General features: G+C 68.7%; 53 protein-coding genes (1 of these 53 only partly in view). 29 read left to right on the forward strand and 24 right to left on the reverse strand.

Features of this window, described 5'->3' with window-relative positions; genetic code table 11:
- Positions 1-111: 111 nt before the first annotated feature.
- The 19 genes from R3F55_01075 (at position 112) to R3F55_01165 (ending at position 21,273) form a co-directional block, all read left to right on the forward strand.
- Complete coding sequence (locus R3F55_01075) at positions 112-909, forward strand: protein-L-isoaspartate O-methyltransferase (protein ID MEZ5666032.1); 798 nt, start codon at positions 112-114, stop codon at positions 907-909.
- Positions 910-1,004: 95 nt separating this feature from the next.
- A complete protein-coding gene (locus R3F55_01080) occupies positions 1,005-1,889 on the forward strand; it encodes a protein-L-isoaspartate O-methyltransferase (GenBank protein MEZ5666033.1) in 885 nt (294 codons plus the stop codon).
- Between the two features lie 114 nt (positions 1,890-2,003).
- Entirely contained in the window at positions 2,004-4,688 is a 2,685-nt protein-coding gene (locus tag R3F55_01085; protein ID MEZ5666034.1) for a hypothetical protein, read from the forward strand.
- A 101-nt stretch (positions 4,689-4,789) separates the two neighbouring features.
- Positions 4,790-5,674: a hypothetical protein gene (locus R3F55_01090; protein ID MEZ5666035.1), complete on the forward strand. Its 885-nt coding sequence runs from the start codon at positions 4,790-4,792 to the stop codon at positions 5,672-5,674.
- Positions 5,675-5,863: 189 nt separating this feature from the next.
- Positions 5,864-7,672: a DeoR family transcriptional regulator gene (locus R3F55_01095; GenBank protein MEZ5666036.1), complete on the forward strand. Its 1,809-nt coding sequence runs from the start codon at positions 5,864-5,866 to the stop codon at positions 7,670-7,672.
- A complete protein-coding gene (locus R3F55_01100) occupies positions 7,669-8,886 on the forward strand; it encodes a sugar ABC transporter substrate-binding protein (protein ID MEZ5666037.1) in 1,218 nt (405 codons plus the stop codon). Before R3F55_01095 ends, R3F55_01100 begins: the two co-directional genes overlap by 4 nt.
- 72 nt (positions 8,887-8,958) lie before the next feature.
- Complete coding sequence (locus tag R3F55_01105) at positions 8,959-9,846, forward strand: sugar ABC transporter permease (protein MEZ5666038.1); 888 nt, start codon at positions 8,959-8,961, stop codon at positions 9,844-9,846.
- Complete coding sequence (locus R3F55_01110; GenBank protein MEZ5666039.1) at positions 9,843-10,679, forward strand: carbohydrate ABC transporter permease; 837 nt, start codon at positions 9,843-9,845, stop codon at positions 10,677-10,679. Before R3F55_01105 ends, R3F55_01110 begins: the two co-directional genes overlap by 4 nt.
- Before the next feature lie 2 nt (positions 10,680-10,681).
- Positions 10,682-11,467, forward strand: coding sequence for an enoyl-CoA hydratase-related protein (locus R3F55_01115; protein ID MEZ5666040.1), 786 nt, complete (start codon positions 10,682-10,684; stop codon positions 11,465-11,467).
- A 2-nt stretch (positions 11,468-11,469) separates the two neighbouring features.
- Positions 11,470-12,252: an SDR family oxidoreductase gene (locus tag R3F55_01120; protein MEZ5666041.1), complete on the forward strand. Its 783-nt coding sequence runs from the start codon at positions 11,470-11,472 to the stop codon at positions 12,250-12,252.
- A gap of 9 nt (positions 12,253-12,261) precedes the next feature.
- Positions 12,262-13,323 carry an ABC transporter ATP-binding protein gene (locus R3F55_01125; protein MEZ5666042.1) on the forward strand — a complete coding sequence of 354 codons (1,062 nt, stop codon included), beginning with the start codon at positions 12,262-12,264 and terminating at the stop codon, positions 13,321-13,323.
- Entirely contained in the window at positions 13,320-14,216 is an 897-nt protein-coding gene (locus R3F55_01130; GenBank protein MEZ5666043.1) for an SMP-30/gluconolactonase/LRE family protein, read from the forward strand. Before R3F55_01125 ends, R3F55_01130 begins: the two co-directional genes overlap by 4 nt.
- A complete protein-coding gene (locus tag R3F55_01135) occupies positions 14,213-15,376 on the forward strand; it encodes a carbohydrate ABC transporter substrate-binding protein (protein MEZ5666044.1) in 1,164 nt (387 codons plus the stop codon). Before R3F55_01130 ends, R3F55_01135 begins: the two co-directional genes overlap by 4 nt.
- On the forward strand, positions 15,373-16,587 hold the full coding sequence (locus tag R3F55_01140) for a CaiB/BaiF CoA-transferase family protein (GenBank protein ID MEZ5666045.1): 1,215 nt from the start codon (positions 15,373-15,375) through the stop codon (positions 16,585-16,587). The genes R3F55_01135 and R3F55_01140 overlap by 4 nt, the downstream gene beginning before the upstream one ends.
- A 101-nt stretch (positions 16,588-16,688) precedes the next feature.
- A complete protein-coding gene (locus R3F55_01145; GenBank protein ID MEZ5666046.1) occupies positions 16,689-17,399 on the forward strand; it encodes a ribonuclease activity regulator RraA in 711 nt (236 codons plus the stop codon).
- A gap of 353 nt (positions 17,400-17,752) precedes the next feature.
- Positions 17,753-18,733 (forward strand): C4-dicarboxylate TRAP transporter substrate-binding protein, encoded by a 981-nt coding sequence (locus tag R3F55_01150; GenBank protein ID MEZ5666047.1) that lies wholly within the window; start codon positions 17,753-17,755, stop codon positions 18,731-18,733.
- 48 nt (positions 18,734-18,781) lie between these two features.
- Complete coding sequence (locus tag R3F55_01155) at positions 18,782-19,237, forward strand: TRAP transporter small permease subunit (protein MEZ5666048.1); 456 nt, start codon at positions 18,782-18,784, stop codon at positions 19,235-19,237.
- A complete protein-coding gene (locus R3F55_01160) occupies positions 19,237-20,517 on the forward strand; it encodes a TRAP transporter large permease (GenBank protein ID MEZ5666049.1) in 1,281 nt (426 codons plus the stop codon). Before R3F55_01155 ends, R3F55_01160 begins: the two co-directional genes overlap by 1 nt.
- A 24-nt stretch (positions 20,518-20,541) precedes the next feature.
- Complete coding sequence (locus R3F55_01165; GenBank protein ID MEZ5666050.1) at positions 20,542-21,273, forward strand: GntR family transcriptional regulator; 732 nt, start codon at positions 20,542-20,544, stop codon at positions 21,271-21,273.
- Positions 21,274-21,333: 60 nt separating this feature from the next.
- Here R3F55_01165 and R3F55_01170 read toward each other — a convergent pair whose 3' ends face one another.
- Genes R3F55_01170 through R3F55_01180 form a run of 3 tightly spaced genes read right to left on the reverse strand, consistent with a single transcriptional unit; the run spans position 21,334 to position 24,849 of the window.
- Entirely contained in the window at positions 21,334-22,344 is a 1,011-nt protein-coding gene (locus R3F55_01170; GenBank protein MEZ5666051.1) for an ABC transporter permease, read from the reverse strand.
- The gene (locus R3F55_01175) at positions 22,344-23,858 is read right to left on the reverse strand and encodes a sugar ABC transporter ATP-binding protein (protein MEZ5666052.1); all 1,515 of its coding nucleotides are present in this window, start codon (positions 23,856-23,858) and stop codon (positions 22,344-22,346) included. The genes R3F55_01170 and R3F55_01175 overlap by 1 nt, the downstream gene beginning before the upstream one ends.
- A gap of 55 nt (positions 23,859-23,913) precedes the next feature.
- The gene (locus R3F55_01180; protein MEZ5666053.1) at positions 23,914-24,849 is read right to left on the reverse strand and encodes a sugar ABC transporter substrate-binding protein; all 936 of its coding nucleotides are present in this window, start codon (positions 24,847-24,849) and stop codon (positions 23,914-23,916) included.
- 565 nt (positions 24,850-25,414) lie between these two features.
- Between R3F55_01180 and R3F55_01185 the strand changes: the two genes are divergently transcribed.
- The gene (locus R3F55_01185) at positions 25,415-26,197 is read left to right on the forward strand and encodes an SDR family NAD(P)-dependent oxidoreductase (protein ID MEZ5666054.1); all 783 of its coding nucleotides are present in this window, start codon (positions 25,415-25,417) and stop codon (positions 26,195-26,197) included.
- Between the two features lie 24 nt (positions 26,198-26,221).
- Here the strand turns inward: R3F55_01185 and R3F55_01190 are convergent, their stop codons facing one another.
- Positions 26,222-27,100 carry an N-acyl homoserine lactonase family protein gene (locus R3F55_01190; GenBank protein MEZ5666055.1) on the reverse strand — a complete coding sequence of 293 codons (879 nt, stop codon included), beginning with the start codon at positions 27,098-27,100 and terminating at the stop codon, positions 26,222-26,224.
- 30 nt (positions 27,101-27,130) lie between these two features.
- On the reverse strand, positions 27,131-27,595 hold the full coding sequence (locus tag R3F55_01195) for a hypothetical protein (protein MEZ5666056.1): 465 nt from the start codon (positions 27,593-27,595) through the stop codon (positions 27,131-27,133).
- Between the two features lie 173 nt (positions 27,596-27,768).
- Here R3F55_01195 and R3F55_01200 point away from each other — a divergent pair, with 173 nt between their 5' ends.
- The 6 genes from R3F55_01200 to R3F55_01225 all read left to right on the forward strand — a co-directional run bounded on the left by R3F55_01200 (position 27,769) and on the right by R3F55_01225 (position 33,377).
- Complete coding sequence (locus tag R3F55_01200) at positions 27,769-28,809, forward strand: LacI family DNA-binding transcriptional regulator (protein ID MEZ5666057.1); 1,041 nt, start codon at positions 27,769-27,771, stop codon at positions 28,807-28,809.
- Positions 28,810-29,013: 204 nt separating this feature from the next.
- The gene (locus R3F55_01205) at positions 29,014-29,823 is read left to right on the forward strand and encodes an SDR family oxidoreductase (GenBank protein ID MEZ5666058.1); all 810 of its coding nucleotides are present in this window, start codon (positions 29,014-29,016) and stop codon (positions 29,821-29,823) included.
- Between the two features lie 27 nt (positions 29,824-29,850).
- A complete protein-coding gene (locus R3F55_01210; protein ID MEZ5666059.1) occupies positions 29,851-30,642 on the forward strand; it encodes an N-acyl homoserine lactonase family protein in 792 nt (263 codons plus the stop codon).
- A 49-nt stretch (positions 30,643-30,691) separates the two neighbouring features.
- The gene (locus tag R3F55_01215) at positions 30,692-31,585 is read left to right on the forward strand and encodes an NAD(P)-dependent oxidoreductase (GenBank protein ID MEZ5666060.1); all 894 of its coding nucleotides are present in this window, start codon (positions 30,692-30,694) and stop codon (positions 31,583-31,585) included.
- 4 nt (positions 31,586-31,589) lie between these two features.
- Positions 31,590-32,945 (forward strand): MmgE/PrpD family protein, encoded by a 1,356-nt coding sequence (locus tag R3F55_01220; protein MEZ5666061.1) that lies wholly within the window; start codon positions 31,590-31,592, stop codon positions 32,943-32,945.
- A gap of 15 nt (positions 32,946-32,960) precedes the next feature.
- Positions 32,961-33,377, forward strand: a complete 417-nt coding sequence (locus R3F55_01225; protein MEZ5666062.1) for a carboxymuconolactone decarboxylase family protein — start codon at positions 32,961-32,963, stop codon at positions 33,375-33,377.
- Positions 33,378-33,653: 276 nt separating this feature from the next.
- Here the strand turns inward: R3F55_01225 and R3F55_01230 are convergent, their stop codons facing one another.
- The 10 genes from R3F55_01230 to R3F55_01275 form a co-directional block, all read right to left on the reverse strand.
- Positions 33,654-34,877 (reverse strand): MFS transporter, encoded by a 1,224-nt coding sequence (locus R3F55_01230; GenBank protein ID MEZ5666063.1) that lies wholly within the window; start codon positions 34,875-34,877, stop codon positions 33,654-33,656.
- A gap of 101 nt (positions 34,878-34,978) precedes the next feature.
- Positions 34,979-35,950, reverse strand: a complete 972-nt coding sequence (locus tag R3F55_01235) for a biotin-dependent carboxyltransferase family protein (GenBank protein MEZ5666064.1) — start codon at positions 35,948-35,950, stop codon at positions 34,979-34,981.
- Between the two features lie 12 nt (positions 35,951-35,962).
- A complete protein-coding gene (locus R3F55_01240; GenBank protein MEZ5666065.1) occupies positions 35,963-36,835 on the reverse strand; it encodes an allophanate hydrolase subunit 1 in 873 nt (290 codons plus the stop codon).
- Positions 36,832-37,572 (reverse strand): 5-oxoprolinase subunit PxpA, encoded by a 741-nt coding sequence (gene pxpA, locus R3F55_01245; protein MEZ5666066.1) that lies wholly within the window; start codon positions 37,570-37,572, stop codon positions 36,832-36,834. The genes R3F55_01240 and pxpA overlap by 4 nt, the downstream gene beginning before the upstream one ends.
- Before the next feature lie 14 nt (positions 37,573-37,586).
- The gene (locus R3F55_01250; protein MEZ5666067.1) at positions 37,587-39,599 is read right to left on the reverse strand and encodes a hydantoinase/oxoprolinase family protein; all 2,013 of its coding nucleotides are present in this window, start codon (positions 39,597-39,599) and stop codon (positions 37,587-37,589) included.
- Between the two features lie 44 nt (positions 39,600-39,643).
- The gene (locus R3F55_01255) at positions 39,644-41,470 is read right to left on the reverse strand and encodes a hydantoinase B/oxoprolinase family protein (protein ID MEZ5666068.1); all 1,827 of its coding nucleotides are present in this window, start codon (positions 41,468-41,470) and stop codon (positions 39,644-39,646) included.
- 31 nt (positions 41,471-41,501) lie between these two features.
- The gene (locus tag R3F55_01260) at positions 41,502-42,350 is read right to left on the reverse strand and encodes an ABC transporter permease (GenBank protein MEZ5666069.1); all 849 of its coding nucleotides are present in this window, start codon (positions 42,348-42,350) and stop codon (positions 41,502-41,504) included.
- 7 nt (positions 42,351-42,357) lie between these two features.
- Complete coding sequence (locus R3F55_01265; protein MEZ5666070.1) at positions 42,358-43,275, reverse strand: ABC transporter permease; 918 nt, start codon at positions 43,273-43,275, stop codon at positions 42,358-42,360.
- Positions 43,276-43,368: 93 nt separating this feature from the next.
- Positions 43,369-44,676, reverse strand: a complete 1,308-nt coding sequence (locus R3F55_01270) for a substrate-binding domain-containing protein (protein MEZ5666071.1) — start codon at positions 44,674-44,676, stop codon at positions 43,369-43,371.
- Positions 44,677-44,722: 46 nt separating this feature from the next.
- A complete protein-coding gene (locus R3F55_01275) occupies positions 44,723-45,814 on the reverse strand; it encodes an ABC transporter ATP-binding protein (GenBank protein MEZ5666072.1) in 1,092 nt (363 codons plus the stop codon).
- Between the two features lie 176 nt (positions 45,815-45,990).
- On the opposite strand from R3F55_01275, the gene R3F55_01280 reads away from it, so the two are divergent.
- From R3F55_01280 to R3F55_01290, 3 genes are read left to right on the forward strand one after another with little or no spacing between them, the layout of a single operon-like run.
- Positions 45,991-46,704 carry a GntR family transcriptional regulator gene (locus tag R3F55_01280; protein MEZ5666073.1) on the forward strand — a complete coding sequence of 238 codons (714 nt, stop codon included), beginning with the start codon at positions 45,991-45,993 and terminating at the stop codon, positions 46,702-46,704.
- A gap of 44 nt (positions 46,705-46,748) precedes the next feature.
- A complete protein-coding gene (locus tag R3F55_01285; protein MEZ5666074.1) occupies positions 46,749-48,152 on the forward strand; it encodes an aminotransferase in 1,404 nt (467 codons plus the stop codon).
- A gap of 54 nt (positions 48,153-48,206) precedes the next feature.
- Positions 48,207-49,115 carry an aminotransferase class IV gene (locus tag R3F55_01290; GenBank protein ID MEZ5666075.1) on the forward strand — a complete coding sequence of 303 codons (909 nt, stop codon included), beginning with the start codon at positions 48,207-48,209 and terminating at the stop codon, positions 49,113-49,115.
- 49 nt (positions 49,116-49,164) lie between these two features.
- Here the strand turns inward: R3F55_01290 and R3F55_01295 are convergent, their stop codons facing one another.
- From R3F55_01295 to R3F55_01335, 9 genes are all read right to left on the reverse strand, one after another.
- On the reverse strand, positions 49,165-50,673 hold the full coding sequence (locus tag R3F55_01295) for an amidohydrolase (GenBank protein ID MEZ5666076.1): 1,509 nt from the start codon (positions 50,671-50,673) through the stop codon (positions 49,165-49,167).
- Positions 50,670-51,611 (reverse strand): nucleoside hydrolase, encoded by a 942-nt coding sequence (locus R3F55_01300; protein MEZ5666077.1) that lies wholly within the window; start codon positions 51,609-51,611, stop codon positions 50,670-50,672. The genes R3F55_01295 and R3F55_01300 overlap by 4 nt, the downstream gene beginning before the upstream one ends.
- A 13-nt stretch (positions 51,612-51,624) precedes the next feature.
- Positions 51,625-52,518, reverse strand: a complete 894-nt coding sequence (locus R3F55_01305) for an ABC transporter permease (protein MEZ5666078.1) — start codon at positions 52,516-52,518, stop codon at positions 51,625-51,627.
- Entirely contained in the window at positions 52,515-53,555 is a 1,041-nt protein-coding gene (locus R3F55_01310) for an ABC transporter permease (protein MEZ5666079.1), read from the reverse strand. Before R3F55_01310 ends, R3F55_01305 begins: the two co-directional genes overlap by 4 nt.
- The gene (locus R3F55_01315; GenBank protein MEZ5666080.1) at positions 53,552-55,126 is read right to left on the reverse strand and encodes an ATP-binding cassette domain-containing protein; all 1,575 of its coding nucleotides are present in this window, start codon (positions 55,124-55,126) and stop codon (positions 53,552-53,554) included. Before R3F55_01315 ends, R3F55_01310 begins: the two co-directional genes overlap by 4 nt.
- 20 nt (positions 55,127-55,146) lie before the next feature.
- A complete protein-coding gene (locus tag R3F55_01320) occupies positions 55,147-56,019 on the reverse strand; it encodes a BMP family ABC transporter substrate-binding protein (GenBank protein ID MEZ5666081.1) in 873 nt (290 codons plus the stop codon).
- The gene (locus R3F55_01325) at positions 56,016-56,210 is read right to left on the reverse strand and encodes a hypothetical protein (protein MEZ5666082.1); all 195 of its coding nucleotides are present in this window, start codon (positions 56,208-56,210) and stop codon (positions 56,016-56,018) included. The genes R3F55_01320 and R3F55_01325 overlap by 4 nt, the downstream gene beginning before the upstream one ends.
- Positions 56,211-56,451: 241 nt before the next feature.
- Positions 56,452-56,781: an NIPSNAP family protein gene (locus R3F55_01330; GenBank protein MEZ5666083.1), complete on the reverse strand. Its 330-nt coding sequence runs from the start codon at positions 56,779-56,781 to the stop codon at positions 56,452-56,454.
- Positions 56,778-57,361 carry the final stretch of a choline dehydrogenase gene (locus R3F55_01335; GenBank protein MEZ5666084.1) on the reverse strand. It continues 1,072 nt past the right edge of the window, so only the last 584 of its 1,656 coding nucleotides appear in the window; its start codon lies off the right edge, out of view; the stop codon is at positions 56,778-56,780. Before R3F55_01335 ends, R3F55_01330 begins: the two co-directional genes overlap by 4 nt.

Consider the following 57,361-nt stretch of genomic DNA (forward strand, 5'->3'; position numbering starts at 1 on the left):
ACGCAGCCAGAGATCGGGGGTCACGTGAATCGACGCGAGTTTCTAGCCGCAGCCACGGCCGTCGCAGCCGCCGGGTTCGCCCGGTCCGGCCCGGCGCACGCCGAGCAGTCGGTGCCGCTGCCCTATGACTGGAACGCCTATCCGCCGCTCGAGGCCGGCCAACGCGATGCCTATGTCGAATGGATGGTCGCGCACCGCGGCGAGGATCCGGTCTACCTCGGCCAGCATTGGGACCGCTACCAGGTGCTGGTCGCCAACCGCGATCTGCTCGACGACCGCAACAAGCGGGCATTCCTCATGGTCCCGCGCGAGGAATTCGTGCTCGAGCGCAACCTCGGCCGCGCCTACGAGCACGCCTTCCTCGACATCGGCTACGGCGTCACCATCTCCGGCCCGCACCTGGTCGGCCGGATGACCACATCGATCGACGTGCAGTTCGGCGAGAAGGTGCTCGAGATCGGCACCGGGTCCGGCTACCAGTCGGCCTATCTCGCCAACCTGACCGACAAGGTCTGGACCATCGAGATCATCGCCCCGCTGGCCGAGCGCACGCGCGGCGTCTACGACGGCCTGATCGCCCGCGGCTATTCCGAGTATCTGGCGATTACCAGCAAGTCCGCCGACGGCTACTACGGCTGGGAGGAGGCCGGGCCGTTCGACAAGATCATCGTCACCTGCGGCATCGACCACGTGCCGCCGCCGTTGCTGCAGCAGCTGCGGGTCGGCGGGATCATGGTGATTCCGGTCGGCCCGCCCGGCGCGCATCACGTGCTGAAGATCGTCAAGGAACAGGCGGACGACGGCACCGTGCGCGTCAGCCGCACCGACATCTATGGCGGTCGGATCGTGCCCTTCGTGCCGTTCACCAAGCTGGAGGGCGACGAGATCGTCGGCGTCCACAGCGAGTAGGCGAAGGCCCTGCGCCCGCGCGAAGGGGCGTTGCTTTCCTTTGCTCGTGACGCTGTACGATGCTACGCGAACCTGAGGCTGAGTCCGGAGGTACCGTGAACAGACGCGAATTCATTGCGACCGCCGCCGCCGTCGCCGCCGGCAGCGTTGCCCTGCCCGGATTGGGCCATGCGCAGACGACGGTTCCGCTGCCCTACGACTGGGACGCCTATCCGCCGATCGAACTCGGCCAGCGCGCCGCCTACATCGACTGGATGGTCCAGCACCGCGGCGAAGACCCCTATTATCTGGGCCTGCACTGGGACCGCTACGAACACCTGATCGGACATCGCGACCTGTTCACCGACCGCGACAAGCGGGCCTTCCTGATGGTCCCGCGCGAGGAGTTCTGCCTCGAACGCAATCTCTCCCGGGTCTACGACCGCGCCTTCCTCGACATCGGCTACGGCGTCACCATCTCCGGCCCGAATCTGGTCGGCCGGATGACCAGCTCGATCGACGTGCAGTTCGGCGAAAGGGTGCTGGAGGTCGGCACCGGGTCGGGCTACCAGTCGGCGTTCCTGTCCAACCTGACCGACAAGGTGTGGTCGATCGAGATCATCGCCCCCCTGGCCGAACGCACGCGCGGCGTCTACGACGGCCTGATCGCCCGCGGCTATACCGAATACGGCGCGATCACCACGAAGCAGGCCGACGGCTATTACGGCTGGGAAGAAGCCGGGCCGTTCGACAAGATCATCGTCACCTGCGGCATCGATCATGTGCCGCCGCCGCTGCTGCAGCAGCTCCGGGTCGGCGGAAGCATGGTGATCCCGATCGGCCCGCCGGGCGGGCATCACGTGCTGAAGATCGTCAAGGAACAGGCGGACGATGGGACCATTCGTGTCAGCCGCAGGGACATCTATGGCGGCAGCGTCGTGCCGTTCGTGCCGTTCACCAAGCTGGAAGGCGACGAGATCGTCGGCGTCCACAGCGAGTAGGCGGCCGCCGGCGCGCGATCTGGCCCGGCCCGCCCGCATCGGCGACGCGGTCGCGACCGCAAGCGTCGCGGCGCCCCGTTTTCTCTGCGGCCACCGGGAAACGGTGACCGCGCCATGAGCGCGACGATGGTCGACGCAGCGGCCGGCACGCCACGGCCGTCGCTGCTGCTCTATCTCGCCGTCGGCCTGGTCGCCGGCGCCGTGATCGCGTTCCAGATCTTCATCATGCGCGTGTTCGCGGTGGGAAGCTGGACGCATTTCGGCTCCTTCGTCGTCGCGCTGGCCATGCTCGGCTTCGGCCTGGCCAGCGCCGTGATGGCGCTGAGCAAGGACTTCTTCCAGCGGCGCTGGCGCGGCATCTCGACCGTGGCGCTGGCGGTGTTCGGCCCGTTGATGGCGGGCTGCCACATCCTGGCGCAGCAGCTACCGTTCAACCCGATCTTCCTGGCGTCCGACCCGGTGCAGATCTGGAACCTGGCCGCCAACTTCGTACTGTATTTCCTGCCGTTCTTCGCTGCCGCCGTGTTCATCGGCACCGTTTTCGTCAAGACGTCGCGGATATTCGGCCGGGTCTACTTCGCCGACCTCGCCGGCGCCGGCCTTGCCGGGCTGCTCATCCTCGGCGGCATGTTCGTGTTCCCGCCGGCCGATCTGATCCTGATCCCGTTGCTGGTCTGGCTGGCCGGCGGCCTGTGCTGGCTGTCCTGGATCGGCAGCCGTGCCGGCCTTGCCGTGCTGGTCGCCGCAGGACTGCTGACCGCCGGACTCCACGCCGTCCCGCCGCGGGCTGGCGACATCGTCGACGCGCTCGGGCTTCGCGCCATGCTGCCGGGCGTCGAGAACCTGCCCGGGATCGCGGTGTCCGACTACAAGGGCGTCTCCTATGCGCGCCGCTTCCCGGATGCCGAGCGGGTCCATTCCAGCATCTCCCCCTTCGGCGACCTCGAGATCTACCGCAGTTCCTACCTGCATTTCGCCCCGGGCCTGTCCGACAACGCGGCCTTCAACATCCCGCAGATGCCATCCAACGCCTTCCTCGGCATGTACATCGACAGCGACGGGCCGATCGGGATCATGCGCGACCTGCCGCCCGAGCAGACCGCCTATTTCCGCTACCTGCCGATGTACTACCCGTTCCTGCTGCAGCAGGACCCGTCAGTCTTCGTCGTTCAGTTCGGCGGCGGCATCTCCACCGCGGGGGCGCTGGCCAGCGGCGCATCGGCGGTGACGGTGGCCGAGGCGAACCCGGCGGTGCTGGCGGCGATGGATGCCGACGTGGTCCGCGACTTCACCGGCGACCTGCTCGCCGACCCGCTGGTGACGGTGATTCCCTTCGAGGGCCGGCTGTTCCTCGGCGCGACCGGCAGCCGCTACGACATCATCGACCTCAGCCTTGCCGACTCCGTCGGCCTGTCCAGCCCCGGCGGCTTCGCCATCGCCGAGAAATACGCCTACACGCGCGAGGCGATGGGTACCTACATGCGCGCGCTCGACGACGGCGGCATCCTCTCGGTCACGGTCTGGAACAAGGAGGAGCCGCCGAAGTCGGTGATCCGGCTCTATGCGACGATGGCGGCCGCGGCGCGCGACATCGACCCGGCCGGCGTCGCGCAATCGTTCTACGTTGCGGCCAACTACCTCTCGACCGCGACCGTCCTCTACAAGCGCGGCGGCTTCACGGCCGAGGACATCGCCATCCTCTCGGACAACAGCTATGCGCTGTCGTTCGACGAGGTCTTCGCCCCGGGAATGGAGCCCGACGGCGCGGAAACGAGCCTGCTCGCCGACTATCGCGCCCAGATCTTCGGGTCCGGCGACCCCGATGCCACGACGAGCGCCGACCCGCTGGCGATGCCGGAAGCAGAAGACGATCCGCTGCTCGAAGATCCGATGCTCGATGACGCGCCGGAGGTGCTGCCGGCGACCGCGCTCGGCCGTCTCGCCTGGCAAGCCCTCGCCAACGACGATTGGCAATCCTTCGCCGACAGCTACGTCTTCGACGTCACCGGGCTCGACAATGACCGGCCCTATTTCGCCGCCTATGTCCGGCCCGCGGACCTGCCCGACACGCTCGACCGCCTCGAACTGCTGCAGGACGACTGGGGCTACATCGCGGTGTGGGGCACGCTGGTGGTGGCCGGCGGCGCCGCGCTGTTGCTGCTGCTGTTCCCGGTGGTCTTCGGCTGGCGCGCGATCTTCAGCCGCTATCCCGGCAAGCTGGGGACCCTGCTGTATTTCGCCTGCCTCGGCTTCGGCTACATGCTGGTCGAGGTGGGGATGATCTCCAAGTTCATCCTGGCACTGTCGACGCCGACCGTTTCCGCGTCGGTGCTGATCACCGGGATGCTGGTGTTCTCCGGGCTCGGCAGCCTGCTGTCCGAGCGCTATCTCGACCGCGCCCGCCAGGTGATGCCGCGCATTTTCGTCGCGATCGGCGTGCTGCTGATCGGCTATAGCCTCGCCATCGACCATGTGCTCGACTGGATCGGGACCTTCCCTTACTGGGTGCGACTGGTGCTGTGCCTGGCATTGGTCGCGCCGCCGGCGCTGCTGATGGGCTTCCCGCTGGCGACGGCGATGACCTGGCTGGGCCGCCTGGGCAAGGAGCACCTGTTCATCTGGGCCTGGGGCATCAACGGCAGCTTCTCGGTCATCGGCTCGGCAGCCATTCCGGTGCTGGCGGTGTCGTTCGGCCTGACCACGGTGATCCAGCTGGCGGGCGTGGTCTATCTGATCGCCCTGCCCGCCTTCGTATCGGTCCTGCGGCCGCATCGGCAGGCAGGCCTGCAGCCGGCTTAGGCGCCGCCATGCCGCACCGTCATGCCGCCCGCCGCCGGCGCCTGCGCGCCGGCGCGATCCTGCTATCCGCCCTCCTGCCCCTGTCAGCACAGGTGACGGCCATGCCGCTGGAACGCAGCATCACCGCGCTCATCCGCTTCATCACGTCGCCATTTCCGTACGACGGCCCGATACCGGAAACGGGCGACCCATTCCTCGACGTCATCGAGGCGGGACGACGCGGCCATACCGCGCCGCGCGGCGGCCTGCTGTGGGAGGACGAGCATTATTTCGACCGGCGCACGCTGCTGTACGTGCCGGTCGGCTTCGACCCCGAGTGGCCGGCCACGCTGGTGGTCTTCTTCCACGGCAACGACACCACCCTGGAACGCGACGTCGTGGCCCGGCAGCGGGTGCACGCCCAGGTCGAGGCGTCGGGCCTGAACGCCATCCTCGCCGCCCCGCAATTCGCCTATGACGCGCCGGACTCCAGCGCCGGCGGCTTCTGGCGCCCGCAGGCGTTCCGGCGCTGGCTCGCCGAAGTGGCGGAGAAGCTGGCGCCGCTGCTCGGCGACGCGCGGCTGGAATCCCGCCTCGACACCCTGCCGGTCGTGCTGGTGGCCTACAGCGGCGGCTACAACCCCGCCGCCTTCGCACTGTCCGTGGGCGGCGCCGACGACCGCATCTGTGGCGTACTGCTGCTCGATGCGCTCTACGACGACGAGGAGGCCGTTGCCGACTGGGTGGCACGTCGCGGCGACGCCTTCTTCATCAGCGCCTACACCGCCTCGTCCCAGCCCAGCAACGACCTGTTGCAGACGCTGCTGAGCGAGCGCGGCGCGTCCTTCGATCATGTTGCCGGCGATCCGACAGCGCAGCCCGGGTCGGCATCGTTCCTGTTCGTCGACACGGTCGCGCACGAGGATTTCGTCACCCGAGCCTGGCGCGAGACGCCAATCCAGTGGCTGCTGGCGACGCTTGCGGAGCAGGACCGCTGCGGCGCTTGAAGCGGCCGGCGGTATGAGCCGCGTCGTACGCCGGAAACGTCGCCGGCCCGCCGTTGACGTCCGCAACCGGCTATCCATCTCCTGGCTATGATCATTATTGATCACTCCAGCCGGACAGCGCTTGCGACCCCCAAGCATTTCGCGACTTCTTGACAATTCCGATCGGATCACGGCACGCTCTGATCGACAATGATCAAGTCGCAACGTCACGCCCGCATCATGTCGCTGCTCCGCGACCGCCAGCTGGTCTCGGTCAGCGAGCTCTGCGCGGCGCTGCCAGGCGTTTCCACGGTCACCATCCGCCGCGACATCGCAGAACTCGCCAGGACTGGCATGCTGGCCCGGACCCATGGCGGCGCGATGCTACCGGCCATTGCGGCGACGGCACCGGCCCGGACGAACGGCCACCTGTCGCCGGAACACGAGCGGCCGCCGTTCGACGCACTGGTGCTGCCGCCGATCGCCGGCCGCGGCGCCGACGCGCTGCGGCGCGAGGTCGTCCGCCGCGGCCTGCCATTCGTGGCGGAATCGGCGCCACAGCCGGGCGGCATCTACGTCGGACCGGACAATCTCGCGGCCGGCCGCGATCTCGGCGTGACCGCGGGACGCATCGTCGCGCGCGAGCGGGCATCCGCCGGACTGCTGCTGGTCGGCCAGGATACGCTGGAGAACACGCGCGCCCGCGCCGCCGGCTTCGAGGCAGGCTTTCGCGAGACATTCCCCGGCCCGGTCGACGTGGTTCGGGTCAATGGCCAGGGCAGCTACAAGCCGGCGCTGATGGCGGCTCTCGATGCGTTCGAGACCACGCCGGGGTTGAACGTCGTTCTCGGGGTCAACGACCATTCGGCGCTTGCCGGCCTGGATGCCGCGCGGCGGCTCGACCGCACTGTGTCGGTCTTTGCCGTGGGCGGCGAGAGCCCCGGTTTCGTCGGCCAACTCGCCGAGGGCGGCCCGCTGCGCGCGGTCGCGGCACTGTTCCCGGAAGTCGTGGGTTTCCGCGTGATCGACGTGATCGCGCTTGCGCGTGACGGTCGGCGCGAGGCCGACGTCGGCGCGACGCCGCACAAGGTCCTGACCGCAGAGACGGTCGGGGAGGTCTATGAGCGTGCGGCCGACGGTTGGGCGCTGCGCACCGCCGTGCGCGACGCCCTGCTCGGCGGCGCCGACCCCGCACCGGCGCCGCGGCTGTCCGGCCAGATCGGTTTTATGCCGCACTTTCCGGCGCACGACTGGTACCGGGTGATGACCCAGGCGATGCACACCCGCTGCGCACGCTATGGGCTGAAGCTGACCATCACGCCGCCCGACATGGAGATCGCGCGAGAACTGACGCGGCTGCGCCGGCAGATCGCGCGTGCGGCCGCGGCTTCCGTTCGCCCCGGCGAGACCGTCATCGTCGGCTGCGGCGAGATTGGCGCGCACATGGCCGAACGGCTGAAGGAGTGCGCGCTGGCGGCCGCCCCGCACTGCCGCGGCCTGACCGTGATCACCAATGCGCTCGAGGTGCTGGAGCGCCTGACCGGCGCGCCGGAGATCAAGGTGATCCTGACCGCCGGCGAATATCAGGCGGCGGACCGCTGCCTGGTCGGCCCCAGCCTTGGCGCGCTGTTCGAACAGATGCGCGCCGACCGCGCCTTCCTATCCGTCGACGGCGTCTCCGCCCGCTTCGGCATCTCGGCCGCCGACGAGCGTCTGGCGCTGGCAGGCACGCGCTTCGTACGCGCGGCCCGCTCGGTGGTGGCGATGGCCGATCACACGCTGATCGCGGCCGAAGCCAACCACCGGATCTGCCCGATCTCGGACGCCGACACCGTCATCACCGACGACGGCTCGCTGCCCGCCGACCGTCTCGCTCTCCGCGCCGCCGGGGTCGAGGTGGTGGTCGCGGGCGACGCGCCGGAAGCCATCGCGACCCCAGCAAACCGCGCCGCAGTCGCTGGAGCGGCCGGAACGACCGCAGAGAATGAAATCCAGCATCAGATGGGAGGAGACCGATGACCAAAGCCCTGTTGACGTCTACCGCGCTGACCGCTGCGCTGGCCATCCCGGCCGCCGCCGAGACCGTGACGCTGCAGTTCTGGGACAACCAGCAGACCGAATCCGGCCTGTCCGACGTGCAGAAGGCGGCCGTCGAGCGGTTCGAGGCCGAGAACCCCGACATCCATGTCGAGGTGACGACCATTCCCTATCCGGAATACCAGCAGCGGCTGCTGACCGCCGTGCAGGGCGGCAACGCGCCGGACATCGCCACGCTCGACCAGATCTGGGTTGCCGCCTTCGCCGAGGCGGGCGCGGTTGCCGATCTGTCCGACCAGGCCGCCGCCGCCGGCCTCACCCGCGACCAGTTCTTCCCGGGCGCATGGGATTCTGCCAACTATAACGGCGGACTCTACGGCATCCCGTTCAACGTCGATGTCTGGCAGTTCAGTTTCTATAACAAGGCGCTGGTCGACGCGGCCGGCGTCGATCCGGCCAGCCTGACCACCTTCGAGGGCCTGCGTGCCGCGGCCGAGGCCCTGACCGACAGTTCGAAGGGTCAGTTCGGCGTCGGTCTGTTCGGTCACCAGGGCGAAGACACCGTCGTGGTGCTCGACAGCTTCATCTTCTCCAACGGCGGCCGCGTGCTCGACGACGCCGGCAAATGTGCGCTGACCGCGCCGGAAAGCGTCGAGGCGCTGGCCTATCTGCAGTCGCTGACCGCCTTCGCGCCCCAGGGCATCCTCAACGCCTCGTCCGGCGACATGCGCGAGCTGTTCCTGAACGGAACGCTGGCGATCGAGTTCTGGCCGGCGCTGGAGCAACCGACTCTGCAGGCCTCCAGCCTGGACTGGGACTTCGTCGCCGGGACCGCGCCCGAAGGCACGACCCCGGTCGGCACCTTCGGCGGCTGGAACCTGGCCGTGTTCGAGAGCTCGGAGCACCAGGACGCCGCCTGGAAGTTCATCCAGTTCATGGTCCGCGAGGACGTGAACGGCGACGTCGTCGACCTGATCCCGGCCAACAAGGCAGCGGCGGAGACGTTCCTCGCCGCCAACCGGTCGCGGCCCGACGTGATCATGGCGCATCTGAACAACGCCAACCCGCGCCCGCTGTCGCCGCGCTACCTGGAGGTCGCCGACATCCAGATGCGCCTGGCCCAGGACGTCTATTCGGGCAGCGACCCGGCCGAAGCGGCCGCCGCCGCCTGCGCCGCCATCGACGCGCTGGACTGATCCCGGCCGCACGGGCGGACCCGCCCGCCGGGTCCGCCCGCCATCCCCGCTCGCGCTCGACGGACGCACGCCATGCTGCGCAAAGACCGCCGGTTCCTGTGGCTGTTCCTGGCGCCGACCGCGTTGCTGCTGGCCGTGTTCCTGTACTATCCGATGGTCGGAACGATCATCGAGAGCTTCTACAAGACGTCGTTCGTCAACCCGGAACCGCAGTTCGCCGGCACCGAGCTGTACGACCGCATGTTCGCCAGCCGCGATTTCTACGAGGTGCTGGTCAACTCCGTGGTCTGGACCGTGGGCGTGGTGCTGCTGCAGAACGTCCTCGGCTTCTTCACCGCCCTGCTGCTCGATCGACACCTGCCGTTCCGCGGCTTGACCCGCGCGATCGTGCTGCTGCCGTGGGTGCTGCCCGGCGTGGTTGCCGCCATCCTGTGGCGGTTCCTCTACGACCCGCAGCTCGGGCTGGTGAACTCGCTGATGATCCGACTAGGCATCGCCGACACCGGCGCGGCCTGGCTGGCCGACAGCGGCACCGCGATGGCGGCGGTGATCTTCGCGGCGGTGTGGAAGGGCTTCCCGTTCTCGACGCTGATCTATCTCGCCGCCCTGCAGAACGTGGACCGCGAGCAGCTCGAGGCGTCGACCATCGACGGTGCCGGCCCGTTCCGGCGGCTGGTCGATGTGATCCTGCCTGCCATCCGCAGCGTGATCCTGGTCAACGTGGTGCTGACCACTATCCTGACCTTCAACTACTTCGACATGGTCTGGGTGCTGACCCGCGGCGGCCCGCAGAACGCCACCCACATCTTCCCGACCCAGATCTTCGAGCTGGGCTTCGGCCAGTTCCGCTTCGGCGAGGCTGCGACATACGGCACCATGTCGATCCTGGTGCTGGCCGTGCTGGTCAGCCTGTATGTCGTGGCCCAGCGCTCCGGCGCCGCGCGGCGGCGACGGGCATGAGCGCCCACGGCCGCAAGCTCGCGGTCCGTGCCGCGCTGATCGCGGCGCAGGCTCTGCTCGCGCTGTTCGTGCTCGTTCCGGTCGGCTGGATGGTCTCGGTCAGCCTGAAGCCGACCACTGAGCCGTTCGCGGTGCCGGCACGGCTGTGGCCGCAGGACCCGACGCTGGACAACTACGCCACCGCCTTCCGGCCCGAGTTCCAGGACTATTTCCTCAACTCGCTGATCGTGTCGCTCTCGACGGTGGCGATCACGGTCACCCTCGGCCTGCTCGCCGCCTATGCGTTCAGCCGGGCCAGGCTGGCGGTGATCACCGCGATGATGTCGCTGGTGGTGCTGGCGCAGATGTTCCCGCACTCGGCGATCATCATCCCGATCTACAAGATGATGCGCGGCGCCGACCTGCTCGACACCTATGCGTCGCTGATCGTCGCCTATGTCTCGGTGACCCTGCCGGTCGCGATCTGGATGTTGCACGGCTTCCTCGCCAAGCTGCCGGTGGCGCTGGAGGAGGCAGCCGGCATCGACGGCGCCGGCCCGGTACGCGTGTTCCTGGAGATCGTGGTGCCGCTGGCGCGGCCGGGCGTGATCGCCACCGCCGTCTACGTGCTGATCGTCACCTGGCAGGAATTCCTGTTCGCGCTGTCCTTCACCTCGACCAAGGAGATGCGCACGCTCCCGGTCGGCCTCAACGACTTCATCGGCCAGTACGGCATCCGCTACGGCGAGCTGATGGCGTCGTCGGTGATGGTGTCGGTGCCGGTGATCGCAGTGTTCTTCCTGCTGCAGCGCTATTTCGTCGCCGGGCTGACCGCCGGCGCGGTGAAAGGATGAGCATGACGGAACCCCTGCTGCTGCGCGAATGCCCGATGCCCGGTGTCGCGCGCCTCACCTTCAACCGGCCGGACAAGCTGAACGCGCTGTCGACGCCGATGATCGACGCCCTGGACGCGGAGTTGGCGGATATCGCCCGGGATCGCGGCGTGCGCGTGCTGGTGCTGCGCGGCGCGGGCGACCGCGCGTTCGTCGCCGGCGCCGATATCGGGGAATATCGCGGCGGCCCAACCGAGGCCTTCATCGCCTTTCAGCTGCGCGGACGCGCGGTCTTCGACCGCCTGGAGCGGATGCCGCAGCCGGTGATCGCCGCGGTCGACGGCTTCGCCCTCGGCGGCGGGTTCGAGATCGCGCTGTGCGCCGACATCATCGTCGCCACCACGCGCGCGCAGTTCGGCCTGCCCGAGGGCCGCCTCGGCCTGTGCCCCGGCGGCGGCGGCACCCAGCGCCTGGTCCGCGCGGTCGGCAAATACGCCGCGGCCGACATGCTGTTGGCGGGCTGGCGCATCGACGGGCCGCGCGCCCGGCAACTCGGGCTGGCCGCCGATTGCGTCGCGCCGGAGCAGCTGGACGACATGGTCATGGCGCGCGCCCGCGCCTGCCTGCGCGTCGCCCCGCGGGCACAGGCGGAGATGAAGCGTTTGCTGCGCGAAGGCTACGACGCGCCGCTGCCGACCGCGCAGAGCCTGGAACAGGAAGTGCTGTTCCGCCTGTACGGCAGCCGCGACGCCGGCGAGGGCATCGACGCCTTCCTCGACAAGCGCGAACCGGTTTTCACGGGGGAATGACGATGCCGAACCCGATGCAGGAGTTCGAGGGCAAGGTCGCCGTCGTGACCGGCGCCGCCATGGGGATCGGCGCGGCCTGCGCCCACCGGCTGGCCGAAGGCGGGGCCCGGGTCGCGGTGACCGACATCGACGCCGACGCCGGCGAGGCGACCGCCGCCGCGATCCGCGCCGCCGGCCACGACGCCGCCTTTTTCCGCGCAGACGTCCGTGCCATGGCCGAAATGGAGGCCATGGCCGGCGCCGTCGCCGGGCGCTGGGGCGGGATCGACATCCTGGTCGCCAACGCGGCCCGCGCCATCGGCGGAGTCGTCGACCAGATCGACGAGGCCGCGTGGGCCGAGGTGATCGACACCAACCTGACCGGGGTATGGCGCAGCATCCGCGTCTCGGTGCCTTCGATGCGGACGCGCGGCGGCGGGGCGGTCGTGGCGATGTCGTCGGTGCAGGGCCTGATCGGCTTCAAGGGCTGGGCTGCCTATGCCGCGGCCAAGGGCGCGATCAACGCCCTGGTCCGCCAGGCGGCGGTCGACCTGGCGCCGGCCGGCATCCGCGTCAACGCGGTGGCGCCGGGTACGATCATGACGCCGATGAACGAGCGCATCTTCCGCGAGACCCCGGACCCGGAGGCACTGCGCGAGGCCTGGAACCGCGCCCATCCGATCGGCCGTTTCGGCCAGCCGCCCGAGGTGGCGGAGACGGTGGCCTTCCTCGCCGGCCCGCGCGCCTCATTCATCACCGGCGAGGTCGTGCGGGTCGACGGCGGCCTCGCGATCAAGGGCGAATAGCGCCAGGCCATGGCAACGGTAAGCCTGTCGAACCTGACCAAGACGTTCGGGTCGTTCGTCGCGATCGAGGCCCTGGACCTGGAGATCGCCGACGGCGAGTTCCTGGTGCTGCTGGGGCCGTCTGGCTGCGGCAAGACGACGACCATGCGGCTGGTCGCCGGGCTCGACGAGCCGACCCGCGGCGACATCCTGATCGACGGCCAGCGTGTCAACGACAAGCCGGCGCGCGACCGCGACCTCGCCATGGTGTTCCAGAACGATGCGCTGTACCCGCACATGACGGTGGGCCAGAACATCGGCTATCCGCTGAAAATCCGCCGCGTGCCGATGGCGGAGCGCGTGCGCAGGGTGCGCGAGGCGGCAGCCAAGGTCGAGCTGGAGGCCCTGCTCGCCCGCCGCCCGGCCGAGCTGTCCGGCGGCCAGCGCCAGCGCGTGGCGCTGGCCCGCGCGATCGTGCGCACGCCGCGCCTGTTCCTGATGGACGAGCCCCTGTCCAACCTGGATGCCAAGCTGCGCACGGTGATGCGCGCGCAGCTGAAGCACCTGCAGCGCGAACTGGGCACCACCACGATCTATGTGACCCACGACCAGGTCGAGGCGATGACGCTGGCCGACCGGATCGTGGTGCTGAACAACGCCCGCATCCAGCAGGTCGGTACGCCCGCCGAAATCTATGGCAGGCCGGCCAACGCCTTCGTTGCCGGCTTCATCGGATCGCCGCCGATGAACCTGCTGGACGGGACCGTGGAAGCCGGCCATTTCCGGCACCCGGGGGGCAGCGTGCCGGTGCGGGCGGCGGATGGCATCCGTGCCCTGCTCGGCCAGCGCCCGGAGGACATCGCGGTTGTGCCGGCCGCGGACGGCGACCTGCGCGGCCGGGTCTATTCCTCCGAGCTGCTCGGCGACGTCGTGCTGCTGACGGTCGAAATCGCCGGCGTGCTTGTCGTGGTCAAGGTTCCCGCCGGCGCCGGGCAGGCCATGGGCGAGGCGGTCGGCCTGCGCTTCGACCGCGACAAGCTGCACCTGTTCGCCGCCGACGGCGGAAGCCGGATCGGAGATTTCGCGTCATGACCAGCTATCGGTTCGAAACCGGGGGCCCGACGTTGCTGCCGATGGAACGCGCCCGTGTCCACTTCGACGGCCTGTTCTCCGAGCCGCGGTTGCGCCACCCCGAGGGCGTCGCGGTCGGGCCGGACGGCGCCGTGTGGTGCGGCAGCGAGGACGGCGACATCCTGCGCATCGCCGCCGACGGCGCCGGGCTGGAACGCGTCGCCGGAACCGGCGGCTTCACCCTGGGCCTCGCCTTCGACGGCGACCGTGCGCTGTTCGCGTGCGATCTGCGGGCTGCGGCGGTGTTCCGGCTCGACCTCGCCGACCGCAGCCTGACCCGGTTCACCGGGCCCGGCATCCGCATCCCCAACTATCCGCTGGTCGACCGCGCCCGCGGCCTGCTGTTCGTCTCCGACAGCTACGGTTTCGGCACGCCCGGACCCGGCATCTGGGCCTATGACCTCGAGTCCGGCGCGGGCGGCCTGTGGTACGACCGCGCGCTGAACTTCGCCAACGGGCTCGCCATGCGCAGCGGCGAGGACGCCGTCTATGTCTGCGAGACCTTCGCCCGCACGGTCACCCGCATCCCGATCCGCGCCGACGGCAGCGCCGGCGCGCCGGAGACCTTCGCGACGGAGCTGCCGGGCCTGCCGGACGGCATCGCCTTCGATTCCGCCGGCAACCTGGTTGTCGCCTGCTACGAGCCGTCGCGCCTGCTGCGTGTCGCCGCCGACGGCAGCCGCACCGACGTGCTGATCGAGGACCCGACCGCGCACCTGCTCTGCCACCCGACCAACATCGCCTTCGACGGCAGCACGCTTTACACCGCCAACCTGGGCCGGTGGCACATCACCCGGGTGGCGATGGACATCGGCGCCGAGCCGCTCTGGCGCGCGGCACAGGGCGGCACATGAGCGCCGCGTTCAGCGGCCTGACCTGGGACCACCCGCGCGGCTACGACGCACTCGCGGCGGCGGCCGCAATGGCCAGCGCCGGTCATGCGCGCCCGCTGGTGCAGTGGGACAGGCAGCCGCTGGAAGGGTTCGAAAGCGCGCCGATCGGCGAACTCGCCGCGCGGCACGACCTGCTGGTTCTCGACCACCCGCATATCGGCGAGGCGGCGGCGCTCGATTGCCTGCAACCGCTGGAGGCGCTGTACCCGGCGGACCGGATCGCCGCCTGGCGTCGCCAATCGGTCGGCGCCGCGCTGGACTCCTATGTCTGGGCAGGCAGGACCTGGGCTCTGCCGCTGGATGTCGCCATGCAGGTCTGCGCGCGCCGCCCCGACCGGGTTGCCGACGCGCCCGGCGACTGGGACGCGGTCGTCCGCCTCGCCGAGCGGCTGCCGGTGGCGATCTCGGTCGCCGGACCGCATCCGCTGCTCATGCTGTTCGCGATCGCCGCCGGCCATGGCGCATTGCCTGGCGGCGACGACCTGCTCGACGACCGCGTCGCGACGGACGCGCTGGCGCTGATGCACCGGCTGCACAAGCTCGCGCCGTCGGGAACCGCCAGCCTGAACCCGATCGCGCTGCTCGAAGCCATGGCGACCGGCGATGCCATCGCGCTGGTCCCGCTGGTCTTCGGCTACGTGACCTACGCCATGCCCGGCACCCGCGCGCATGCCCTCGGCTTCACCGATGCGCCGCGCGTATCGGGCAGCGGGCGACGCGGCTCGGTGCTGGGCGGCACCGGAATCGGCATCACCCGCCGGGCGGTGCCGGACGCGGCCCTGCTGGCGCACCTTGCCTGGCTGATGGACCCACGCACCCAGACCGCGTTCGTACCGGCGCACGGCGGCCAGCCATCGGCCCGCGACGCCTGGACCGACGCCGGCGTCAACGCCGCCTGCGGCGGCTTCTATCGCGATACGCTGGCCACCGCCGAGACCGCCCTCGTGCGGCCGCGCTTCGACGGCTACGTCGCCTTCCAGAGCCGCGCCGGCGAACGCATTCGCCGCGCCCTCGCAGCGGCCGAGCCGGCCGCGGTCACGCTGGCGGGCCTGCGCGACGACTGGCGCCATGCCCGCGCCGCCGCCCGCGGCGACCTCGACGACACAAGGAGCATCCGATGACCGAAGGTGCGCTCGAGGGCCTTCGCGTCCTCGACTTCTCCCACCTGTTGCAGGGGCCGTTCGCGACCCAGCTGCTCGCCGACCTGGGCGCGGACGTGATCAAGATCGAGCGACCGGGCAAGGGCGACCTGTTTCGCTCGCTGACCTTCAACAACCGCTGGGTCGGCGGCACCGAAAGCCCCAACTTCCTCGCCTGGAACCGCAACAAGCGGTCGCTTGCGCTGGACCTGAAGGCACCGGAAGCCAAGGAGATCGTCTTCCGCCTCGCGGCCGATGCGGATGTGGTGGTGCAGAACTTCCGTCCCGGCGTGATGCAGCGCCTCGGCTACGGCTACGAGGCATTCAAGGCGGTCAACCCGCGGATCGTCTATTGCTCGGGTTCGGGCTACGGCGAGAGCGGGCCCTATGTCGACCGGCCCGGGCAGGACATGCTGCTGCAGGGCCTGACCGGCCTGATGGCGGCCACCGGGCGCGGCGACGGGCCGCCGGTGCCGGTCGGCGCCGGCTTCTCCGACCAGATCGGCGCAATGAACATGGTCTATGCGATCCTGGCGTCGCTGCTGTGGCGGGAGCGATCGGGACGCGGCCAGGAGATCAGGATCGACCTGATGTCCGGCATGCTTGCCCACCAGGGCCAGGAAATGGTGATGGCGCTGAACTTCGGCCAGGACTTCCGGCGGCCGCACTCGGGCATCGGCCATCCCGGCATGGATGCGCCGTTCGGCGTCTACCCGACCAGCGACGGCTGGGTGACCATCGCGATGAGCCCGTTCGCGACCCTGGTCGGCGTGCTCGGCGACGACAGCCTGCTGGTCTATGACGATCCGCAGACGCTGTTCGACCGCCGCGACGAGGTCTGGGAGAAGCTGGCGGCCCACACCCGGACCTGGACCACCGCCGACCTGCTGGCTGCCATGCTGGCGGTCGACATCTGGTGCGGCGAAGTCAAGACGCACCTGCAGGCGGCGGACGATCCGCAGGTGCGCCACATGGGCTGCATCGCCAGCTACGAGCACCCCACGGCCGGCACGGTGCAGGTGGTGGCGCCGGCGCCAAGGCTGGGTGAGACGCCGGCCACGATCCGCCGCCCGGCGCCGCTGGTCGGCGAGCACTCCGCCGAGATCCTGGCCGGGATCGGATATGCGGAAGCGGATGTCGAACGCCTGGTCGCGGCCGGCATCGTCGGCGAGCCGGCACCCGAACCGGCCTAGCGGCGCAGCGCGCTGCGCTGGCGCCAGCGCGGCAACGTGTCTAACGTGCGCGCGTCGGCGACCCGCCGTCCCGCCCACTTCGAACTTTTCCAGAGCGCAGAATGAACCCGAACACCAGGACCAGGCTCGCCGGCGTCTCCGTCGCGACGCTGTCGACCGCATTGTTCAAGCGCGGTCTGCGCAATCAGGTTATCCAGGATGTGCGCCCGGTGGCGCCCAAGGGCCGCAACATGGTCGGCCCCGCCTACACCCTGCGCTATGTGCCGGCGCGCGAGGACCGCAACACGATGGACGTGTTCCGCAACCCGGACCATCCGCAGCGCAAGGCCATCGAGACCTGCCCGGCGGGCCACGTGCTGGTGATGGACAGCCGCAAGAACCCGCGCGCAGCCTCGGCGGGCGACATTCTGGTCACGCGGCTGATGCAGCGCGGCGGTGCCGGCGTGGTGACCGACGGCGGGTTCCGCGACGCGCACCGGATCGCCGAGCTCGACATCCCCGCCTACCACAACCGGCCGTCGAGCCCGACCAATCTGACGCTGCACGAGGCCATCGACCTCGACGTTCCCATCGCCTGCGGGGACGTGGCGGTGTTTCCGGGCGACGTCCTGGTCGGCGACGACGACTGCGTGATCGTCATTCCGCAGCACCTGGCGGACGAGATCGCGACCGAGGCTGTGGAAATGACCGCCTATGAGGATTTCGTGGTCGAGAAGGTGCGGGCCGGCTGCAGCATCGTCGGCCTCTATCCGCCGACCGACGAGGCCAACCTGCGCGCATTCGCCGCCTGGCGCCAGGCCAACGGGCGGTAGCCCTCGCCCCCCAAACAGAGCTGCCGGACGACGGCCGCCTGCTTCACGCCGAGACGGCCGCCGCCGGCAGGTGTCACCTCGCCTTGCAACCGCCCGCGATGTACGGCCACTCCGTCATCGCGAGGCGCGCAGCGACGTGGCGATCCAGGACCGCTGCAACGGGCCGCTTCGCCGGACTGCCGCGCCGCCTTCGGCGGCTCGCAACGACGGACCACGGACCGCGCGGCTGCGTCCCTCTTCGCCTGCCGCCCGGCCGGAGCCGGCCAATTCGGCGACCCAAGCCTGTTGACACCGCCACGCGCACGGTGCGACTAATATATTAGTCTACAATAATACGACTGGGAGGAACTCCAATGGTCAAACGATTGGAATTGCTGGGTATTCCGGCGGTGTTGGCGTCGGTCCTGGTGCTGGCGGCGCCCGCCGAAGCGCAGACGACGCTGCGCATCGGCACCGTGCTGGCGCCCGACGACCCGATGGGACAGGGACTGGAGCGCTTCAAGGCCGAGGTCGAGGCCGCCACCAACGGCGAGGTCCTGGTCGAGGTGTTCCACAACTCGCAGCTGGGCGACACCACAGAGATGCTGGACCAGGCCCGCGCCGGCGCCAACGTCGGCACGGTCACCGACGTGGCCCGGCTTTCCAGCTTCGTGCCGTCGCTGGCGATCATGTCGGCGCCGTTCCTGTTCGACACCTACGACGATGCGGACAGGTTCGCGATCTCGCCGGAATACCTGGCCTGGGGCGACCAGCTGGCGGAGGAAGCCGGCATCGTCATGCTCGCCTCGAACTGGTACCAGGGTGCGCGTCACGCGCTCACCCAGATGCCGATCGAGACGCCGGCCGACTTGGCCGGGGTGCGGATGCGCACGATCGGCGCGCCGGTATGGATCGAGACCATCCGCGCGATGGGTGCGGAGCCGACCCCGATGCCGTGGGGCGAGGTCTACTCCGCCCTGCAGACCGGAACGCTCGACGCCGCCGAGGCGCAGCCGACCGCGATCTGGGGCGCCAAGCTGTATGAGGTCGTCAGCAACGTCACGCTGACCGGGCATATCCAGCTGGTGACCGCGCTGGTGATCGGCAAGGACACCTGGGACGAGATCACACCGGAGAACCAGGCGATCGTGCGCAGTCTCGCGGTCGAGAACGGGCGTTATGCCTCCGGCCTCACCATCGAGCTGGGCGAGAAAGCCCTGCAGGACGTCGCCGCCGCCGGCGTCGAGGTTCGCGAGGTCGACCTCGCCCCGTTCAAGGAGGCGGTTGCCGGCGTCTACGAACTGCTCGATCTGACTGCGGAAGCGGGGATCGTCAGGGACGTTCTGGCCCGCTGACGGCCGGCACAGGCACAGGCACAGGCATTCGACAGGCACGATCCCCCCATGTATCGGCGCGTGGAGTTTGCCTGTGCCATCGCCATTCTCGCGGCGATCGTCGTCCTGGTCGGCGTGGCCTCGGTCGCCCGCACCCTGGGTGCGCCGATCATCTGGTCGGTCGAGATCGCGCAGCTGCTGTTCGTTTGGGAGTGCATGCTGGCCGCCGATCTCGCCATGCAGCACGACCGTCACTTCGGCTTGTCGGTGCTGCTCGACCGGCTCGGCACGCGCGCCCGCCGGATCGTCGTGATCGGCAATCTGCTCGTACTCATCGCCCTGCTCGGCTTCCTGCTGGTCTATGCCGTGATCAACACCGGCCTGATGCACCCGCGGCTGATCGGCGCGACGCAGATGAATGCGTCCCTGGTCCACGCGGCGATGCCGTTCGGACTGGCGCTGATGCTGCGGACGCTTGCGGTCAAGCTGTGGCATGCCATCGCAGAAATGCGCGGTACCTCCTGATGCTCGCGCTGATCGCCATCCTGTTCGCCGTCTTCCTGGTTGTCGGCCTGCCCATCGCCTTCGCGTTGGCGCTGGCCGCCATTCCGGTGTTCACGCTGACCGGCACGATGCCGCCGACCGTGGTGCTGCAGAAGATGGTCACGGCGACGCAGAACTTCCCGCTGCTCGCGGTGCCGTTCTTCATTCTCGCCGGCAACCTGATGAACGTGACCGGCATCACCGAGCGGCTCATTCGCTTCGCACGGCTGTTGAGCGGGTGGATGGCCGGCGGCCTGGCCCAGGTCTCGATCGTGCTCAGCCTGATGATGGGCGGGGTCTCCGGCTCGGCGGTCGCCGATGCCTCGATGGAATCGCGGCTGCTCGGCCCAGGCATGGCGGCGCAGGGCTATTCCCGTGGCATCACGGCGGCGATCCTCGCCTTCGGTTCGATCATCACGGCGACGATTCCGCCGAGCATCGGCCTGATCCTGTTCGGCTACATCAACGAGGTTTCGATCGGCCGGCTGTTCCTGGCCGGCATCCTGCCCGGCGTGCTGTTGACGATCGTGCTGATGGCGACCTGCTGGATCGTCGCCAAGCGCCGCGGCTACCGGCCCGACCTGCAGCGGCGCCCGACCGCGCGCGAGCTCGGCACCAGCTTCGTCGACAGCATCTGGTCGCTGATGTTCCCGATCATCCTGATCGTCGGCTTCCGGTTCGGCTTCTTCACCGCCACCGAGGCCGGCGTCTTCCTGGTCTTCTATGCGCTGGCGGTCGGCGTGCTGGTGTATCGCGAGCTCAGCTTCGCGAAGATGTACGAGGCGTTCCGCAGCTCGGTCGGCGACCTCGGCATGATCATGCTGCTGATCATGATGGCGGCGGTGCTGGGCTATGCCGTCACTATCGAGCGCGCGCCGCAGAACATCACCGAGTTCGTGACCACCCTGACCGCCGACCCGCTGGTCACGCTGATGCTCATCGTCGCCGTGCTGGTCATCAGCGGCATGTTCCTGGAGGGCGCCGCCAACATCCTGCTGGTGACGCCGATCGTGATGCCGGTGCTGGTCAGTGCCGGCTACGATCCCGTCCATCTCGGCATCCTGATGGTGACGCTGGTCAACTTCGGCGGGCTCACGCCGCCGGTCGGGGTGATCATGTTCACGGTTTGCGGCATCCTGGACACCAAGACGGGCGAATACACCGTCGCCGCGATCCCGTTCTTTGCGGCCTTCGCCGTGTTTTTTGCGCTGCTGGTCGCCTTCCCAGACCTGAGCCTGCTCCTGCCGGCACTGCTGATGTAATGACGCGAAACCCGGGGCCCCACCATGCCGGTTAGCACCCTGTCGGCAGCGCTGCTGGAAGAAGCGCGCGAATCGTCGACGTCGGCGCCGCGGGGCTCCGCCGCGAACCGGATCTATGCCGGCCTGCGCGCCAGAATCCTCAGCCTCGACCTGAAGCCCAATGCCAAGGTCTCGCGCAACGAGGTCGCCGAGGCCTACGGCGTCAGCCAGGCGCCGGTGCGCGATGCGCTGCAGAAGTTGGCGCATGACGGCCTGGTGATATCCTATCCGCAGTCGCGGACGGTGGTTTCACGGATCGACCTGGAGCACGCGCGCGAGACGCAGTTCCTGCGCCGCAGCGTGGAAATCGAGGTCGCGCGGGCGTTGGCGCGCAACGCAGCCGCCGAGGCGCTGGTGCCGGCCGGCCGCATCCTGCGCATGCAGCGCCTCGCCGGCGAAGACAAGGACATCGGGGAATTCACCGCGCTGGACGGGCTGTTCCACCTGTCGCTGTTCGAGGCCGCCGGGGTTGCCCGCCTCTACCACATCGTCGCCGCGCGCGGCGGCCATATCGACCGGTTGCGGCGCCTCAACCTGCCCGACCCCGGCAAGCTGACCGAGGTGGTGCAGCAGCACGAACAGATCCTGCGCGCGATCCGCAATCGCGACGAGGCGGCGGCCGAAGGCGCGGTGCGGGCTCATCTCTCCGGCACGCTGGCCGCCTCCGAGGAGATCCGCAGGAAGTTCCCCGACTATTTCGGCGGCCAGCTTCCCTGAGGCGCGGCCCGCTGCGCCGCCGCGCCGGTGCCGCGTTGCCCAGTCCGCGCCCTTTGGCCGTCACAGGCTGGCGGCATAGCGGCGCGCGAGGGCCGACATGCCGACCGCGAGGATCAGGATCCCGCCCTTGAAGATCGGCTGGAAATGGGTCGGCGCGCCGAAGATGCTGAGGCCGTTGAAGCCGACCGCGAGGATCAGCACGCCGATCAGCGTGCCCACGATATGGAATTCGCCCTCCTTCAACGTCGCCGAGCCGAGGAAGACGGCGGCGAACGCATCGAGCAGATAGCCGTCCGCCGCGCCCAGCGTGCCGCTGCCCAGCAGCGCCGACAGCAGCACCCCGGTCAGCGCGGCGCAGAAGCCCGCGGTGACGAAGGCGAGGATCTTGACCAGGTCGACCCGGATTCCCGACAGCCGCGCCGCCTCGATGTTGGCGCCGACCGCCTGCATGCGCTGGCCGAAATCGGTCTTGTTGAGGATGATCCACAGTACCACCAGTACCAGCGCCATGATCAGCACCGGGCTCGGCAGGTCGAGGATCGGGCGGCTCAGCGCGATGTCGGTGAACGCGAAGGGGATGCCCGAAGCGATCGGGAACTGGCTGTAGGTGAAGCCGATGCCGGACAGCATTGTGCCGATGCCCAGCGTGGTGATCACCGCATTGATGCGGATCTTCGTCACCAGTACGCCGTTGATGCCGCCGATGCCCGAGCCGACCGCGAGCGCCAGCACGATGCTGAGCCAGATCGGCAGCCCTTCGTGCGCCATCAGCCCGGTGACGATCAAGCCGACGAAGCTGGCGACGAAGCCGACGCTGAGATCGAACTCGCCGACCACCAGCGTGTAGGTCAGCCCGCTGGCGATGATGGCGGTCAGCGAGGCCTGGCTGAGGATGTTGATCAGGTTCGCGCGCGACAGGAAAATGTCGGGCGCGTTCAGGCCGAAGACCACGATCATCAGCAGCAGGCCGACGATGGTGCCGTAGCGCGACAGCAGGATCAGCGCCTTGCGCTTCGTCGACGCCCGTCGCTGAGCGCGCAGCTCCTCCGCCGCCATCCCCACTTCGGCCATCACGCTTGGTCTCCGTTTTCCTGTGCGTCGTGGTAGCTGAGCTCGATTATCGCCGCCTCGGTGATATCCGACCCGGTCAGCTCGCCCGTCAGCCGCCCCTCGCGCATGACCAGCACGCGGTCCGCCAGCAGCGCCAGTTCCTCGACGTCGGACGAGATCACCAGGATGCCGACGCCGTCGCGCGCCAGCGCGCGGATCGACGCGTGGATTTCCTCGCGCGCCCCGACGTCGACGCCGCGGGAGGGTTCGTCGAGAATAAGCAGGCGCATGCCTGCCGGCAGCCAGCGCGCGATCAGCGCCTTCTGCTGGTTGCCGCCTGAGAGCCCGGCGATCTTCACCAGCGCGGACGGCGTCTTGATGCCCAGCTCGCCGATCAGGCGCTCGGCCTGGCGCCGTGCCTTCTGGGCCGAGACGAACGGCAGGCCGGGCAGGGCCCGGATGCGGCGCAGCGTCGCCACGTTGATGTTGAAGCCGACCGGCTGTTGCAGCATCAGTCCCTGCGAGCGCCGCTCCTCGGGCACCAGCGCGATGCCGGCGTCGATCGCGCCCGCCTCGCCCGCCACCCGCAGCCGCTTGCCGTTCAGCTCGAAGTGCCCGGCATCGGGCCGGGTGACGCCGGCGATCAGGTGCGCCAGTTCCGTGCGGCCGGCGCCGACGAGGCCGCCGAGCGCCAGCACCTCGCCGCGGAACAGCTCGAAGCTCACAGTCCTGACCCGGTCTTTCCATGAGACGTCGCGGACCGCGAACAGCGGCGGCTGCGACCGGTCGGCGGTCACCCGATCGGTGTCGCGGACCGTCCGCACGTCATGGCCGATGATGGCGCGCACCAGGCCTTTCTTGTCGAGCGCGCCGCGCTCGGCCTCGGCCGCGACGCGGCCGTCGCGCAGCACGGTGATCCGGTCGCACAGGCTCAGCACCTCTTCCAGGCGATGCGAGACATAGAGGATCGCCACGCCCTGAGCGGCGAGGTCGCGCACGATGGAGAACAACTGCTCGCTTTCCGGCCCCGACAGCGAGGCGGTGGGCTCGTCCATCGCGATCATCGCCGCGTCGCGCGCCAGCGCCTTGCCGATCATCACCAGCCAACGCTCGGCCACCGACAGATCGGCGACCCGCGTCTCCAGCGGAAAGCGGATGCCGACGCGCTCGGCGGCGGCACGGGCACCGCCGCCGGAGCGGCGCCAGTCGATCAGCCCCAGGCGCGTGACCTTCGGCGCGCCGAGCAGCATGTTCTGCAGCGCGCTGAACTGCGGAATCAGGTTCAGTTCCTGATGGATGAACGCCAGCCCGGCACGCTCCGACGCCTGCGGCGATCCCCGGTGCAACTCGTGGCCGGCTATGGCGATGCTGCCCCGGTTGGGGACGGTCACGCCGGCAAGGCAGCGGATCAGCGTCGACTTGCCGGCGCCGTTGGCGCCGACCAGCCCATGAACCCTGCCGCGTTCGACATCGAGGTCGACGTTGTCGAGCGCCAGCTCGCCGGCGAACAGCTTGGTCAGTCCGCGGATCTGCATCCAGGCGCCGGGGGACGCGGATGCCTCCCCCGACGCCGACTGCTCCGTCGCGGTCTCACATGCCATCCGGATGTTCTGCCAGGAACGCCTCGACGTTGTCCTGGGTCACCACCACGCCCGGGATCGAGATGACCTTCGGCTCCCACGCGTCGCCCGCGTCGATCGCCGCCAGGATGGCCTCGAAGACCTGCTTGCCCTCCTCATAGGCCGGCTGCCAGACGGTGGCGGTCATGTAGCCGTTCTTCACCAGGTCCAGCGCCTGCAGGCTGCCGTTGATCGAGACCGTCACCACGTCCGTCCGGCCGGCCTGCCGCAGCGCGGCGACCGCGCCGGTGGTCGGCTCGTCCCAGCAGGACCAGATCCCCAGCGGCACGCCGTCGGTGCCGGGGTGCGCCGTCAGCCAGGCCGCGGCGGTGGCGTTGCCGAACTGCACCTGGCCGGGGACCACGACCTCGGCATAGTCGACGTTGATGCCGTCCTTGCCGGCGATGCCCTCGTCGAAGCCGACGCCGCGATCGATGCAGAGCTTGCCGGGGTGGAAGGTCAGCGCGAGGATGTTGGCGGTATCGCCCACGGTGGCAAGCAGGTAGTTGACGGAATCGTCGCCGACCTGCTGTCCGCTGGTGGTCACCACGACCCCGTCGACGATCTCGCCGCCCCAGGCAGCCACCGGAATGCCGGCCCCGCGCGCCGCGGCGATGCCGGAGCCGAGCGAGCTGGAGGCATAGGCCAGGGTGAAGATCGCGTCGACGCCCTGGGCGACGAACGTGTTCATCGCGGCATTGGCCTGGTCGGCGCTGGCCTGCGTGTCGATCACGCTGACGTCCCAACCGGCCGCGGTCGCGGCATCTGTCGCGCCGTTGATCACTGCGATGTTCAGCGCGTCGTTTGCCAGCAGCGCGACGATGCCGAGCGTCTTGGCCTGCGCCGAGACGGCGGTGGCGGCAATCAGCGCGCCGGCCGCCGCCGTGGCGAGCAGCAATTTGTTCATGCCCAGTTTCCTCTCCCTGATGTGCTGCCGCTGGGCCCCTTGGGCGCCCATTCCTTTTGGCGGCGACGTCCCCCGAGCCCCCGGTCACCTCGTGTCAGCCAGACGCGACCCTGCCGGTCGCACGACCGCCCGGCGGCTCCGGCCGCGGCAGTGCTCCTGGATCGGCACACCACGTTTGGTACCGGTATCATGCCGTAGAAGCCGAAGTCTGGCAAGACGTCTGTGGCGGCGACGTGCCGCGGTTCGCAACCCGGCCAACGGTGTGCACCGACGGTGGATGAAGCGCGCCGCGCCGCCGCGACAAATACAGCCAATCTCCCGGACTCCCGGCGTTTTGTCCTGCATTTCCGCCTCTACGCAGGCAGTCCCGGTCGTCCGAGTGCGGCCGGGCAACCAAGATTGCGACACGGCGGGCGAACGGCGCGCACGGATCGGCGACGCCATGCCAGCGGCGCGCCGATCGGCCCGATGCATCAATATTCTTGTTATCGGTACCAAGTATGGGCTATCTGGGCCGAAAATGCGCACCGCGACCGGGTGCCGGCGCGAACGAGGGGGGAAGGCAATGCAGGTCACCTATGATTTCTCCGGCAAAGGCGTCCTGTTGATCGGGGCGACCACGGGCATCGGCCGCGCCACCGCCCTCGCCTTCGCGCGCTCGGGAGCAAATCTCTACATCTCGGGAATCGGCGCGGCGCAGGGCGACAGCCTGGTCGCGGACCTGCGCGACCTCGGCGTCGAGGCGGAGTTCGAGGAGGCCGACGTCCGCGACGGCGCCGCGATGGCGCGGCTGCACGCAAACGCCTTCGCCCGCTTCGGCCGGATCGACGTCGCATTCAACAACGCCGGCGTTTCGGGCAAGACGGCACCGGTGCACGAACTCGAGGACGCCGACTACGACTTCCTGATGGACGTCAATCTCAAGGGCATCTTTCACGGCCTGAAGCACCAGGTGCCGCACATGGTCGCCAAGGGCGGCGGCGCCATCGTCAACACCTCGTCGCTGTTCGGCGTGATGGGCTTCGCGACGACGGCGGTCTACTGCGCCAGCAAGTGGGGCGTGATCGGCCTGACCAACTCGGTGGCGCTGGAGGTGGCGCGCAAGAACATCCGGGTGAATGCCATCGCGCCGGGCTCCGTGATGACGCCGCTGATCACCGACATGTTCGGCAGCGAGCAGGCCGCGCGCGACACCGTGCTGCCGATGATCCCGATGGGGCGCATCAGCGACCCGTCCGAGATCGCCCAGCTGGTGCTGTTCCTGTCTTCGGACGCCGCATCGTTCATCACCGGCCAGGCCGTCGTCATCGACGGCGGCGGCTTCGTCGCCGGCGCCGACCAGCTCTGACGGCGGGACGGACCCTGCGGCCGCTCAGGCCACGCAGGACGTATCGCCGCCGGCCAGCGCGATCTCGACCACCTGCAATCCCCTGCCGGTCAGCCGCGACGGGAACGCCGTCTTCAGCCGATCCTCGTGCACCGGAATGACGCGTCGCACCTCGCCGCCCACGGACTTGAGCATCGCCTCGCTGGCGAACAGCAGGTTGTGCTGGCTGCCGACCGCCAGCCCGATCGGGACGATCTCGGGATTGGCAGGGTCGAGCCCGGTGAGGTTGTCGTACGTGTAGATCAGGTCGCCGGCGAACACCCACTTGTCCTCGCCGTCGCGGGTGCCGTCGTTGCGCACCGTGACATACATGCTGCCATAGGTGTGGCTGTCGGCGGCGAGGTGGACGTCGATGCCCGGCAACACGTCCTCCATATCGCCGTCGATCAACACCATCCGCCCTTCCTTGGCCGCCGCGACCGCCTTCACGATGTCGGCCGGGTCGCCGCCGCCAACCAGGAACCGGAACTCGGGCCCAAGCGTCAGCGCCCACACCCATTGGTCAAGCTCGCGCTTCTGGATGAAGAAGCGCGCGTTGGGGAAATGATCGATCGCACCGATGTGGTCGAAATGGGCGTGGGTGACGAATACGGCCGTGATGTCCTCGGGCGCGACGCCGCACTCGGCCAGCACCACGCGGGGTCCGTGGTAGTTCGAGACGCCGTAGTTGTCGGCCAGCGTCTTGCCATAGTTGACATGGTCGTAGCCGGTGTCGATCAGGATGGTCTCGCCCTTGCCCTTCATCAGCACATAGGCATAGGGCAGCTTGCGGGTGCCCTGGTGCATCGGCCCGTAGAGCATGACGTTGAACGGGAACAGCTCCACCGCCGCGTACTCGAGCACCCAGATCGAATAGTCCGCCATCGCTTCCTCCCAGGGCCTGTCGTTGCCGGTCTAGGGCGCGGGCGCCGCGTGGGCGGCACAGCACGCCTGCGCGAAGTTCACCGGCTCGAAACCGGGCATCAGCCGCGACACCGCATGCAGGTGGCCGACCGCGGCTTGCAGCGCCGCGACCAAGCCGTCGCGATCGCGCTCTGCCGCGACCGGTCCGGCGCAGGTCGTCGCCGCCGCGCATGCGTGCGCTACCGCCGCGCAGGCGGCGCGAAGATGGTGGTGGTGATGTCCGGCACCCGATGGCACCGCCAGCGCGCGGGCCGCCTCCGCGGCGCGCGCCGCCGCCGCGCCCGCGCCCAGGATCGGCGCATCGGGCAGGGTCCGCGGCCCGCGCGACGTCATCAGCATCAGTGCATAGCCGGACACCTGCGTCAGCACCCGCTGCAAGTCGCCATGCAGTTGGCGCGCCGCATCCAGGTAGCGCAGCATCGCCTGCTCTTCGGCAAGTCCGGTCAACGGATGCACCGCCTGCCTCCCCCCCCCTCGACGCCGGCTTGACGATCCGGCTTTCGCATGGGCCGGTAGCTAGCGCAATTTGATACCGGTAACAACAAAATTGACGCCGAACTGCGGAAAGCGCTTGTTGGCGTCGTCTCACGCGCTATTGATCAGCGTCGGCAATTCGAAGGGAGTTCGCCATGCCGAAGCGCTCCTCCGCCCGCGCCGGCGCCGGGACCGGCAGCGCGCGGATGCGCGACGTCGCGATGCGGGCCGGGGTTTCGACGATGACGGTCTCGCGCGCGCTGAAGGAGCCGAGCAAGGTCTCGGACGAGATGCGCGAGCGCGTGCTGCGCGCGGTGCGCGAGATCGGCTACCTGCCCAACCATCTCGCCGGCAGCCTGTCGTCGAACCGTTCGACGACGATCGGCCTGATCGTGCCCAGCATCGACAACTCGATCTACACGCAGACCGTCAAGGGGCTGTCGGAGGTGCTGAAGCGCTCCGGCTTCCAGCTGATGATTGCCGAGACCGGCTATGACCCGAACGAGGAGGAAGAGCTGATCGCGGTCTTTCTCGGCCATCGGGTCAGCGGGCTTGTGCTGCACAGCACCGAGCACACGCCGGGTGCCGCCCAGGCCATCGCCAAGGCCGGCGTGCCGGTGGTCGAGACCGGCAACATACCGACGCAACCCCTTGACATGGTTGTCAGTTATTCGAACCGCGAAGCCGCCTACGCCATGACCACGCACCTGGGCCGGCTCGGCTACAGGCGCATCGCCTTCGCCTCGCTGTACTCCGTGCACAACGACCGCTCGCAGGACCGCCTGCAGGGCTACAAGGACGCGCTGGCCAAGCTGGGCCACGACTACGACCCGCGACTGGTGGTCGAGACCGAGCGCGGCCTGGCTGCAGGCGCCGAGCTGGTCGCCCGGGTGGTGCAGACGGTGCCGGAGGTCGACGCGCTGTTCTGCGCCGGCGACGTGCTGGCGGTCGGCGCGCTGTTCGAGTGCGGCAAGCGCGGCTGGGCCGTGCCCGAGCGGATCGCCATCGCCAGCTTCGACGACGTCGACCTGCTGCGCCACGTCTCGCCCTCGATGACCACGTTGCGCCTGCCCCGCCACGACATCGGCGAGCGGGCCGCACGCATGTTGCTCAGCCGCATCATGGACGGTGCCGAACACCTGCGCGGCAGCGTCGTCGACCTGAAGTTCGAGGTCATCCAGCGCGAGAGCACCTGAGCCCGCCCGGTCGCGGACGGCCGATCCGTTGGCCGTTGCATCGGTTCCAGTGCGGTTCTATAGTTGGCGATTGTTACCGGTATCATGATTTCCGGCATCTCAGATCGACCGCCGCTGCCGATGCGGTGGCGCGCCGCGGCCGGCGGCGGAGCGGGGGATGGGCGCGATTGTCGTTCACGCACTGGGCACGACGGGGCGGCTCGCATGGCTGCGCATGAGGCGGCCGGCCGCGCATTGGACGGCTGCCGCGCGCTGGTCACCGGCTCGACCGGCGGCCTGGGGCTGACGAGTGCCGAAGGGCTCGCCCGCGCCGGCGCGGCGGTGATGCTGCACGGGCTGGCGCCGGCGGCCGAGGTCGAGCCGCGGCGGCAGCAGCTTGCCGCGGAGACCGGGGCCGAGGTCGCCTATCGCAGTGCCGACCTTTCGTCGCAGGCGGGCGTCGACGACCTGGTCGACGGTACAAGCCAAAGCCTCGGCGGCATCGACATCCTGGTCAACAATGCGGTGGTCCGCCATTTCGCGTCGGTCGTCGACTTCCCCACCGAATCCTGGGACGCCTCGCTGGCTGTCAACCTGTCGGCCGCCTTCTTCGCCATCCGCCGCCTGCTGCCTTCGATGCGGCGAAACAACTTCGGCCGCATCTTCAACATCGCGTCGGTCTATGGCCTGCGCGGAACGACCGACCGGGTCGGCTATGTGGCGACGAAATCGGGCCTGCTCGGTCTGACACGCGCCGTCGCCCTCGAGAATCTCGACTGCGACGTGACCTGTCACTGCATATGCCCGGGTTCGGTGCTGACGCCTGGCACCGAGGGCCGCGTCGAGCGCATCATGGCCGAGCGCAACACCGACCGCGGCCAGGCGGAGCGCATCTTTCTGGAGGGCAAGCAGCCCGGCGGCAACTTCGTCGCACCGCAAAGCGTGTCGAACCTGCTGGTATTCCTGTGCGGCCCGGTCGCGCGCGACATGACGGGGGCGACGCTGCCGGTCGAGGCCGGCTGGCTTGCCAGCTAGTCCGCGCCGGCACGAAAGGAGGCCCCGATGGACGACACCTACGAGCTTTTCGCGGTCCGCTACGGCCACCACGACCGCAATGCCGCCGCCAACTTCATCGGCGGCGATCCGCACGACGGTCCGATGCCGCTGGACTATTTCGTCTGGGCGATCGTCGGCCGCGACAGAACCTTCGTGTTCGACACCGGCTTCGACGCCGAAACCGGCAAACGGCGCCGGCGCGACCTGCTGCGGCCGGTCGGCGAAGGCCTGAAAATGATCGGCGTCGAACCCGACAGCGTGCAGGACGTGATCATCTCGCACATGCACTTCGACCATTGCGGCAACCACGACCTGTTCCCGCAGGCGCGCTATCACGTGCAGGATGCGGAGATGGCCTATTGCACCGGGCGCTGCATGTGCCACCCGTTCCTGCGCCACGCCTACGACTATGGCGACGTGTCCAGCATGCTGGCGCGGCTGTTTGCCGGCCGCGTCAGCTTCCATGACGGCGAATCGCAGGTCGCGCCGAACCTGACCGTGCATCGCATCGGCGGCCATACCCGGGGCCTGCAGGCGGTGCGCGTGCTGACCCGCCGCGGCTGGGTCGTGCTCGGCTCGGACGCCGCTCACTTCTATGCCAATTTCGAGCAATATCGCCCCTTCCCGGTGGTCGAGAGCGCCACCGAGATGCTGGAAGGCTACGACACCATGCGCCGCCTCGCCTCGTCGCCGCGCCACATCGTTCCGGGCCACGACCCGCTGGTGCTGACGCGCTATCCGACGGCCCTCGACGGGGTCGGCGACATCGTGCGCCTGGATCTGGACCCGGTCGCCTGACGCACGCCCGGATCGCGACCAACGCTTGCAGAACGGGAGGAGTGTCGGCATGAGCGGCACCAGGATCGGATTTGCCGGCATCGGCCGGATGGGCGCCCCGCTCGCCCGGCGCCTGCTGAACGCCGGCCATTCGGTGACCGTGTTCGACACTAATCCCGTCGCAGTGGAGGCGCTGGCCGCAGCGGGCGCCGACAGCGCCGCCAGCCCCGCCGCTCTCGCCGGCATTTGCGAGGTGGTTCTGGTCTCGCTGCCGACGCCGGAGATCGTTGAGGCCGTGGCACTCGGTGCCGATGGCCTGAGTGCCGGCGGCAGCGTGCGCATCGTCGTCGACCTTTCGACCACCGGGTCGCGTGTCGCCAAGGCGGTCGCCGCGGGCCTCACCGCCGCCGGCATCGCCGCAGTCGACTGCCCGGTCAGCGGCGGTGTGGCCGGAGCCGAGAAGGGCACGCTGGCGCTGATGGCCGCCTGCCCGGCACCGGTGCTGGAGGAGATCCGGCCGATCCTCGAATGCTTCGGCCGGGTGTTCCACGTCGGCGCAGAGCCGGGCATGGGCCAGACCATCAAGGTGATCAACAACCTGATGTCGGTGACCGCACTGTCGATCGCCTCGGAGGCGCTGGTGCTCGGCGCCAAGGCGGGGATCGACCCGGCCAAGCTGGTCGAGGTCATCAATGCCGGCAGCGGCGCCTCCAACGCCACCCTGACCAAGATTCCCAAATTCGTGCTCACCCGCAGCTTCGACTTCGGTTTCGCGCTCGAGCTGTCGGCCAAGGACGTCCGCCTCTGCCTTGAGGAGAGCGAGGCGCAGGGGGTGCCGATGATCGTCGGCAGCGCGGTCAGGCAGCTGCTGACCATCGCCAAGGGCAGGTTGGGCGGCAGCGCCGACCTGACCGAGATCATCAAGCCGATCGAGGAATGGTCCGGCGTCCAGGTCGCAGGCTGATCCGGTGACCGAGCCCGGCCAGTCGCGCAGGCTGGCGACCTTCGTCGCCGACTCCGACCCGGCCGACCTGCCGGTCGCCGTCCGCGACCACGTGCTCAGGCTCGTGCTCAACGGCTTCGGCACCGCGATCGGCGGCGCGGCGGACCAGGCGCTGCACAACCTCGCCCGGGCCGTACTGCCGTTCTCGGCGAGCCCGCAGGCCACGGTGATCGGCACGGACGTGCGGGCGGACATGCCGACGGCTGCCTTCCTCAATGCCGCCGCGCTCAACGTGTTCGACTTCGACGACAACCACGCCGGCACGGTCATCCATCCGACCGCGCCGGTGCTGCCGGCGGCGCTGGCGCTGGCCGAGACGCGGGAGGTCGGCGGCGCGGCCTTGCTCCACGCGGTCGCCCTCGGCATCGAGGTGGCATGCCGGATCGGCACCGCCGTGTCGCCGGGCCACTACGATCGCGGCTGGCACATCACTGCCACCTGCGGCGTGTTCGGCGCCGCCGCTGCCGCATCCCGCCTGCTCGGTCTCGACGCCACCCGCACCCTGTGGGCGTTCGGCAATGCCGCGGCCCAGGCCGCCGGGCTGGTCGAGACGCTCGGCCACATGGCCAAGAGCGTCGGTGTCGGCGGCGCCGCGCGCAACGGGCTGATGGCGGCGTTGATGGCGCAGGCGGGAGTCGCCGGCCCGGACCGGCCGCTGGAGGGGCCGCGCGGATTCCTGCGCGTCTGCTGCGACGCGCCGCGGCCCGAACGCATCGATGCCGAACTCGGCACCCGGTGGGAAATGTTGCAGGTCATGCTCAAGCCCTATCCCTGCGGCGTCGTGCTGAACCCGGTCGTCGATGCCTGCCTGGCCCTGCGGGCCGATCCGGCCTTCGCCGCCGAGCGCGTGGAACGGATCCGGGTCCGCGGCAACCCCCTGCTGAAGGCGCGCACCGACCGGCCCGGCGTCGTCACCGGTCGCGAGGCCCAGGTCAGCGCCCAGCATGCGGCGGCCGTCGCGCTGGTGCGCGGCTCCGCCGGACTGGCCGACTTTGCCGACGCGGCGGTGCGCGACCCCGCGGTGCGGGCGCTCGCCGCTCGCGTGGCGACCGTCGAGGCCGACGACACCATGCCGGTCGAGGCCGCGAGCGTTGCGACCGAGATGGTCGACGGCAGCCGGATCCAGTCGGCGGTGGCGCTGAGCCGGGGCAATCCCGGCCGTCCGATCGCCGACGCAGACCTCTCCGCCAAGTTCGCCGCGCTCGCCCGCCACGGCGCGCCCGGCGTGAATGCCGACCGCCTCGCCGCGGCGCTGTGGCGGCTTTCCGACATCGACCGCGTGGCGCCGCTGATGGCGCTTGCGCGGCCGCCCCTGCCCTGACAACGGAGGATCGCCATGACCAGCCGCCGCCCGGAATTCCAGGGCGAGAAGTTCGACCACGGCCTCGCCATCCGCCGCGAGGTTCTCGGCGACGCCTATGTCGACAAGTCGCTGTCCGCCGCCACCGACTATTCGGCGCCGCTGCAGAAGCTGATCACCGAGTGGTGCTGGGGCGAGATCTGGGGACGGCCCGGCCTGGACCGGCGCCTGCGCAGCGTGTTGAACCTGGGCATGACCATGGCGCTGAACCGGCCGGCAGAGTTCAAGGCCCACGCCCGCGGCGCCCTGAACAACGGCGTCAGCCGCGCGGAAATTGTCGAGATCGTGCTGCAGGGCGCGATCTACTGCGGCGCGCCGGCCTCGCTGGACGCGATGCGGATCGCCCAGGCGCTGTTCGACGAGATCGACGCCCAGGCCGAGGCCGGCGGCTGAGTGTGTCGCCTGAGTTCTGGGGACCTTACGCATCGTCGTTGCTGCGATGCTGACGCGACATGGGCAGAATGGTCATCCCGCATAGTCGACGGCCGCATGCATGCCATGCGACGGGCTGGCGGCACGCGCCGGCGGATCGCCAGCGGCGTCAAGACGCCGCATCAACCCACCGCCGGTGTCGTGCAACCGCACCTCGACCCACCGCTTCTGATCTGCGGTCCGGGCAGCGCGCTGTTCCGCGCGCCGGATGCCGGCCGGCCCGCGCCCGCAGCGCCGTCAGCCGGTGCGGACAACCCGGCGCTCGCTGGCTCGGGACAGCAACGCCAACACGAGGCCGGCGGCCGACATGCACAGCATCAGCCAAAGTGCGCCGATCCAGCCACCGGCGTCGATCCGCGCCGCGGCAAGCGCCGGCGGGCCAAACAGCTGCCCGGCGTTGGTCGCCATCACCATGAGCCCGCTCATCGCGCCGACCTGCGCAAGGGTGGGCGCATAGACCGGCGCGGACGCCAGGGAAGATGCCGGCACGAGGCCTCCGGCGACGCCGAAGCCGACAGCGAATGCCAGATGCAACAGCGGGTGGCCCGCAGCGCCGTTGAGATAGATCCCGGCCTCGGTCAGGACCATGCCGCCGGCCCCGATGCTGAGCAGCAGCCAGATCGGCCATCCGAGGCCGAGCGCGCGGGCGGCGAGAAAGTTCCCGCCGGCATTGAACGCGAGCACGAGCGCGGGAACGGCCGCCGTCGTCAAGGCCCCCACATGGTAGGCTTCCCCGACATAGGTCGGCAGCCAGCTCATCAGGGCAATGTGCTGCGCCGCATAGAGTGCATAGGCCCCGGCAACCAACAGGCCGCCGGCACGGGTCACGACATGCCCCATGTCCGACAGGATCGACCGAGCGGACGAGAAGGACGCGCGACCCGGCGACCAGCGCGAAAGCGTCCGCCACAGCACGGCCGCCCAGACCAGGCACAGACCGGCGTTCAGGACCCACAGGCCTCGCCAGCCCAGCGCGTCGACGGCGCCGGCGGACAGCAGCAACATGCCGGCGAACCCCGCGGGCATGTAGATCGACCAGAATCCCAGCACTCGCCTCCTGTCGAGCGTGGATGTCGCCCGCGCGATGATTGCCGTCCCTGTTACGGTGGTCGCGGTGAAACCCAGGCCCTCGATCGCGCGCGCGGCGAGCATCAATTCCGCGCTCGTCGCCAGCGCGCCGGCAATACTGCCAACGGCCAGCGACAGCAGTCCGAACGCGATGACCCTGCCGATGCCGATACGGTCGGCGATCGCGCCGGCTACGAGACCCGTCGCGAATCCGACGACCGAAATCGTGGAGGCGATCCACCCGCCGAGAACCAGCCCGGCGTCAAGCTCTGCGCGGACCAGCGTCAGGGTGGGTGGCAGTTTGCCGATCTGCGCAGCGGCGAGAACGCCTGCAACGAAGACGAGCCAGACAATCCGCCATTGTGTCGCCTGGCTATCCGGGCTGGCCGCCATCGATCATCCCGCTATCTGCCCCCAACACCGTCAACGACGACAATGCTTTACCGGGGCTGTACCGAGGCTATGCCGGAATGCGGCGGAGGCACCCGCCGGCATCAGCCCAGCGACTCCGCGGTGCAGAAGCCATCGATGCGGCGCCGCATGGCCTGGGCCTCCTGGACCGTGACCACGGTGAACCGGTAGACGTCGCCAGGCCGCGACTGGGCGAGCTTCCACAGCGCGGCGGACGGAACGGTGTAGGGATTGATGAATCCTCCGGTGCTGGGACCGTCGACGACCAGGATGATCGGAGTCTGACCGCAAAGATTGACCGCCCCCATCGGATAGCCGTGATCGAGGACGTTCGAAGGATCCTGCCCGTGCTCCGGCCGCTTGCTGGTGGCGACCTCGGAGAATGTCCATTCGGGCCCGCTCAGCCTGAGCCCGGTGCGGTTGCTCTTTGCCGACAACGTCCACGGGCTGGACAGGAACATCGCGTGGGCGGCGGCGTCGATCCAGTCGTCGTTGGGGCCGGCCACCACCTCGATCGTCCATTCGCGCGCGCCGTCGATCGCCGGTCGGCGGTCGTCGCGCACGCGGGCACCGACGGGTGCGCCGTCCGACCCACCGACGGGAATGACTTGTCCGGCCTTCAGCGCGTGTCCCTCGATGCCGCCGACGCCCGCCATGTGGAATGTCGAACGCGAGCCGAGAACCCGAGGCGTGTCGATGCCGCCGGCAATGGCGATGTAGGCACGCGCACCGACCTGCGCGGCACCGAAGCGCAGCTCCTGGCCGGCACGCACGGCCACGCATTCCCATAGCGGCAGGGCCATACCGTCGAGCCGCGGCGCCATGTCGGCGCCGGTGACCGCGATGACGCTGTCGCGCTGGAATTTCAGCCGAGGACCGAGAAACTGGCACTCCAGAGTCGCCGCATCCTGTCCATTTCCGACCAGCACGTTGGCCAGCCGATGCGACCACATGTCGAAGGGGCCGGACGGCGGGAAGCCCTGCTCCCAATAGCCAAGCCGTCCGGGAAAATCCTGCACGCTGGTCTCAAGACCCGGCTCCAAAACCTCGATCATCGGCAAGGCCCCCTAGAATGGACGCTCCGTCTCGTCGATCGTCGCCAGCCAGGCATGGTAGTTCTTGATCGAGAAGCGCTGGTATTCGACGCAGTTGTGGACATAGCTGCCGTCCCGCACCTTCGCGTCGATATAGTCGAACTCTTCCCGGTCGATCGGCTCGAACCGCACGCGATCGCCGGGCCGAAACAACGCCAGCGACTCCCGGAATGCCCGCAAGCGCTGGTCGCGATCCCAGATCGGCATCGGCGTGCGGGCGAAGATCTGATAGCCGCCGGGCGTCCTGTCCGGGTAGATGCAGGTGATCGCGCCGCCGTGCCCGATCGTGCCCTTGGGCGTCCACGTCCGCGGCGGATTGTACTTGGGCGCGATCAGCCGGCTTCGCGGGTCGAGCGGCATTAGCGAACACAGGCCCGGCCAGAAGCCGAGGGCGGCCACCCAGTAGTCGCTCGCCGAATGCACCCGCAGCAACTGGTCGAGCCCGGTGAGACCGTTGAGACGCACCAGATAATCGCCGTCCCACTCCTTCTCGGCGATCTTGGCGCGATAGTCGTCGACGCATTCCCGCGTCCAGGGGTCGAAATACAGCGTCGGCACATAGAACATCCGGCTGTCGAGTTCGAGCTCCTCCAGCGAGCCGATCGTTCCGAACAGCGCCATGATCTCGGCAACCACGTCGTCATAGGCGATGCGATCGGGGTCGTAGCTGACCTGCATCGAGGCCATTTCCGGGATGAGCTCGATGATGCCAGCAATCCCGCCCTGGCGTATGAGCCCGCAAACACTGTGCACCAGGAAGTTCAGATCGAAGCTCATTTCGTCGCCGAAATAGACTTCGATGCAGCGGTCTCCGCCCGGGCGGAACACCGGCTCGTCGAAAATCATCGCGTCAGCGTGCGGTTCAGCATCGGCCCGAGCGCCTCGTACACCGCCTGCGCGACGGCAACGGCTCCGGGCGTGTCGCTGTGCACGCAGATGCTGTCCGCGCGCACCGGCACGTCCTTGCCGTTGACCGACCGCGTCACGCCCTCGTTGACCGCGCGCATGACGCGCGCCGCCGCTTCCGCCGGCGTGACTGGATCGTGCTGCATGGTGATGATCTGCCAGCCGCGGTCGTCGTAGTCGAGGTCGGCATAGAACTCGCAGGAATAGGGTATTCCCCGTTCCTTGTAGACGTCCTCCTGGACGCAGTTGGCGAAGCCGATGACCGGTACGCCGAACACCTCGGCGGCATCGGCGATCCCGTTCGCGACGTCGGGGTCCTTCATCGCCATGCCGAACAGGGCGCCGTGCGGCTTGAAATGGCTAAGGGCAACGCCCTCGGCGGCAAGGAATCCCTGCAGGGCGCCGATCTGGTAAAGCACCATCGCGGCCGTTTCGTCGCGGCCGAGCCGGATCTCGCGCCGGCCGAACCCTTCGCGATCCGGCAGGCCGGGATGCGCACCGATCGCGACGCCGTGCTTCTTCGCCGCCCGGACGGTGCGCCACATCACCCTGGGATCGGAGGCGTGAAAGCCGCAGGCGACGTTGGCGTGGGTCACAAAGGGCATGCAGGCCTCGTCGTCGCCCATCTTGTAGATGCCGAACGCCTCGCCCATGTCGCAGTTGATCGTGATCGCCATGGTCCCTCTCCCCGCTACCCCAACCGCACCAGATAATTGCCGAGGGCATCCACCTCCGCGCTCTGCCGGTCGAGCAACAGACTGGTGAATGTCTGCTCTTCGATGATGGCGGGTCCCTCGATCCGAGCGCCGACGCCGAGGGTATCGCCTTCGTAGACCGGGACATCCGTCATGCCGCCAAGGGAATGGATGTGGACCGGTCGGGTCGACTTCGGTGTCGCCGCACCCGACGTGGCGGTGGCGGACTGCCTCAGATGCAGCGCACGCTGCGTGTTGACGCCGATGGCGCGCACCTTCCAGGTCGTGAACTCGACCGTGTCGTCCTCGTCCTTGATCGTGTAGATGCGATAGTGCGTGTCGTGGAACGCCTTCACCAGCCGCTGGATGTCCGAGGCCGCGATTGCGCCGCTGTCGAGCTCGAACGGAACTTCGATCTCCCACGACTGATATTCGTAGCGCCCGAGATAGACATATGCGAAGCGCCGGTCCTCGGGCGCGATGCCGGCCCTGTCGAGAAAAGCGACGCCACGTTGCCGCAAGCCTTCGAGGATCTTGTTCACGCCATCGAGGTCGAAGCGCCGCTGATCGGTGTGAAGTGTTGCGCTTTCCTCCCAGCGGACGTCGGAGATCAGCCCGCCGAACGCGCTCAGCCCCGCCGCGAATTTCGGGATCATCAGGCGCTTGATCCCCAGCACCGAGGCCATTTCGCCGATATGGCAGGCCGTGGCACCGCCACCGCATACGAGATAGCTGTCGCGCGGGTTGATGCCCTCGCGGATCGTGATGTCTTCGATCGCGGTGATCATGTTGTGATTGCTGGTGGTATGGATGGCATAGGCGGCGTCGATCAGGCCGATCGAAAGGGTGTCCGCGATCTTCCGGACCGCGGCCTCGGCCGCCGCCCGGTCGAGCCTGATCCGGCCGCCGAGGAAATAATCCGGATCGATGACGCCGAGCACCACATTGGCGTCGGTCACCGTCGGTTCCTCGCCGCCGAGGCCGTAGCATGCCGGCCCCGGCCGGGCGCCGGCGCTTTGCGGCCCGACCCGCAACAGCCCGCCGACGTCGACCCAGGCGATGCTGCCGCCGCCGGCGCCGATCGAGCGGACGTCCACCTTCGGGATGCCGAGCATATCGTCGCCGATCATCGCTTCGGCGGTGACGACCAGTTGCCCGCCGCGGATCGCCGACACGTCGAAGGTCGTGCCGCCCATGTCGCCGACGATGACGTCCTGCTCGTCGGTCAGGTGCTGCGCGGCGATCGGCGCAAGCGTCGGTCCCGACATCACGCTGTAGATCGGTTTGCGGACGATCTCGTCGGGCGGCATCATGCCGCCGACGCAGTTTGCCATGAGCAGTTCGCGCGTGTAGCCGGCCGTCTGCAGGGCTTCCTGCAGGACCTGCACGTAGGAGCTGACGATCGGGCTCAGGCTGGCGTCGATGACCGCCGAGATCGCGCGACGATATTCGCGGGGGATCGGGTTGAGCTCGTGGCTGAGCGTGACCGGGACGCCCGGCCATTCGGCCCGGATGATCTCACGCACCCTGCGCTCGTGCGCGCCGTTGGCGATCGACCAGAGAAAGCAGACGCCGACGGCCTCCACGCCCACCTTGCGGAAATGGGCGATCGCCGCATGGACGTCGGCCTCGTCGAGCGGCACAAGCTCGCTGCCGTCGGCCGCGATCCGACCGCGCACGGTACACGTGCGGTTGCGCGGCACATAGGGTTCGGGATAGCGCAGCCGCCATTCGAAGGAGCGCTTCCTCGGCGCCTCGCGCAGCGTCAGTGTGTCGGGGAAGCCGGCGTTGGTGACGAAGCCGACCGGCCGGGTCTTGCCCTCGACGAGCGCATTTGTCGAAACGGTCGAGCCGTGCACGATGGACTCGACCCTGCCGAGGAAGCTGCGCAGATCGAGGCCGTAATGCTCGGCCGCGACTTCAAGGACATCGATGAAACCGCGCTCGAAGGAACCGGGCGTCGACGGCGCCTTGAACACGCGCAATGCACCGGTCGCGTCGGCAACCACGCAGTCGGTGAAGGTGCCGCCGATGTCGATGCAGAGCCGATAGCTCAACGCGCCGTCCTCCGCGCCCGGCGCAGCGCATCGGTGTCGGCAGCGTTCACCTGGTAGTCGACGCCGTTGCCGGCGAGTTCGAGCACCACGCCATAGACCTCGCGGGCCCGGCCGGCCGTGAGCCAGCCGCGGTTCACGGTTGCCGCCACCTTCTCCGGCGGCCGGTCGAGCGGATCGCCGTACCCGCCCCCGGCGCCGGTCACCGACATGACGGCCTCGCCCGGCCTGCAGACGACCTGATTGAACCCGGGCAGTTGCTCGACGGTGCCGTCGGCCTTGCGATGGAAATTGCGCGCCGGCGCACCGTCCAGCCCGGACAGCACGCCGCGGGCCGGGTTGATCTCGCCGTCGCTGCAATAGATCACGGTGACATCGTCGTTGGCGATCGGGCCGTAGATCAGCTTGACGCCCGGCGCGCCGTCGAACTCGCCGCAGCCGAGGGTATCCTGCTCCAGCCAGCGCCCCTCGACGACGATCGGATACATGGACTCGTCGACCTCGACGGAATCGAGCACGATCATGCCGCCGTTGTCGGCGCCGCAGAACGTGATCCAGCCGTCATAGCCCTGCAGCCCGGGCCCCGCCGCGTAGCCGATGAACATCTGGTTGACGTAGGGCTGGTCGTCCTTGCGCGAGTCCACGCCGGAGATCACCGCCATGCCGATCGGCTGCATGTAGCCGCCCTCCGCCATGCCGAACGGCTTGCCCATCTGGGCGAAGCAGCTCGCCACCGCCGCCACCAGCCGGTCGTTGACGTTGGTGGTCGCGACCGATGTGCCGACGGGATATTTGGGCCGGCCAACCACGCAGTTGTCGCGCAGCAGCACATCGATGCGGCTTGCGCTGCCCTCGTTGTGCGGAATCGTCGAGTCGAGATTGTAGAACACGCCGATGCGGCAGGAGCCGGAGGCGGTCGCCTCCGAGAGGTTGATGCCCCCCGGCACGCAGTCGATGTTGTCGCGCGCGTCGACGGTGATCCGGCCCTCGTCCGGGTCCACGGTCACCGAGACGCGTACGGGCACGCCGTCGTCGGCGACCGTCGGCACCGGATCGTGCCGCGTCTCATAGGTCCAGGTTCCCTTGGGGAACGCGCGGATCGCCGCGATCGCGCGGCGCTTGCCGTATTCCAGCCACTCCTCGACGAAGGACTTGATCGTATCCTTGCCGTAGCGCTCGACCAGTTCCTTGAGCCGGCGCTCGCCCGTCCGACAGGCACCGACCTGGGCCTGGTAGTCGCCGTACCAGATGTTGTTGACCCGGATTTTCATCCGCCCCATGCGGATGATGTCCTCCAGGTCCTTGTAGTCCCGCTGGATGCGCACGCAGGGAAAGTGCATGCCTTCCTCGTAGACGGTGCGCGCATACGGAAGATAGGTGGTCGGGATCGGCGCACCGACATCGGCATGGTGGGACCGCGACAGCGACCAGAACAGCGGCTCGCCGTCGCAATAGACCGGCACGCAAAGCGTCATGTCCGCGTGGTGCGTGGTGCCCGTGTAGGGGCAGTTGTTGATGAAGGCGTCGCCTTCGGCAATGTCGCCGAAGAACTCCGTGATCGGCCGCGTGGTCAGATCCAGCGCAGTGATGTGGATCGGGATGCCCTCCTCCACCGAGATCAGGCGGTGGTCGTAGGTCAGCAGCCCGCAGGACATATCGCGGGCATTCTTGATCACGGCCGAGCGGCTCGCCTTCATCACGGTATTGGTCATTTCCCGGATGATGGCCTCGAAGCGGCTCGACAGCACGGACATGAGGAACGGGTCGATGCTCTGTCCCGCCGTCGCGGCGCTATCCTGCGGGGGATCGGTCCGCGTCTCGCTCATCGCAATCTCGCTCTCCTGCCTCGGGCCGGCCCTACGTCTGCCGTGTCGCACGACGCAGCGAGATCGTCATCAGCAGCAGGTAGCCGGCGACGACCACGAACGAAAGCAACGTCGTCAGTGTGCCCAGCGCATAGAGCGTCGGCGTGATCCGGGTCGTGACCGAGGCCATCACCATGACCGGCAAGGTCTGCTCGTTGCCGGTGATCAGCAGGCTGCGCTGGAACTCGTCGAGGGACAGCGTGAAGGCGAACAGCATCGAGGTCAGCACCGCCGGCTGCATGATCGGCAGGGTCACGTGCCGAAAGGTCTGCCACCGGTTGGCGCCGAGCGTGAGCGCCGCGTCCTCGAGCGTCTTGTCGAAGCGGTTGAAGAACATCAGGAAGACGACCAACGAGAAGGGCAGCGTCCACACGACGTGCACGGCAAGGCCGGTGGTCATCCAGTGCGGGACGATGTCGAGCGACTGGATGATCAGCGCGGTCCCCAGGCTGACGGTAATGCCCGGCACGATGATGCCCAGCAGCCAGACATAGAATACCGCGCCGGACCCGCGGAAGCCGCGGCGGAAGGCCTGGGCGGCCATCAGCGCGAAGACGGTCGAGATTATCAGCGTCGTGAAGGCGAGGACCAGCGAACGCTGCAGCGCGCCGAGATAGTCGCCGAGAAACTCGCCGACATCGCTGTACTCGGTGATCTCGCCGGGATGGAAGAGCTTCCAGTACCAGATCGAGCTCACGCCCTGCATCGGGAATGTGTGCCCGCCGCGCGGCCCCTGGAAGGAAAGCACGGCCATGATGATGAACGGGAAGTACAGGACCGCGAGGATGAAACCGAGATAGAGGAAGGCGATCGGGCGGGTGAGTTTGTAGAAGCTGGGCATGGCGACGCTACACCTTGCGCAGGTCAAAGAACCGCAGCATCAGCGACACGGTGACCAGGGTCAGGATTATCAGTAGGACGGCGATCGCCGAAGCCGACGCCCACTGGAAGATGTCGATCTGTCTGAGGATCAGGCCCGCAAGCATCGGGTTCTGCGCGCCGCCGATCACCCGCTCGGTGAAGAACTCGCCCATCCCGAGCACCACGACGAACAGCGAACCGGCCATCAGTCCCGGCTTGGTCTGCGGCAGGATGACAAGGAAGAACGTCTTGAAGGGCGTGGCGCCGAGGACTGCGGCGGCGGAAACCACGTCTTCCTCGATCCGCCGCATGCTGTAGAACAGCGGCCCGATCATGAAGACGAGATACAGGAACCACAGCGCCACCATCATCGAATACGGGCTGTAGAGCAGAATCTCGATCGGCTCGCTCGTGATGTTGAGCGTCAGGAGCATGGAGTTGACCACGCCCTCGCGGCCGAACATCGGCAGCCACGTGATCGTTCGGGTCAGATAGCTGGTCCAGAACGGCACGATGCACAGGAGAAGTATGCCCGTCTGCCAGCGCTCGTCCTTGATCACACGCCAGATGAAGTAGGCCGCCGGATAGGCGAGGACGATCACGCCGGCCAGGGCCATCAGGATGACCTCGTACGTCCACAGCGTGATGCTCCAGAACGTCTCGCTGGTCAGCTGCTTCACATAGTTGTCGATGTTGTAGTCCGGTCGCAGCCCGGAGAATCCGGCCTTCCAGAAGCTGAACAGAACGATGCTGCCGAGCGGCACGCCGACGAACAGCACCATCCAGACGGTCCCGGGCAGCAACAGCAGCCAGCTGCCGATCCGCGGGTGGCGGTCGACGAACGAAGCGCCCGCCACCGGACTCGCGGCGATCGGCTGCCGTTCCAGATTGCTCGCTTCCGCCATGGCCCGGGCGCCCGTCTGTCAAGCAACCGGAGGCCCGCCGCAGCGGCGGGGCCTCCGGCATTTGTGGTCTGCTAGTTCACGGTCCGAACCGGCCTAGGCAGCGAGGAAGTCGTTCCAGCGCTCGGCGTAGTAGTCCGGATCATCGGGCCACACCATCCAGTGCATGATGTTGCTCCAGCGCTTGGCGAACGAGCCGGTGTCCCGCCCGCGGATCGGCCAGCCGGGTTTCGGATCCTCGCTGGCGCCGCCGTTGTACCACCAGTCGTAGTCGTTGAATTCGCCGTCCGGATCGGTGTTCTTGCTGTTCTTGAGGTAGTTCTCGCAGCTCGTCGTCGGCGAGTAGTAGCCCTGCGGCGCGACCTGCGCGCCCCACCAGCCCTCGAGACAGAAGTTCACATAGTCGATCGCCGCCTGCAGGTTCGGCGTATCCTTGGCGACCGCCACCCCGTGGAACCACGCGGTGAAACCTTCCTTCGGGAACGCGTATTTGCAGATGACGCCCTGCTTCTTGACGTCCTCGACGACCGGGTTCCAGGCGTCGGCGAGCCAGATCTCGCCGGAGGCGAGCATGTTGACGCACTGGCCATAGTCTTCCCAGATCGCGCGGAACTGGCCATCCTGCTTGCGCTCGATCAGGAACTCGATGACCGCATCGACCTCTTCGTTGGTCATGTTGGCGGTGTTTTCGATCTGGGCCAGGCCGTTCTTCTTCATGAAGCCGGCACACCAGCCGGGGGTCAGCAGGCTGTCGTTGAGGATGCCGACCTTGCCCTTGAACCTGGGATCGACCAGCGCGCCCCAGCTGTCGATGTCCTCGCCGATCAGGTCGAGGCGGTAGCCGATCGAATCGCAGTTGAAGAACTGCGGCACCAGCTTGAACTCCGTCTGCGCCTGCGGGTCGACCCAGATCTCCGCCAGCGGCCAGCCCGATCCCGCGTCGTAGCCGAGCGCCGAGGTGCTGGTGAACAGGTCGCGGGCATCGGCCCATGTCGGCACCTTGTCCACCGGAATCGGCTGCAGCAGCCCGGTGTTCCACAGCGCCGCATTGCGGTTGGCGTTCGTCTCGTTGGTGTCGTAGTTGCGGTAGCCGCCGGCGAGCCACTCGGTGATCATCGGGGTCAGGCCGGCGACCTTGCCGATGGTCTCATGCCCGCTCCGCCGCGCGAACTCGTTCAGGAAGCGGTCCTGAACCGAGACCCCGAGGCCGATCGTACGAAGCTGCAGCCCGGTGGATGCGGCCGACTCGCCCTCCGGCAGATCGTCCCAAGGCATGCGGTCGGCCGCCGCCGCGCTGTCGAGCACGGTCAGGCCGCCGAGCCCGGTCACCCCGAGCGCCGCCCCGGCGGCCAAGCCCGACTTCAGCGTATCGCGTCGCGTGAGATTCCTGCGCAGATCCTTCATCTCGTCCCTCCCTCCTAAACGCCGTTCGCTCAGGTCGTCCTTTCAACTATGCGGCAGGCAGCAGGTGGCCGTCGGCCGACGACCAACTCACCGTCAGGCTGTCCCCGTGCCTGGGGGCCGACTGGCCTTTGCTGAGGCTCTCGTGCTGCTCGACCTTGAGTTCCTTGCCGTTGCCAAGGTCGAGCACCAACAGGATCACGCTGCCCGCATATTCGAGACCCTTGATCGTGCCGGTCAGCGTGTTCTCGGCCGTGGGCTCGTCGCCGATGTGCGACCGCATGAGGTCCGCCCGGACGACCATCGTCACCTGCTGCCCGACCTGGAGGTCGCGTCCGCCCTGGTCGATCACGAACGTGCCGTGCGGCGTGTCCACGCCGATCTTGCCGGCGGAAATCGTGCCGATCGTACCGTCGAGCAGGTTGTTGCGGCCCACGAACTCGGCCACGAAACGGGTCTTCGGCTCGTTGTAGATCGTCTGCGGCGGGTCGACCTGCTCGAAGCGCCCCTCGTTCATCACCGCGATGCGATCCGCCATGACCAGCGCTTCGCCCTGGTTGTGGGAGACGTGGATGAACGTGATCCCCATCCGCCGCTGCAGGGACTTCAGCTCGCTCTGCATCTCGATCCGAAGCCGCGCATCGAGCGAACCCAGCGGCTCGTCGAGCAGGATGAGGGCGGGCTCGACGACCAGCGCGCGCGCCAGCGCCACGCGCTGCCGTTGGCCGCCGGAGAGCTGGTCGATGCTGCGGCGCGCCAGATCCTGCATGCCCACGGCGCGCAGTCCCGCCAGCGCCTTCTTCTCGCGCTCACCGGCCGGCACCCCGCGCATGCGCAACCCGAATTCGACGTTGCGCTGGACGGTCAGGTGCGGGAACAGCGCAAAGGACTGGAACACCAGGCCCACATTGCGCCGATAGGGCGGGACCCCCTCCATGCGGGCGCCCCGGATGATGATCTGCCCGCTGTCCGGCTGATCCAGCCCGGCGATCAGGCGCATCGTCGTGGTCTTGCCGCACCCGCTCGGCCCGATCACCGAGAGGAACTCGCCGCGATGGACCTCCAGATCGACATCGTTCACCGCCAGAACGCGGTCGAACCGTCGGGAGACACCACGAAGCTGAACGTCGGCTTCCGGCACAGCAACGCCCCCTGACCGGCGGACAGACACGCAACTGCCTTACCGCCCCACCCGACAAAAAATGCTAGACGATCTTTCGCGAGATGCCAATACCCTCCTGATCTGTGATCACAGGCCGATCTTGATCTGTGATCACAGTGGGCGTAGGTTCGCTCGAAACCGCGCGGATGAGGTCGATGACACTGCGACAGGCAAGGCATCCCGGTCTCACGCGCGTGGACCGTGATACCGTTCAAGCGCAGGTCTACAAGAAGTTGCGCAGCGCGTTGATGACCGGCAGCCTGGCTCCGGGCGACCCGGTCACCCTGCGCAGCCTGGCGTCGGCGTTCGGGACCAGCGAAATGCCGGTACGCGAGGCCCTGCGCCAGTTGCTGGCGGAGCACGCACTCGTGTCCGGGCCGAACAGGGCGATCGTGGTGCCGATGCTCACCGCCGAGCAACTCGAGGAAGTCCGCGTGATCCGTGTGGCCTTGGAGGGCATGCTTGCCGAGCGCGCCGCGGCCCTGGTCTCGGCCGGCGACATCAAGAAGCTGAAAGTCTTGCACAAGGATGCGACCCGCCTGGTCCGCGCCGGCGACTTCAAGAAGTATCTCGCGCTCAATCACAAGTTCCACTTCCTGGTCTATTCCGCCGCCGGCCTGCCGACCGCGCTGAGCATCGTCGAGAGCATGTGGCTGCGGATCGGCCCGGCGTTGAACTTCCTGCTGTCGAAGGCGCACGACGCCGAGAAAACGAGCACCGGGGAAGAGATCGAGCAGGTCTTCGAGCGGAACCACGAGCACGTCGTCCAGGCGCTGGAGCACCGGGATGGCCCGGCCGCCCGACAGGCCATCGCCGACGATATCAACGACGCGGCGGACTACTTTCTGTCGCTGATCGCGGTGCACTGAGCCGCGTCGTTCGGGTGCATGCCGCGTAGAGGGAGGCAGGGAAATTGACCAGCAATGCGGCCCATAATCTTTCGCTGGCCGAAATGGACCGGCAAAGCTTTCTGCATCCGGTCACGTCGGTGTCGGACCACCAGAAGAACGGCCCCCACATCTTCACCGAAGGCAGCGGGGCCAGGATCCGGGACATCGACGGCCGCTCCTACATCGACGGCATGGGCGGGCTGTGGTGCGTCAACGTCGGCTATGGCCGCGAATCCCTTGCCAAGGCGGCGGCCGCGGAAATGGGACGGATGGGCTACTACCACACCTTCGCGGCGGCCTCGAGCGAGCCTATGGCCCGTCTCGCCGACCGGTTGCGGCGCCTGATCAACGTCGAAGCCCGCGCACCTCAGATCAGCAAGGTGACCTTCGGCCTGTCCGGGTCCGACGCCAACGACACCCAGGTCAAGATCGTACGCTACTACAACAACGTCCGCGGCAAGCCGGCGAAGAAGAAGATCATCTCGCGCCACGGCGCCTATCACGGGCTCACGGTGGCGGCCGGCAGCCTGACCGGCATCCCGATCTACCACAAGGCCTTCGACCTGCCGACCGGCGACGTGATCTTCGCGGGGACGCCGCACTACTACTGGCACGGCAGGCAAGGCGAGACCGAGGCCGACTTCGCGGCACGGCTGGCGCTGGAGCTCGAGGCCATCATCCTGCGCGAGGGCCCCGACACCGTCGCCGCCTTCATCGCCGAGCCGATCATGGGCACCGGCGGCGTCCTCGTGCCGCCGGCGGGCTATTTCGAGCGCGTGCAGCAGGTCCTCGACAAGTACGACGTGCTGTTCATCGTCGACGAGGTGATCTGCGGCTTCGGCCGCCTGGGCAGCTGGTTCGGGACCACGCATTTCGACCTCAAGCCGGACCTGATGAGCTTCGCCAAGGGCCTGACCAGCGGCTATTTCCCGATGTCGGCCGTCGCGGTCTCGGACAAGATCTGGGAAGCGATCCGGGACGGCTCGGACGCCTTCGGCATGTTCGCCCACGGTTTCACCTATTCGGGCCATCCCGCCGCCGGCGCGGTCGCGATGGCCAATCTCGACATCATCGAGGGTGAGGGGCTCGTCGCGCATTGCGCCCGCGTCGGGTCGATTTTCAAGAGGCTGCTGCAGGAGCGGATCGGCGGGCATCCGAATGTCGCCGAGATCCGCGGCGAAGGGCTCATGATCGCGGTCGAGTTCGTGGCAGACCGCGCGACTAAGCGGCGCTTCGACCCCGGCGTGAAACCGCATCACAAGGTGGTGGCATCCGCCAGGCAGGGCGGCCTGATCATCCGGCCGCTGCCGAACGGCGACGTGTGTTCCTTCGCCCCGCCGCTGGTGTTCTCGGAGGACGACGCCGAACGGGCCGCAGCCATTCTCGGCCGGGCCGTCGACGACGTGTTCGCGGCCCTCGATGCCTGACGGCAGCGACGTGGCGCACGCTCGGTACCAACCGGCAAGCGGGATCCGCTGGCCGTGAGCGACCCCGACCCCTTCGCCAGGGGCACGGCCTTCGTCGACGGGGCCTATGTCCCGATCGCGGACGCGAAGATCTCGCTCCTGGACTGGGGGTTCATCCGCTCCGACGTCACCTACGACGTCGTCCATGTCTGGCGCGGCGCCTTCTTCCGGCTCGCCGACCACCTCGACCGCTTCGAGCGCTCGATGGCCGGTCTGCGCATGCGGATTCCGTACGATCGACAGGCGATCACCGGAATCCTGCGCGAATGCGTGCGGCGCAGCGGCCTGGCGAACGCCTATGTCGCAATGGTGACCACGCGCGGCGTGCCGGCACCGGGCATGCCACGCGCGCGCCCGAGCCTGATCGAGAACCGGTTCCATGCCTATGCACTGCCTTGGATCGACGTCATCCCACCCGACGTCCAGCAGCGCGGCGCGCACCTGATCGTCGCCACGACGCCGCGCATACCGGCGGACTCGGTCGACCCGACGATCAAGAACTACCACTGGGGCGATCTGGTCCGGGCCCTGTTCGAGGCCGAGGACGCCGGCGCCGACAATGCGGTCCTGCTCGACCGCGACGGCTATGTGACCGAGGGGCCGGGATTCAACATCTTCGCCGTTCACGACGGCCGCGTTACGACGCCCGACCGCGGCGCGCTCGAAGGCGTGACCCGACGGACCGTGATCGAGATCTGCCGCCAGCTTGGCCATCCTGTGGCGATCGGCCAACTGACGGCGGACGACCTGCGCGCCGCCGACGAGATCTTCGCCACCACCACCGCGGGCGGCGTCATGCCGGTCTCGCGCATCGACGCCGCGATCCTGGCCAACGACAGGCCGGGCCCGATTTCGACACGGGTCAAGGACGTCTACTGGGCCTGGCACGATCAGGACCGCTTCCTGACGCCGGTCGAGCCCTGAGCCTCAAACGACGCGTCGCGCTTCGGGACCGGTGCCGGGCGTGCGGCCCCTAGGCAGCGCCGTCGCCCGCATACCGGTCGAGGCGCGGATGGCATGATGCGCGCCTGTGGATCTCGGCGAACCACGGCTCGAGGGCCCGGTTGGCCAGTTCCGACTGCGCATGCTTCTTCAGCAGCGCCGGTACGGCATCCCTGATCTCGGCAAGGACCGCCCGTTCGTCGACGACCGTGAGCGCGCCGTCCTTGAGGACCCAGCGGCCGGCGACCATGACCCGCTCTATCGACGAGCCGTTCTCGGCGAACACCAGATGCTTGGCGATGTCGTTCAGCGGCGTGAACGCGTAGCCGGCGAGGTCGAGGACGATCAGATCGGCGGCCTTGCCCGGCTCCAGCGAGCCGGTGGTCGCGTCCAGCATGGCGCTGCGGGCGCCGCCGATGGTGGCAGCGCGCAGCACATCCTCGGCGCCGAGCCAGCGGCCGTAGTCGGGACCGGTCGCGCTGTGGATCAGGCCGGCGACGCGCATCACATCGAAGATCCGCGCGGTGTCGTTGGACGAGAGACCGTCGGTGCCGAGCGCAACGGTGACGCCGGCGTCCATCAGCCTGCGCACCGGCGCAATGCCGGCACCCAGCTTCTGGTTCGAGATCGCATTGTGCGCGACCGAGCAGCCGGCCGCCCCCATCAGCGCGATGTCGTCGTCGTCGACCCAGACGGCATGCGCGATCGTCGTATTGCGGCTGAGCACGCCCAGGTCGGCCATGTGGCGGACCAGGCTCTTGCCATAGAGCATCGGTCCGGTGACCGCCTGGGTCACCGTTTCCAGCACATGCAGGTGGAACGGCACGCCCGCTTCCACCGCCAGAGCGTGACAGACCTGCAGCATCGCCGGCGTGCATCGCTGCGGCGCCGACGGCGCGATCATGTAGTTGAGCCGCCCGTCGCGGCCGGCGAAGCGCGCAAGCGCCTCGCGGCAGAAGGCAATATAGGCCTCGACCGACACCGGCGGGCCCGCCGGCAGCAGCGTCTGCACCTCGGGCGGCATGATCGCGCGGGCGTACGGCAAGGCGTCGAGCGCCGGCACGTCCATCACCACGCTGGAGACGTTGGCGCGGATGCCAGCGTCCGCATAGGCCTGGAACACGATGCCGAGGCGGTCGATGTCGTGCGCGGGCGGATCGAAGAAGTCGTCGCAGAGCAGGGTCACGCCGCCGCGCAGCGACTCCATCGCCAGCAGCAGCGAGCGCAGGTAGAGCAGCCGCGGCGGCAGCGGCTCGGCCGCCAGCATGCCGTAGGCGTAGAGCAGCCAGATCTCCAGCGGCATGCGCTCGTAGCGCCCCTTGAAGAATGTCTCGCTGGAATGGGTATGGGCGTTGACCAGCCCGGGCATGACGAGGCGGTCGCGACCGTCGACGATCTCGGTCCCCTCCCCCGCCTGCAGGTCCGGCCCGATCGCGGCGATAGCCGCGCCGTCGATCAGGATGTCGCCGCGGACCGGCGCGCAGCCAGTGCGCGCGTCCATCGTCACGATCGTCGCGTCGCGGATCAGGGTGCGGGTCACGGCAGCCGCGCCAGGGCGTCGAGCAGCAGGCGGTAATAGGCCTCCGGGTCGCCATCGCGCACCCAGAAGGCGTTGCGCGGCCGGTCGGTGATCCGCCACCAGTCGGCGACCGACATGCCGAGAGTCAGCGCACTTTCGGTCTCGATGCTGACGTTGATTGCGCGGCCGGTGAAGATCTCCGGCGCCAGCATGAAGGCCGGCACGCAGGGCCCGTGCAGCGGCGCGCCTTCCCAGCCGTACTTGGCCAGGTCGAACGCCTGCGAAAAGGTCAGCATCTCGGCCGTGGCGACGGCGCAGCGGGTGCCGACGGCGCGCATCGCCTCGAGCCGCGCCGGCGTCGACAGCATCCTGTGGGTGACGTCCAACGGTAACAGGGTCGTCGGGATGCCGGCCGCAAGCACGATGGCGGCGGCCTCGGGATCGACGAAGACGTTGAACTCGGCGCTTGGCGTGATGTTGCCGACCTCGAAATAGGCCCCGGCCATGGCGAACAGTGCCTCGATCCGCGGTGCGATGTCCGGCGCGCGGGTGAGTGCCGCGGCGAGGTTGGTCATCGGCGACAGCGAGCAGATGGTGACCGAGCCGGCCGGCGCGGCCCGGATCGTGTCGACGATGAAGTCGACGCCCGGGCGCGGATCGACAGACGCGGCAGGCAGCGGCAGGTCCGGCCCGTCCAGGCCGGTGGGACCGTGGACATGCTCGGCCATCACCAGCGGGCGGGCAAGCGGCTGCGCCAGCCCGGCCATCACCGGAATATCGGTGCGGCCCGCCAGCTCCAGCAGCTTCAGGCAGTTGGCGACCGTGTGATCGAGGCCGATGTTGCCGGCCGTCGCCACCAGGCCGAGCACCTCGAACGCGTCCGGCCGGCCGAGGATCAGCATGATCGCGGCGGCCTGGTCCTGGCCCGGGTCCGTCGTGATGATCAGCTTGCGCGGCATCTCGTGGGGTCCGCTAGTAGTCGCGCAGCTCGGCGAAGCCGGACGCGGACCTGGCGCCGCCGCGCAGCCGGCCGCTGAGCCAGACGCCGAAGATCGTCGCCAGGTATGGCAGCGCGAGCAGCAGGTCGTGCGGGACGTCGTCGCCGAACACGAGCTGCGCCCGAATGCCGAGCGCGCCGACGATGGCGAAGAACAGCGCCGCCAGAGCTGCACCGAACGGGTGGCCCGCGCCGAAGATCACGGCGGCGAAGGCCATGAAGCCGCGCCCGGCGGTCATGTTCTGCGAGAATATCTGCAGCGATCCGGCGGCGAGCTCGGCACCGCCGATGGCGCACAGCACCCCGCCGATCATCAGCGCGGCCAGGCGCATCAGCGACGGGCGGACGCCGACGCCGCGGGCGGCGAACGGATGCTCGCCCGAGGCGGCAAGCTGGAGGCCGAAGCGGGTCCGCCGCAGCAGGACCCACATCGCCACGATGACGAACGGCATCGCCAGGACGAACACCGATAGCACGCCGTAGTCGCCGAACGCCTCGCCCAGACGCGGCACGCCGAACGGCGCCGTCACCGCGGCCTGGGTGCCGAAGATCGACTGGACCGCCAGCGCGGTGCCGCCGATGCCGAGCCCGGTGAGCCCGAGGCCGGCGATGATCGGGTTGGCGGACAGCTTCTCGATCACGAACCAGAGCAGGACCGAGGCCGCCACACAGAGCACGATCGCGATCAGCATCGCCTGCAGAAAGGATCCCGTCAGCACGATGCCGACGACCGTGGCGCAGGCGCCGATGATCATCACGCCCTCGAGCCCGAGATGCCAGACGCCGGCGCGCTGGGCGATGACGCCTGCCAGCGCGACGTAGATGAGCGGGGTGCCGGAGCGCAGGACGGCGATGATGATGTCGGTCATGTCCGCCGCCCCCCAAGCCTGAGCAAGCGGTCGACCAGGCCCGACTTGGCCGTGATGAACAGCGTGATCGCCGCATTGACGATGTCGATGGCCGCCGCCGGCAGCCCGGCCATGATCGGCAGGTAGAGCGCGGCGGAGGCGAGGCCGCCGAAGAACAGCGCCACCAGCGCGGTGCCGAGCACGGACAGCTGCGCCACCAGTGCGATCAGGACGGCGGTGAAGCCGTGACCGGGCAGGAACCCGCTGGCGATGCGGCCGTTGGGGCCGAGCAGCTCGATCGCTCCGGCGAGCCCCGCCAGCCCACCGCTGATCACGAAGCTCGACAACCCCAGCCGCCACAGCTTCGCCCCCTGCCAGCGCACCATGGTCGGATTGCGGCCGGACAGCCCGGCGAGCACGCCGAAGGCCGAACGGTTGACCAGCAGCCACATGGCCACGCCCACGCCGACCGCAAGGCCGACGATGGTCCAGGAGACGCCGAGCGAATCGCTGATGCGATAGGCGGCGTCGAGCGGCCGGCTGGAAGCCTGCTGGCCCGAACCCGACGGGTCCTTCAGCGGCCCGGACGTGACATAGACCAGCAGCAGCGCGGCTAGGAAGTTCCCCATCAGCGTGGTGATCACCTCGTCGGTCCCCGACTTCAGCCGAAGCAGGCCGGGCCACAGCCCCCACAGCCCGCCGCCGATCGCGCCGGCGACGAGGCAGGCCGGGATCACCAGCGCCGCTGGCGCGCCGGCCAGCCAGTCGCCGACGAAGGCGGCGCAGATCGCACCGACATAGAACTGCCCCTGCGCACCGATGTTGAAGTAGCCGGCCCGGAAGGAAAGGCCGACGCCCGCGGCGGTGATGAACAGCGGCAGGGCCCAGCGCAGGCTCTGTTCCCAGGCGCCCGGGCGCAGGAAGGCGCCATCGGCGATGGCCTGAAACGTCAGCGGCACCGAGTAGCCGGCGAAGGCGAAGATCACCCCGCACAGCGCGAGCGCAATCAGGATGAAGATGCCCGCGCGGATGACGCCGACCAGGCGCGCCTGGATCATGCCGCCCGCTCCGCCGCGCCGGTCATCGCCGCACCGACGGCACGGACATCGTAGGGCGGCGCGAACGTGCCCGCGACCCGGCCGGACAGCATGACGACGACGCGGTCGCTGATATCGAAAAGCTCGTCAAGGTCAGAGGAGACCAGCAGGACGCCGCAGCCGCGGTCGCGGGCGGCGCGCAGCGCGCGCCAGACGAAGGCGGTCGCGCCGACGTCCAGGCCGCGGGTCGGCTGGGCCGCGATAATGACGCGCGCATCGTCGTCGATCTCGCGGGCGAGGATCACCTTCTGGGCATTGCCGCCGGAGAGCGCGCCGGCACGCTGGCCGGTGCCGGCGAACACGACGTCCCAGGCCTGCAGGGCGCGGTCGCAGGCCTGTCGCAGCCGCGCCGGGCTGATCGGCGCCAGCAGGCTGCGCTGCAGCAGCGCGCGCGCCGACCAGTTCTCCCACAAGGGGCTCGACAGGCTAAGGCCCTCGCTGTTGCGCTCAAACGGGATGATGCGCAGCCCGCGCGCGCGACGTTGCAGCAACGACTGCGCGGTGACGTCGTTCCCATCCAGCAGGACCTCGCCCGCCGACAGGCCGGCGAGCGCCGCGATGGCGCGCACCAGCGTGCGCTGGCCGTTGCCCTCCACCCCGGCGACCCCGACGATCTCGCCCTGCCCGACGGTCAGCGAGACGCCGTCCAGGGCCGGGCCCTCGGCATCGGCCGCTGTGGCGCAGCCGCGCAGTTCGAGCGCCGGCCGGGCCGCTGCGTGCGAGGGGCCGTGGTGCCCTGCCGGTTTCGCCGCGTGTCCGGTCACCGCCTCCGCGTCTTCCTCGCTCAGGTCCTTCGCGGCGGCCGAACCGATGATCAGTTCCGACAACCGGTCCGCATCCACGTCGGCGCAGGGCACCGGCCCGGCCACCAGCCGGCCGCCGCGCAGGACCGTCACCGTGTCCGCGATCGCCAGCACCTCGCGGATCTTGTGCAGGATCAGGATCACGGTGACGCCGCGCGCCTTCAGTGCGCGCACGCGTGCGAACAGCGCCTCGATTCCGGACGGCGACAGCACCGCGGTCGGCTCGTCGAGGATCAGCACCTGCGCGTCGGCGACCAGCGCGCGCGCGATCTCGACGCCCTGCTGGGTCTCCACCGGCAGGTCGCGCACCCGTCGGCGCAGATCGACGCTCACGTCGAGGCCACGCAGATGGTCGCGCCAGCGTCGCTCCAGACCGCGGCGGCTGAAAATGCCGGCGCCTGCGGTGGCGCCGAATTCCATCGCCTCCGCCACCGTGAACGAAGGCGGCAGCGCAAAGCTCTGGTGTACGATCTCCACGCCGGCGCGGCGGGCCGCACGCACGTCGCCTGCCGGCACCGCGCGACCGCCGATGGTGACACGCCCTTTGCCCGGCCGAACGATGCCGGCGGCGACGCGGGCAAAGGTGGTCTTGCCCGCGCCGTTCTGGCCGACGACCGCATGCACCATTCCCGCGGGAAACCGAAGGCTGACGTCGCTGAGCGCGACGACGTCACCGTAGGTCACGGTGATGTCGTCGCAGGTCAGCGCAGGCAGCTCGTCGCGTTCCATGCCGCCGGCCGCAGACGTGGTCAGAGCTCCGTGTTGAATGGCACGGCGATCGAACCGTCGAGGATGCCGGCCTTCGCCGCCTCGATCTCCGGCCAGACCTCCTGTGTCCGCGCCACCAGGTCGGCCGGGCCGTTTTCCTGGTAGACGGGCGACAGGATGAAGTCGATCACGCCGGTGCCGAGGCCCGTCGGCACATGGCCTCCGGTCCAGTCGTCGGACAGCGCACTGCTGACCTCGTTGTACAGCGAGGCGCCGAAGTCGAGACCGACAATGCTGATCACCGAAGACGGGCCGAGCGGATATTGCGCCGGGTCGAGCGCGGAGACCATGCGCCCCTCGCCTTCGTTGGCCGCGGCGATGATGCCGCCGTCGGTCGCCGCGGAATCGGTCTGGATATAGTCGATCCCGTCGCTGAACATCTGCGTCGCGATCTCCTGGCCCTTGGCCGGGTCCTGGAACGATCCGGCAAAGGCGGCGGTCACGGTCGCGTCCGGATTGACGGACTGCGCGCCGGCCTTCAGCGCGTTGAAGTCGGCGTTCAGCGGCGGGATCGAGATGCCGCCGATGTAGCCGATCTTGCCGGTCTTGCTCATCCGCGCCGCGAATATGCCGGACAGATAGCAGCCGAGATAATAGTCGTAGGAGACCGTGACGACATTCGGGATCGGCGGCTCCATCGGGTCGCCGAACAACTGGATCCACCGGGTGTTCGGATAGACCGGAGCCAGCGCCTTGAACGGCTCGGCGACCTCGTTGAAGGTCGAGACGATGATCGATGCCCCTGCGTCGCCGAGGGTGCGGAACACCGTCTCGTACGTCGCCGGATCGACGGCATAGATTGCGCGATACTCGAAGCCCTGTTCCGACGCCAGTTGCTCCAGCCTGGCGATCATGCGGAATCGACCGGACCGCTGTCGCCGGCGGCCTGGGTGTGGACCAGGGCGACCAGCCCTGTCTGCGCGTTCGCCCGTCGCGACACCATCCCGCCCGCCGCACCGAGTGCGCCGGCGCCGAGCGCGCCCTGCAAGAGCCTCCTGCGGCCGATACCGGCATGGGGCGCCGGTCGACGTGTCGTCTGTGTCATTGCATAGCTCCCTTCGTCAAATGCCGGTCACCGGCCGGCAGCGGTTGCGAGGTCTCGCTCAGTTCCGGTCCAGTCGCCTTCGCCGTCGGTGCGCCGAGCCCACGGGTACGACCCACCGACAGCCCGACGACAGGCGCCGCGCCGCGACGAACCATGCGCACTCGGCTCTCCGGCACCACCGGCCGGATCGCCGCGCCGCCTTTGGCGGCGGGCGATGACGCATCGTGTCTGGCCCCGCGCGTCATCGGCTCAGGCATCGGGCGAGAACGGCGCAGGATCTGGTGATCATCACATCCTGGCTCTGGATCGCATCGAGCGTCCAGATGCCGGCGATGAAGCGCTGCCATTCGGGGTCGGCATACATCGCGGCCCGCCGCGCCTCGCGGTCGGCCAGGCTGTCGTAGCCCCACATTAGCACGACCGTATGCAGCTTGCCGATCTCCGACACCCAGGTGCCGAGATAGCGGTTGAGGTGCCGCTTCTGCACCGGCAGCCCCTCCGCTTCGTACTTCTTCAGCCAGCCGTCCACCGCGCCAGGGCGGAAGCTGTACATCCGGTGCTCGACGATCATGCCGCGTCCTCCGTGCCGGTTATGAATGCGGCGGCCTGCTCGCCGATCATGATCGCCGCGGCGTTGGTGTTGCCGCTGCAGATGATCGGCATGATCGACGCGTCGGCGATGCGCAGGCCGTCGAGCCCGTGTACACGCAGCCGTGCGTCGACCACCGCCTGCGGGTCGATGCCCATCTTGCAGGTGCCGACGGGGTGGAAGGTCGTCATCGCCGTCGCCTGCAGCCAGGCCACGATTTCCGCATCGCTGTCGACCTCGGGGCCGGGCGCCAACTCGCGACCGCGATAGGCGTCGAGAGCCCGCTGCGCGACGACCTCGCGCGTACGTCTGACGCCGGCGATCATCGTGCGCCGGTCGGATTCGGCATCCAGGTAGTTGGCGCGGATCAGGGGATCGTCCGCCGGGTCGGCCGACTTCAACGTGATCGTGCCGCGGCTGTCAGGGTTGACCGGCCCGACCCGGATCGTGAAGCCGTGGTTGGCCTCGGTCGGCGGTTTGCGGCGGAACAGCTTCGGGAAGTGCAGGTTGGCGGTCTTCTCCAGCGCCGGCATGAAGTGCAGCTGCACGTCGGGCGCGACCA

The organism is Alphaproteobacteria bacterium (assembly GCA_041396705.1).
GTDB lineage: Bacteria > Pseudomonadota > Alphaproteobacteria > CALKHQ01 > CALKHQ01 > CALKHQ01.

Excerpts from the sequence above, each read along its gene's own strand:
- R3F55_01095 (MEZ5666036.1), top strand. The coding sequence starts at position 5,864 with ATGATCAAGTCGCAACGTCACGCCCGCATCATGTCGCTGCTCCGCGAC.
- R3F55_01170 (MEZ5666051.1), bottom strand. The coding sequence starts at position 22,344 with ATGGCCGAAGTGGGGATGGCGGCGGAGGAGCTGCGCGCTCAGCGACGG.
- R3F55_01305 (MEZ5666078.1), bottom strand. The coding sequence starts at position 52,518 with ATGACCGACATCATCATCGCCGTCCTGCGCTCCGGCACCCCGCTCATC.
- R3F55_01300 (MEZ5666077.1), bottom strand. The coding sequence starts at position 51,611 with ATGCCGCGCAAGCTGATCATCACGACGGACCCGGGCCAGGACCAGGCC.
- R3F55_01090 (MEZ5666035.1), top strand. The coding sequence starts at position 4,790 with ATGCCGCTGGAACGCAGCATCACCGCGCTCATCCGCTTCATCACGTCG.
- R3F55_01180 (MEZ5666053.1), bottom strand. The coding sequence starts at position 24,849 with ATGAACAAATTGCTGCTCGCCACGGCGGCGGCCGGCGCGCTGATTGCC.
- R3F55_01120 (MEZ5666041.1), top strand. The coding sequence starts at position 11,470 with ATGCCGAACCCGATGCAGGAGTTCGAGGGCAAGGTCGCCGTCGTGACC.
- R3F55_01265 (MEZ5666070.1), bottom strand. The coding sequence starts at position 43,275 with ATGGCGGAAGCGAGCAATCTGGAACGGCAGCCGATCGCCGCGAGTCCG.
- R3F55_01190 (MEZ5666055.1), bottom strand. The coding sequence starts at position 27,100 with ATGGCGGACTATTCGATCTGGGTGCTCGAGTACGCGGCGGTGGAGCTG.
- R3F55_01125 (MEZ5666042.1), top strand. The coding sequence starts at position 12,262 with ATGGCAACGGTAAGCCTGTCGAACCTGACCAAGACGTTCGGGTCGTTC.
- R3F55_01240 (MEZ5666065.1), bottom strand. The coding sequence starts at position 36,835 with ATGATTTTCGACGAGCCGGTGTTCCGCCCGGGCGGAGACCGCTGCATC.
- R3F55_01115 (MEZ5666040.1), top strand. The coding sequence starts at position 10,682 with ATGACGGAACCCCTGCTGCTGCGCGAATGCCCGATGCCCGGTGTCGCG.
- R3F55_01320 (MEZ5666081.1), bottom strand. The coding sequence starts at position 56,019 with ATGATCGCCAGGCTGGAGCAACTGGCGTCGGAACAGGGCTTCGAGTAT.
- R3F55_01310 (MEZ5666079.1), bottom strand. The coding sequence starts at position 53,555 with ATGATCCAGGCGCGCCTGGTCGGCGTCATCCGCGCGGGCATCTTCATC.
- R3F55_01315 (MEZ5666080.1), bottom strand. The coding sequence starts at position 55,126 with ATGGAACGCGACGAGCTGCCTGCGCTGACCTGCGACGACATCACCGTG.
- R3F55_01165 (MEZ5666050.1), top strand. The coding sequence starts at position 20,542 with ATGCCGGTTAGCACCCTGTCGGCAGCGCTGCTGGAAGAAGCGCGCGAA.
- R3F55_01210 (MEZ5666059.1), top strand. The coding sequence starts at position 29,851 with ATGGACGACACCTACGAGCTTTTCGCGGTCCGCTACGGCCACCACGAC.
- R3F55_01145 (MEZ5666046.1), top strand. The coding sequence starts at position 16,689 with ATGAACCCGAACACCAGGACCAGGCTCGCCGGCGTCTCCGTCGCGACG.
- R3F55_01155 (MEZ5666048.1), top strand. The coding sequence starts at position 18,782 with ATGTATCGGCGCGTGGAGTTTGCCTGTGCCATCGCCATTCTCGCGGCG.
- R3F55_01280 (MEZ5666073.1), top strand. The coding sequence starts at position 45,991 with ATGACACTGCGACAGGCAAGGCATCCCGGTCTCACGCGCGTGGACCGT.
- R3F55_01215 (MEZ5666060.1), top strand. The coding sequence starts at position 30,692 with ATGAGCGGCACCAGGATCGGATTTGCCGGCATCGGCCGGATGGGCGCC.
- R3F55_01130 (MEZ5666043.1), top strand. The coding sequence starts at position 13,320 with ATGACCAGCTATCGGTTCGAAACCGGGGGCCCGACGTTGCTGCCGATG.
- R3F55_01175 (MEZ5666052.1), bottom strand. The coding sequence starts at position 23,858 with ATGCAGATCCGCGGACTGACCAAGCTGTTCGCCGGCGAGCTGGCGCTC.
- R3F55_01105 (MEZ5666038.1), top strand. The coding sequence starts at position 8,959 with ATGCTGCGCAAAGACCGCCGGTTCCTGTGGCTGTTCCTGGCGCCGACC.
- R3F55_01110 (MEZ5666039.1), top strand. The coding sequence starts at position 9,843 with ATGAGCGCCCACGGCCGCAAGCTCGCGGTCCGTGCCGCGCTGATCGCG.
- R3F55_01270 (MEZ5666071.1), bottom strand. The coding sequence starts at position 44,676 with ATGAAGGATCTGCGCAGGAATCTCACGCGACGCGATACGCTGAAGTCG.
- R3F55_01230 (MEZ5666063.1), bottom strand. The coding sequence starts at position 34,877 with ATGGCGGCCAGCCCGGATAGCCAGGCGACACAATGGCGGATTGTCTGG.
- R3F55_01135 (MEZ5666044.1), top strand. The coding sequence starts at position 14,213 with ATGAGCGCCGCGTTCAGCGGCCTGACCTGGGACCACCCGCGCGGCTAC.
- pxpA (MEZ5666066.1), bottom strand. The coding sequence starts at position 37,572 with ATGGCGATCACGATCAACTGCGACATGGGCGAGGCGTTCGGCATCTAC.
- R3F55_01185 (MEZ5666054.1), top strand. The coding sequence starts at position 25,415 with ATGCAGGTCACCTATGATTTCTCCGGCAAAGGCGTCCTGTTGATCGGG.
- R3F55_01330 (MEZ5666083.1), bottom strand. The coding sequence starts at position 56,781 with ATGATCGTCGAGCACCGGATGTACAGCTTCCGCCCTGGCGCGGTGGAC.
- R3F55_01255 (MEZ5666068.1), bottom strand. The coding sequence starts at position 41,470 with ATGAGCGAGACGCGGACCGATCCCCCGCAGGATAGCGCCGCGACGGCG.
- R3F55_01260 (MEZ5666069.1), bottom strand. The coding sequence starts at position 42,350 with ATGCCCAGCTTCTACAAACTCACCCGCCCGATCGCCTTCCTCTATCTC.
- R3F55_01225 (MEZ5666062.1), top strand. The coding sequence starts at position 32,961 with ATGACCAGCCGCCGCCCGGAATTCCAGGGCGAGAAGTTCGACCACGGC.
- R3F55_01235 (MEZ5666064.1), bottom strand. The coding sequence starts at position 35,950 with ATGATCGAGGTTTTGGAGCCGGGTCTTGAGACCAGCGTGCAGGATTTT.
- R3F55_01100 (MEZ5666037.1), top strand. The coding sequence starts at position 7,669 with ATGACCAAAGCCCTGTTGACGTCTACCGCGCTGACCGCTGCGCTGGCC.
- R3F55_01150 (MEZ5666047.1), top strand. The coding sequence starts at position 17,753 with ATGGTCAAACGATTGGAATTGCTGGGTATTCCGGCGGTGTTGGCGTCG.
- R3F55_01140 (MEZ5666045.1), top strand. The coding sequence starts at position 15,373 with ATGACCGAAGGTGCGCTCGAGGGCCTTCGCGTCCTCGACTTCTCCCAC.
- R3F55_01160 (MEZ5666049.1), top strand. The coding sequence starts at position 19,237 with ATGCTCGCGCTGATCGCCATCCTGTTCGCCGTCTTCCTGGTTGTCGGC.
- R3F55_01205 (MEZ5666058.1), top strand. The coding sequence starts at position 29,014 with ATGGCTGCGCATGAGGCGGCCGGCCGCGCATTGGACGGCTGCCGCGCG.
- R3F55_01325 (MEZ5666082.1), bottom strand. The coding sequence starts at position 56,210 with ATGACACAGACGACACGTCGACCGGCGCCCCATGCCGGTATCGGCCGC.
- R3F55_01085 (MEZ5666034.1), top strand. The coding sequence starts at position 2,004 with ATGAGCGCGACGATGGTCGACGCAGCGGCCGGCACGCCACGGCCGTCG.
- R3F55_01200 (MEZ5666057.1), top strand. The coding sequence starts at position 27,769 with ATGCCGAAGCGCTCCTCCGCCCGCGCCGGCGCCGGGACCGGCAGCGCG.